Source organism: Stenotrophomonas indicatrix (assembly GCF_050573115.1).
GTDB lineage: Bacteria > Pseudomonadota > Gammaproteobacteria > Xanthomonadales > Xanthomonadaceae > Stenotrophomonas > Stenotrophomonas lactitubi_A.
In genome coordinates, this window is the sequence record NZ_JBNYZT010000004.1 from 228,699 (window position 1) to 286,369 (window position 57,671).

Here is a 57,671-nt window from a genome sequence, read left to right on the forward strand (position 1 = left end):
CGACGGGCCATAGGCTTCGTTCAAGCGCTGGACGTTGAACAGGCCGTAGGTCAGGTCGTTCTGGTCGGTCTTGTCGTAACGGTAGCCGACGTCCCAGTCGAAGTTGCGGTCGGCGAATTCGAAGAAGCCCTCGAAACCACCGTAGAAGTGCCAGTTCTTGACGTTCTGGTTGAACGAACGGCCGCCGGTTTCATTGAAGCGGCGATTCACGCCGGTCAGGTCCTCGCCGAACGGGTTGTACATGCTGCTGGCGCTCAGGCGACGGCCGGTCACCGGCATCGCCGCGAGCAGCTGCTCGGACTTGCGCTCGTTGTACATCGCCTCGGTACGGAAGGTGATGTTGTCGGTGACGTTGTAGGAACCGGTGGCGAACAGCGAGGTGCGTTCCTGCGGGGTCAGCAGGTAGTTGTCCGGCGAGGTGTTGTAACCATGCACGTCGCTGTCGAACGGGGTCTGCACGCCGTTGATGAGTACATAGCGCTCGTCATCGCGGATGTAGGAGCCCGGGATACCGGTGCTGCTCTGGCCGCCGAAGAACGGCGGGCCACCGGCTGAGATCTTGCGATCACCAGCCATCACGGTGCCTTCCTTCACGTAGGACACGCCGAGCACCAGCGACGCGCGGTCGGTGGTGGTGCCGATGGTGAAGTCGGCCGCTTCGCGCTCGCCGTCGCCCTGGCTGTACTGGCCCTTGTAGAAGTTCGCTTCGGCGCCGTCGAAGTTCTGCTTGGTGATGATGTTCACCACGCCGGCGATGGCATCCGAACCGTAGATGGTCGAAGCGCCGTCCTTCAGGACGTCGATCCGCTCGATCATCGCAACCGGGATGGTGTTGAGGTCGACGCTGCCATCCAGGCCGGTGGTCCAGCGACGGCCGTTGACCAGCACCAGGGTGCGTTCGGCACCGAGGTTGCGCAGGCTGATGCCGGACGTACCGTCGCCGCCATTGTTGAAGGTACGGTTCAGTGCGGCACCGTTGGCGGCAACGCGCTGCAGGATGTCGGCGACCGAGGTCACGCCCTGCTTCTCGATGTCGGCGCGGGTCAGGCTCAGGACCGGCTGCGAGGTTTCGATATCGGTGCTCTTGATGCGCGAACCGGTTACCGAAATGCGATCCAGGTTGGTCGCTTCCTGCGCCTGGGCTGTTACGGACGTCGCCGCACCGGCGATCAGCGCGACGACGACAGCGTCACGCAGCTTGTTGGACTGGAAATTCATTGGCTCTCTCTCTCCAAGAAATCTTGGCTGGGGTAGTGCCTGCGCGGCGGGGCCAAAAAAGAAGGCTCCAAAATCGCGAGGCTGAATCGATAGTAACGGCCCTTCGCCAAAAATTAAAGCTGTGTTAATTCACACTGTGGTTACACATGAATGCGCCTTGATTTCTTTTATTTCAACGAGTTATCGGGATGTGCGAAGAGGCGCAACCGCGCCTGCCTGCCCTTGAAGCACAAAAAAGTTTCAGTTGATGCATGTCGTGATGTATCCGTTTGTAACGGATGAGTGCTTTTCGCACTTGACAGATGCGTCCAGAAACAATTCGGGCGCCCCAGGGCGCCCGATGTTGAACACTGCTTGTTACCAGTCGATGAGCGGCTACAGATCCTGCTCGTAGCGCACGTACGGCACGGTGCCGTCATCGTTGCTTTCGTTGCGCGGGGAGAACGGGTTCTTGCCGCGGCTGATGACGTTCTCCGCGCCGACGGTGAGCTGGCCGGACCACGGGGTGCGCCAGGTCAGGCCGATGCCCAGGCCTTCCCATTTGCCGGGCTTGCCGGGAACGTCAACCACGCGACCGATGATGCTGCCACTGAAATTGCCGTAGCCGGCGCCCAGGCTCAGGCTCTTGCTGTCCCAGCGGTCGACGATGGCCGGCGAGGCGTCCGCCAGGGGTACCAGGCGTGCCTTGGCATACGTGCCGGCGATGGAGACAAAGCCTTCGCGACCGATGTTCTTCTGTGCGAACACGGTCAGGTCATTCTGTTCGGCGCGCAGCGAGGGGGTCTTGCTGGGCGTCGCCAGCCAGGCGGGCAGGGTCTCGCGACCGGTGCCGGCAGTGATTCCCAGGCGGCCGGTCCCACGGTTGAGCGCGGCGGTGCCGGTCAGGCGCCGGTTGGAGCCGATGGCGTCATCCTCGTCGCCCAGGCTGGCCAGCATGCAATGGCTCGCCAGTCCGCTGATGCTTGAACCGCTGCTGCTGTTGCACAACAGGCCCAGCGAGTCGCCCGAGGACAGGCCGAACGCTGCATCGAGCGAATTGCGGCCGAAATGCCAGCGTGCGCCGACGGCCTGTTCACCGGTCGGCTCCAGGTACAGCAGGGCCTCGACCTTGCCACTGCCCTTGTTCCAGACCGGGATCACGGTGCGGGTGTCCTTGCTCTGCGCATGCACGCCCGTGATCGCGCCAAGGGCGATCAGCAGGGCCAGCGGTAGACGCAGGAAGGTACGCATCGGACCAGTTCAGACAGTGACGGACAGTGAAAGTTCCCGCTGGGGCGGGAACTCGATCCTAGGGTGTTTATGAATTCTTAACAAGCCTTGTTCCTCCCCAGATACAAGACTCATTCGTTTTTACTGAAGACGTTCAGGTGCCGGTACAGCCCCCTTGGCACCGTGGAACAGTATGCCGAACTCCGTCAACGGAAAGTGATACTCCTGTCCGCAGAATTCGCAACGTACGTCCACCGCACCGGTGTCTTCGGCAGCGGCACGCGCCTCTTCCTCGCCCAGCGAGAACAGCATCGAGGCGACTCGTTCACGCGAGCAGGAGCAGGCGAAGGACAGGGCCTTGTCACCTACCAGCTCCGCCTTCTCCTCGTGGAACAACCGGTGCAGCAGTTCCTCGGCCGGGGTGGCCAGCAGCTCCGCCTTGCCCAGGGTGTCGAACAGCGCGCTGGCGCGGGCCCAGCCGTCGTCGTCGCCCTCGTCGCCCGGCAGCTTCTGCAGCAGCAGGCCGGCAGCGCCGTCGCGGCCGGCGGCCAGCAGCAATCGCGTCGGCAACTGCTCGGACTGGCGGAAGTAGTCCTCGAATGCTTCATCCAGTTCCGGTGCGGTCAGTGCGACCAGGCTCTGGTAACGCTGCGGTTCGCGCGGATCCAGGCCCGGATTCTCGATGGTGATGGCCAGCAGGGCGTCCTGGCCCAGGTCGGTCAGGACGCGGGGGGCGTCACCGCCTTCGGCCAGCTGGACGATGCCGCGCAGGGTGCCGGCAGCGGTGCATTCGGCGAACAGGGTGCGCAGCGCGGTATTGCTGCGCAGCTGGATCGACAGGCGGCCGTCCACCTTGGTGTGGCCGGTGAACAGTGCCGACGCCACGCAGGCCTCGCCGAGCAGTTCGGTGGCACTGTCCGGATATTCGCCGTGGGACTGGATGTCCTGCCAGGTGGCCTGCAGGCGCACGTGGACGCCACGGACACCGGCGTCGGGGAGCAGGAAACGGATAAGGGAATCGGATTGGGCGGTCATCGGCTCACATCGCGCGGAAACAGGGATGGTTGCCGGATAATGCGCCGACAACCAGGCATAAGAAGGATGCACCAGTAATGGGGGCAGGGGGAGAGCAGGACAAGGTAGTGGCCGCCGCCGACACGGCGCCACGTCGTCGCTGGCGCTGGAAGCGGCTGCTGTGGCTGCCGGTGCTGTTCGTGGCCTTCAGTTGCCTGCAGGTGCTGGTGCTGCGTTTCATCGATCCGCCGCTGTCCACGGTGATGGTCTGGCGTTTCGGCGAGGCACTGGGTGAAGGCGACTGGTCCTACCGGCTGCACTACCAGTGGCGGGATCTGGACCAGATGGCGCCGAGCCTGCCCATTTCGCTGGTGGCCGCCGAGGACCAGCGCTTCCCTGACCACAGCGGATTCGACCTGCAGGCCATTGAAAAGGCGCGCGACCACAACGCGCGGGGCGGGCGCCTGCGCGGGGCCAGCACGATCAGCCAGCAGGTGGCCAAGAACCTGTTCCTGTGGCAGGGCCGCAGCTGGATCCGCAAGGGCCTGGAGGTCTGGTACACGGTGTTGATCGAAGCCTTCTGGCCGAAGCAGCGGATCCTGGAGATGTACGCCAACATCGCCGAGTTCGGCGACGGCGTGTACGGCGCACAGGCGGCGGCGCAGACATTCTGGGGCAAGGACGCCGCGCGGTTGAGCCCTGCGGAGAGCGCGCGTCTGGCGGCAGTGCTGCCGGCGCCGCGCCGCTACAACGCGGCCAAGCCCGGCCCCTACGTGCAGCGTCGTGCGGCGTGGATCCAGCGGCAGGCACGGCAGCTGGGTGGAGCGGGGTATCTGGCCGAGGACTGAGGGACACGAGCGGTGCTGGTGGTACCTCTGATATTTGCACGGCAAGCAAGTGCCTGGAGCCGTTGACTGACGGGCTGCGCGCCCGTCAACCACGTACAATCGCGCGATGACTCGCGAACGCCTTACTTTCGTCATCGCCGCGCACAACGAGGAACTGGCGCTGCCCCAGCTGCATCCGCGGCTGTGCGCGGTACTGGATGGCCTGGTCGGAATCGATGGGCACATCCTGTACGTGGATGATGGCAGCAGTGACATGACCTGGTCGTTGATTACGTCGCTTGCCCAGACTGACCCGCGGGTATCGGCGCTGAAGCTGTCGCGCAACTTCGGCAAGGAGGCCGCGCTGACCGCCGGCCTGGACCAGGTGCTCGAAGGCGCGGCGATGATCCTCGACGCCGATGGCCAGGACCCGCCGGAACTGGTGCCGCAGTTTGTCGAGCGTTGGCGCGAGGGCTACGACAACGTCTACGGCACCCGTCTGGTGCGCGACGGTGAGAGCTGGAGCAAGCGTGCGACCGCGTCGATGTTCTACCGGGTGATAGGGCGCCTTTCGCGCACGCCCATTCCGGCCGATACCGGCGATTTCCGTTTGTTGTCGCCGCGCGCGCTGAGCGCACTGCGCGAGATGCGTGAACGCCACCGGTTCATGAAGGGGCTCTTCAGCTGGGTCGGTTTCCGCCGCATAGCGGTGCCGTATCACCGGCATGCCCGCCTGGCCGGCAGCAGCAAGTTCAGCCTGTGGCGGCTGTGGAACTTCGCGCTGGAAGGCATCACCGGTTTCTCGACGGTCCCGCTGCGGGCGGCGACCTACATGGGGCTGGCCACCGCTAGCGTGGCCTTTGTGTTTGCCATCTGGGTGATCGCCAAGGCGGCGATGTACGGCGACCGTGTGGCCGGGTGGCCGACGATGATGGCGGTGATCCTGTTCCTGGGGGGCGTGCAGTTGATCGCTCTGGGGCTGATCGGCGAATACCTGGGGCGCCTGTACGAGGAATCCAAGCAACGGCCGTTGTACCTGGTTGACGCATGGTTGGCCCCTTCCGTGGCAGACTCGGACCTGCAACCCACCCTGGGAGGGCAGGCAGATGACGTCGGTACGGCAACTGTTGGACGGCAAGTCCCCTGAAGTGCATGCGGTCGCGCCTGGCGCGGCGGTGATCGATGCAATCCGGCTGATGGCGCAGAAGGGCATCGGTGCGGTACTGGTGATGGACGGACCACGACTGGTCGGGATCCTGTCCGAGCGTGATTACGCACGCAAGATCGTGCTCCATGATCGTTCGTCGCGTGATACGGCGGTGTCGGAGATCATGACTGCGAAAGTAGTGACGGTGACCCCGGGTGAGCAGGTGGAACACTGCCTGCAGCTGGTGACCGATTACCGCATCCGCCATCTGCCGGTGGTCGAGGGCGGGCAGGTGCTGGGGGTGATTTCCATCGGTGACCTGGTGAAGTCGGTGATCGATGCGCAGCGGCGCGAGCTGGATCAGCTGCAGCAGTACATCGTGGCGGGGTAAGTTTGTCGCTGGCGGGCCTGCGGCCCGCCGGCCCGCTTTTTTAAGCAACTGCCAAATCCAAAGCCAAAGCAGCGCCTGTCTGATGGGCGATGAGGCGGAGGGCATGGCGGTGCAGGACACGCCGTAAACCCATCCATGGGGGCTCGATGGCGCCTTGCTCGTGTGCGCTGTCCTGCGCACACGGCAAGACCGGGGTTTGGCGTCCTGCCCAACCCGCCCGGCGCATGCGCCGGGTATTTGATCCAGCTTATCTGGCTTGGTAGATGCCAACCTCGGTTGGCACTGCTTTTGATTCTGCTTTTTTCTTTTGACTTTGAATTCCTGCTCCCGTTCCGCGCGCGCAGGAAACTGTCGGGAGGGGGACGGGTGGCCCAGGCAGGACCGTTGGCGCCATGGATGGCGCCATCGAGCCCCCAGGGATGGGTTCACGGCGCGTCCTGCCTGGGCCACCCGTCACCCTCAAGCCAAGATCAACAAAGGCGCCGAACGCCCGCTCTACTTCGCGTAGTGCCCACCGCAGTCGGCATCCTTGCCCGGGCCCAGTTCGATGGTGGCCAGCAGTGCCGCCGGTGGCGCGATGCTGCCCAGCGTCAACGCCACCGCACCACGGATACCCAGCGCCTTGAAGTCCGGGCGGAATGACGGGTCCTTGAAGGTTCCACCGATGCGTAGCGGCGAGCGCAGTACCAGGATGCTCCTGTCCTTCGGCCGTGGCTTCAGCAGCAGGTCCAGTGTTTCATCGCGCAGGCTCACATCGCCCTCGCCAAGGATGATCGTATCGGTGGTGTCCACTGCCATTGCACGGGTATGCATCAGGCCCTCGCGCACGCCGAAATCGGCGAAGGCGCAGCGCAGCGGAATCTGCCTGTCGCCGGTGAACAGGAATTTCAGCGATTCGGTGATGTCCAGCCCCGCAACTTCCATCAGCAGATTGCCGACATGGCCGCGGCCCATGCCCAACGCCACGTTGCCGCTGCTGCTGCCGAGCATCGCCGCGATCGAGTTGCCGGTGCCGGTCAGATCAATGTCACCGCTGATACCACCCTTGGCCTGTTCGGCCAGCTTGGCATCGGGGAACAGCTGACCCAGCTGCACACTGCGCACGCTGGCCTTGAAGGTGGTTGCGATCTGCGGGCGACGTGCGTCCATGCGGATCGTGCTGCGGATGTCGCCGCCCGCAACGCCGAAGTTCAGCGGGTCCAGCCGCAGCACACCGTCATCCAGCAGCAGGTGCGCATCCATGTCGTCCAGCGGCAGTTTCGGTGCATTGATGCGTTGAGCCTTCCAGCGCACATCGGCATCCATCGCACGCAGCTTGCCGAGGTTGTACGGCGTGGCTGGCAGCACCTTCGCGCTGGCGGCCACGCGCGCAGCCTCGGCCTTCTGCGCTGCATTGGCGGTCTCGCCACCGCCGGTCCTCGGCGGCGCGCCGACGAAGCCGGCAAGGTCATCGAAATCGAGACGACGCGATACCAGGTTCGCGGTCATCCGTGGGCGTTCCCGGGAGACGTCGAACTGCACATCGCCAGCCAGATCACTGTCGCCGACTTTGCCGGTGAAGCGCTCGTAGCGCCACACCTGGTGATCGCGCTTCAGGCGGCCATCCAGGGCATACGGCGGGGAGGGCGGAATGGCGATGCCCAGCAGTGGATACAGATCGGCCAGGTCGTTGCCGCTCAGCGCGAACTGCAGGTCGAACACCTGCAGCTGGAACGGGTTGGTCAAGGTGCCGGTGGCAACGGCATGGGTGGCGCCGGCGCGGCCATCGAGGTGGATGCGGAAGGGATGGGCGCTGTCGGTCAGCTCAAGCGGCGATTCGGTGCCGCCGCTCAGGATGAAGGGATTGCCCCGCCAGCGGCCTTTGCCGGCCACCAGCAACGGTGGTGCGGCGTCGGCCCGTTTCGGTTCGCCGCTGCGCACGTCTACCAGGATATCGGTGCGGCCGAGTGCGTCGAGGAACTGCAGGCGGCCATCGTCGATGCGCAGGCGCTTGAGCTGCGGCGTGGTGCCGCCCTTGCTGTCGCCGAGGAAATTCCAGTTGCCCGGGTCACCTTTGCGCGGCGCCGTCTCCAGCAATACGTCAGGGCGGGTCAGGCGGACTTCGGGAAGCTGCACGTTGCCGCGCAGCAGTGGCCACACGCGCACGTCGATCTCGACCCGGTCGGCGCTGGCCATGTTCGGCTGCTTCGCCCAGGGCGCATTGGCGAAGGTGAGGGTATCGGCACGCACGGTGGTGGTGCGGCCGAGGTCGACGTCCAGGTTGCCGATGTGCAGGGCGCGCCCGGTACGGGCCTGCACCGCACGTTCGACCGGACCCTTGAACCAGTTCCAGTCCCACAGGGCGATGAGGATCAGGATCGCCGCGAACAGGAACACCAGCACGGCGAGCCAGCGCTGCCCGCGTGGACCGGGGCGACGCAGGCGCCAGTGCGACGCTTTGGGATCAGCAGGAGCAGAGGCAGCATTCACGCTGCCATGGTTGCCCCGTCGGGGTGGACGGGGCGCGAAGCGATCATGTGCATGGCGTGCAGAGTGGACGCCTGCTTGCCGGGCAGGGCCCGGCGTTACCGCCTGTCTATGGTCACAGCACCTGTCGGGTCACTGCAACGAAGTGGCAGACGCTGCCGCCGATCACGAACAGATGCCAGATCGCATGCGAATAGGGGATGGATTCACGGTGGTAGAAGTAGGTGCCCAGCGTGTAGGACAGGCCGCCGCCGAACAGCCAGGCCAGGGTGCCGCCATCGATCGAGGCCCACATCGGCTTGATCGCCACCACCACCAGCCAGCCCATGGCGATGTAGATCACCGTGGACAGCAGCTTGAAGCGGCCGGTGTAGAACAGCTTGAACACCACGCCACCGAGCGCCAGCGCCCAGATCGCGGTGAACATGCCCCAGCCCCAGGGGCCGCGCAGGCCGATCAGGGTGAACGGGGTATAGGTGCCGGCGATCAGCACATAGATCGCGCAATGGTCGAACACCTTCAGGCGGCCTTTGGCCTGCGGGTGCTGGATGGCGTGGTACAGCGTGGAGGCGGTGTACAGCAGCAGCAGGGCGATGCCGAACACGATCGCGCTGGCCAGCTGCCAGCCATCGCCGTAGATCGCGGCCAGGGTGATCAGCACCGCGCTGGCGGCCAGGGCAAGCACCGCACCCAGCCCGTGGGTCAGGGCGCTGGCAATTTCTTCACGGATCGAAGCAACAGAAGTCGTGGACATGGCATGAGCATCGTCTGCAGGGAGGGGGACCCGCACCCCCCTATCATCGCCGCGATGGCGGGCGCGTGCACCCCCGCCACCGTATGGTCGCTGCAATCAGTTGCCGGTGACCGTATGCGCGGCTTCACGGGTTGCCGAGAAACGCACGTCCGGCGCACGTTCCTGCGCCAGCTGCAGGTTGACCCGGGTCGGCGCCAGGTAGACCAGGTGGCCGGCCGCGTCGAGGGCCAGGTTCAGCGCATTCTTCTCGCGGAACTCCTCCAGCTTCTTCTCGTTGCTGCAGTGGACCCAGCGCGCCGTGGTCACGCTGACCTGCTCGAAGGTGGCTTCCACGCCGTATTCGTCCTTCAGGCGGTAAGCGGCCACATCGAACTGCAGCACGCCCACCGCACCCAGGATCAGGTCATTGCTGGTCAGCGGACGGAAGAACTGGGTGGCGCCTTCCTCGGACAGCTGTGCCAGGCCCTTCTGCAGCTGCTTGAGCTTGAGCGGATCGCGCAGGCGGGCGCGACGGAACAGTTCCGGGGCGAAGTTGGGGATGCCGGTGAAGGTGATCGCTTCGCCTTCGGTGAAGGTGTCACCGATGGAAATGGTGCCGTGGTTGTGGATGCCGATGACATCGCCCGGCCACGCCTCGGCGGCGATTTCACGGTCGCTGGCCATGAAGGTCAGCGCATTCGCCAGCTTCATATCCTTGCCGGTGCGCACGTGCAGGGTCTTCATGCCGGCACTGAACCGGCCCGAGCAGACGCGCATGAAGGCCACGCGGTCACGGTGCTGCGGATCCATGTTGGCCTGGATCTTGAACACGAAGCCAGTCAGCTTCGGCTCCTGCGGGGCGACTTCGCGGCCGGTGGTGGAGCGCGCCTGCGGCGACGGCGCGTGCTCGACGAAGAAGTCCAGCAGCGGCTGTACGCCGAAGTTGTTCACGCCCGAACCGAAGAACACCGGGGTCTGCTTGCCGGCCCGATAAGCCTGCAGGTCGAACGGGTGGCTGGCACCCTGCACCAGTTCCAGTTCATCGCGCAGGTCGGCCAGCATGCGCTCGCCGATCTTCTCGGCCAACCCGGGCGAATCGATCGACGGGAAGATGGTCGAATCCTGACGGGTGAAGTTGCGGCCCTGTTCGTACAGGTGCACTTCGCCGGTGATCAGGTGGACCACGCCCTTCAGGCGCTGGCCCATGCCGATCGGCCAGGTGACCGGTGCGCACTGGATGCCGAGCACGCTTTCAACCTCATCCAGCAGGTCGATCGGCTCCTTGCCCTCGCGATCGAGCTTGTTGATGAAGGTCATGATCGGGGTGTCGCGCAGGCGGCACACTTCCATCAGCTTGATGGTGCGCTCTTCCACACCCTTGGCCACGTCGATCACCATCAGCGCCGAGTCCACCGCGGTCAGCACGCGGTAGGTGTCCTCGCCGAAGTCGGCGTGGCCGGGGGTGTCGAGCAGGTTGATGATCTTGCCTTCGTACGGGAACTGCATCACCGAGGAGGTGACGGAGATGCCGCGCTCCTTTTCCAGCGCCATCCAGTCCGAGGTGGCGTGGCGGGCAGCCTTGCGGCCCTTCACCGAGCCGGCCATCTGGATCGCGCCGCCGAACAGCAGCAGCTTTTCGGTCAGCGTGGTCTTGCCGGCGTCAGGGTGGGAAATGATGGCGAACGTGCGGCGACGCGACGCTTCGGTGGCGACTTCGGACATGGCAGTGGCGCCCGCACGGGGCGCTTTTCAAAGAGATAAGCGCCCGATTATACCGGCCTGCCGGCGTCGGCGGGTCAGCGCCCGGCGCTGGCGTCGCCGCTGCCCTCGCGGGCGAAGTGCAATTCGCCCTGCGGGGCGAGGATGCGCACCGGCACCGAACGCAGCCCCATGCCCCGGTTGAGCTGCACCACGAAGTGCAGGTGCGGGGCGGTGCTGTAGCCACTGTTGCCGGACAGGCCGATCGGCTGGCCAGCCTGCACGGCTTGGCCGGGCCGGACCCGCATGCCACGGGCCTGCAGGTGGGCGTACATCGCCATGCTGCCATCGCTGTGCAGGATGCGAACGAAGTTGGCGCGTCCGGCATCGCGTTCACGGTCCAGGCCATTGCCGCGGAAACCGTCCTGGACCTGCATCACCGTGCCTTCGCGGGCGGCCAGCACCTGCGTTGCTTCGGGCAGGGCAAAGTCGATGGCGTCGCGGTTCTCCTCGTCATCGTGGCTGAACCGGCCCTGCGGCGCCTGGTCCACACGTAGCTGAGCAGCCTCGAACGGCAGGCGATAGGCGACGTCTTCGGCGTGCGCGGCCGGATTGCCCGGCACCGACTGCAGGCGAAGGTCCAGTGCCTTGCCGCTGGAAGGGGAGGCAAGGTGGCCCACCACCAGACTTCCGGTGGCCTGCACCAGTGATTGCAGCGGCAGGCCGTCCACCTGCGTGCCGGGGGCCGCGCGCAGCTCGATCTGCACCGGGCCGGACATCGGATTGTCGATCCGTGCCTGCCACTGGTCGCCCAGCGACTGCAGGCGCAGTCCCACCTGGGGAGCGGGGGTACCGTTGCCTGCGGCGGCGTCGCTGGCCGGCTTGCGGTCTGCCAATCCCCAGCCCTGGCGCCAGTCGGCGGCATTCGCGGAGGCGCTCGCCAACAGGGGCAGCAAGAGGCAGGACAGGGGCAAGCGGCGCATCGATGGCTCCAGCGACATAGACCGCGGGGACTCTACGCAAGCTGTCGGGAAGGGGGAAGGGTAGGGGTCTCTGCACTCATTCATCTCTTTATCCGCATGAAGGGATTGACATGCCCGGAAAGGACTGGCATCGTGGCTCCACCATCGAGACCGGCAGAGGGACAGGCCCTTTGAAGCCGGGGCAGCCCGCAGACGCGAAAGCGCCTGCGTAGGTGCCAAATCCTGCGGGGACCGTGGCGTCCACCGAAAGATGGTTCGAACCTGCACACAACGTGCATTTCGAACGCGAGCCCCGCGAAGGCTCGATGGCCGATTTCCCTACCGGAACCCGCCATGAGCTTCGCCACCAGCACCGTGCTTCGCCCCGAACCCTTTGTCCCCGTCAGCGTGCCGGTCGATGACCGCGTGCACGCCGATCGCGGCGAGTTCGCCGCCGTGCTGTCGATGCGTCATGCCGGCCCTTGCCCGGTACGCCTGCGCTATGAGTGGGTCGGTCCGGTCAATGCACCGGTGGTGGTGCTGGCCGGCGGCATTTCCGCGCACCGCCATGTGGCCTCCAATGCGCAGTTCACCGAAAAGGGCTGGGCCGAAGGCCTGGTCGGCAGCGGTCGCGCACTGGACCCGCAGCAGCTGCGCGTGCTCGCGTTCGATTTCATCGGTGCCGACGGCGCGCTGGATGTGCCGATCGATACCGCTGACCAGGCCGATGCGCTGGCACTGCTGCTGGATCACCTCGGCATCCGCGCGCTGAAGGCGTTCGTCGGCTATTCGTATGGTGCGCTGGTCGGCCAGCAGTTGGCGATCCGGCACCGTGCCCGGGTACGCCAGCTGGTGCTGGTCAGCGGCGCACACCGCCCGCATCCGTATGCCGCCGCCTGGCGTGCGCTGCAGCGCCGTGCCGTGGCGCTGGGCCAGCTGCAGTGTGGCGAAGACCACGGTCTGGCACTGGCCCGTCAGTTCGCAATGCTCAGCTATCGCACGCCGGAAGAATTCGGCGAGCGCTTCGACGCAGCACCGGAAGTGGTCAATGGCCGCGTCCGAGTCGCCGCCGAAGATTACCTCGACGCCGCTGGCGCGCAGTACGTGGCGCGCACGCCGGTCAATGCCTACCTGCGCCTGTCCGAGTCGATCGACCTGCACCGCGTGGACCCGAGCGCGATCCTGCCGCCGACCGTGGTGGTTGCCGTTGAAGGCGATCGCCTGGTTCCGCTTGCCGACCTGGTCGGCCTGGTCGAGGGACTGGGCCCGCGCGGCAGCCTGCGCGTGCTGCGCTCGCCCTACGGTCACGACGCCTTCCTGAAAGAAACCGATCGCATCGACGCGATCCTCGCCACCGCCTTCCGCACTTCTGGAGAGTCCGCATGAGCCTGCACGCCGCTGAACCGTCCTGTTGTCGCACCACCGCCGCCGTCCGCGCCGGCATCGATCGGGACACCGCCCATGGCGCGGTCACGCCGCCGATCGTGCTGTCGTCGAATTTCAGCTTTGAAGGCTTCGGCAACAAGCGCCAGTACGATTACACCCGCAGTGGCAATCCCACGCGCGACCTGCTGGGCGAGGCGCTGGCCGAACTGGAAGGCGGCGCTGGCGGCGTGGTCACTGCCACCGGCATGGGCGCGATCAACCTGGTGCTGAACGCACTGCTGCAGCCCGGCGACACCCTGGTGGTGCCACATGATGCGTACGGCGGCAGCTGGCGCCTGTTCAACGCGTTGGCGAAGAAGGGCCATTTCGAACTGGTCACCGCCGACCTGACCGACCCGCGCGCGCTGGCCCAGGCGCTGGCCACGCAGCCGAAGCTGGTACTGGTCGAAACGCCGTCCAACCCGTTGCTGCGCATCACCGATCTGCGCTTCGTGATCGACGCCGCGCACAAGGCCGGTGCATTGGTGGTGGTCGACAACACGTTCCTGTCGCCGGCATTGCAGCAACCGCTGTCGTTCGGTGCGGACGTGGTGCTGCACTCCACCACCAAGTACATCAATGGCCACAGCGACGTGGTCGGCGGTGCGGTGATTGCCCGCGATCCTGCCGTGCACGAACAGCTGGTGTGGTGGGGCAACGCACTGGGTCTTACCGGTTCGCCGTTCGACGCGTTCCTGACCCTGCGCGGCCTGCGCACGCTGGATGCGCGCCTGCGCGCGCATCAGGAAAACACCGCTGCGATCGTGGCACTGCTTGATGCGCATCCGGCGGTGGCCAAGGTCTACTATCCGGGCCTGGCCGATCATCCGGGCCATGCCGTTGCCGCCCGGCAGCAGACTGGTTTCGGCGCGATGTTGTCCTTCGAACTGGCCAGCTGTGCCGGTGACGATCCGCATGCTGCTGTGCGTGCATTTGTCGATGGCCTGCGTTACTTCACGCTGGCCGAGTCGCTGGGGGGCGTTGAGAGCCTGATCGCGCACCCGGCAACCATGACCCATGCGGCGATGACGGCCGAAGCACGCACCGCTGCGGGCATCAGCGAAGGCCTGCTGCGGCTGTCGGTCGGTATCGAAGGCGAGCGCGATCTGCTGGCGGATCTGGGCGGCGCATTGGCGCGCGCCGAGGCGGTGATCGACGCGGTGGCACGCGGCAAACAGGTGGCCGACGCATGAGTGCTTTGCCTGTCGAGATTCCGCTGCTGGGCACCGGCCGCTTGGCACTGCTTGGAACCGGCACTGTCGGTTCGGCCTTCGTACAGCGCTACCAGGCGCTGCAGGCACGTGGGCTGGAGTTGCCCAGCGTGCAGTGGCTGGCCAATTCACGCACGGCGCTGGCGATCGACCGCGATCTGGCGTTGCCGCTGGAACTGGCACGCCGTGCGCCGCGCGATGGGCAGAGCTCGCCGCCCTGGGCCAGCGCCGAAGGGCTGGAGCGTGGTGACGTGGTGGTCGATGCCACCGCCAGCGAAGACGTAGCGGCGCGCCACGTGCAGTGGTTGGCGCGCGGCGTGCACGTGGTGACCGCCAACAAGCTCGGCCGTGGTGCACAGCTGTCGCGCGCGCAGGCGATCGCCGACCGTTGCGCCGACAGCGGTGCGCGCTACGGCGACAGTGCCACCGTCGGCGCGGGCCTGCCGTTGCTCAGCAGCCTGCGTGCGCTGGTTGCCGGTGGCGACCACATCCATGCCATCGAGGGCGTGCTGTCCGGCTCGCTGGCGTGGCTGTTCAATCGATATGACGGCCAGTCGCCGTTCTCGGCGGCGGTGCGTGAAGCGCTGGCGGCTGGCTACACCGAGCCGGACCCGCGACTGGATCTCTCCGGCGAGGATGTTCGCCGCAAGTTGTTGATCCTCGCCCGCAGCAGCGGCTTGGCGCTGGATGCCTCGCAGGTGCAGGTCGATTCACTGGTGCCGGATACGCTGGCGGCGTTGCCGCTGGAAGATGCAGTGAATGCGCTGGAGCAGCTGGACGCACCGCTGCAGGCGCGTTGGCAGCAGGCGCGCGCGAACGGGCGGGTGCTGCGTTTTGTCGGACGTGTGGATGGCGAGGGTGCGCAGGTGGGCCTGCGCGAGCTGGCGGCCGACCATCCGCTGGCGCAGGGCGCGGGCACCGACAACCGCGTGGCCATCCACAGCGATCGCTATCGCGTGCAGCCGCTGTTGATCCAGGGGCCGGGCGCGGGTGCGGAAGTCACCGCAGCGGCACTGCTGGATGACGTGCTGCGGATCGTGGGTTGAGCGGCTGATCGACGCACAGCAGCCAGGCATGGCCTGGCTCTACCAAGGGCGTGTGTACAGCCGAGCCCATCCTCGGCTGCAGTTCGTGACGAGCCGAAGGCTCAACGCGCTTTGAGCGCTTTCAACAACGCCGCATTGAACTGCTTCGGATCCTGCACCTGCGGCGAATGACCCAGTGCTGCGAACTCGACCAGGGTCGAGCCTGCAATCGCCGCCGCTGCCGCCTTGCCCAGCGCCGGGTAATTGCCCAGCGTGGCCTTCAGTTCGGGCGATGCCTGGTCACGACCGATCGCTGTGCGGTCCTTCTGGCCGATGAACAACGTGGTCGGTACCTGCAGATTCTTCAGTTCATGGACGACGGGTTGGTTGAACACCATGTCCGAAGTCAACGCCTGGCTCCAGGCGACCTGCTGCTTGCCCGGGCCTTCGTACATACCCGACTGCATGCGCGCCCACGGTTCGTACGCCGGCTTCCACTTGCCGTCGTAGTACACGTCCAGCTGGTAGCGGCGGATGCTGTCATAGCTGATGTTCATCTCGCCGGCATACCACGCATCCACGCTGCGCCAAGGCACGCCCAGTGCCTTCCAGTCTTCCAGCCCGATCGGATTGACCAGCGACAGACTGCGCATCTCCTGCGGATACATCAGCGCATAGCGGATGGCCAGCATGCCGCCCATCGAATGACCGACCACATGCACCGGCACGTCACCCAGCTGCAGCTGCAGCAGCAACGCATGGGTGTTGTCGGCCAACTGTCCGAAGGAATACTGGTAGCGCTCGGGCTTGCTCGATTTGCAGAACCCCACCTGGTCCGGCGCGATCACCCGGTAGCCTGCAGCCACCAGCGGCTTGATCGTCTCCTTCCAGGTCGCTGCGCAGAAGTTCTTGCCATGCAGCAGCACCACTACGCCGATCGGCTTCTTCTTCGGCGCGACATCCAGATAGGCCATTTCCAGCGGCTGGCGCTGCGATTCCAGCGCAAAGGTCTTCACCGGATAGCCGTAATCGAACCCCTCCAGACGTGGCCCGTAGGTTGGCGCAGCGAGAGCGGACAACGGAAGGCAGGCAAGCAGGGCTGCGGCGATCACGCGCATGGGACATTCCGGGGCAGGGGATGCCCGAGCCTAACCGGAATCAGGTGACGACGCCGTCCGGTGTAGAGCCGAGCCATGCTCGGCTGCACAGTAGAGCCAGGCCACGCCTGGCTGTGCCAACCATCAGCACTCGATGACGTTCACCGCCAGCCCACCGCGGCTGGTTTCCTTGTACTTGTCCTGCATGTCGCGGCCGGTATCGCGCATGGTCTTGATGACCTTGTCCAGCGACACCTTGTGCTTGCCGTCGCCGCGCATGGCCATGCGCGAGGCGTTGATTGCCTTCACTGCACCCATCGCATTGCGCTCGATGCACGGAATCTGCACCAGGCCGCCGATCGGGTCGCAGGTCAGTCCCAGGTTGTGCTCCATGCCGATTTCCGCCGCGTTCTCGATCTGGCTCGGGTTGCCGCCCAGCGCCGCGACCAGGCCACCGGCGGCCATCGAACAGGCCACGCCGACCTCGCCCTGACAGCCCACTTCGGCGCCGGAAATCGAGGCGTTTTCCTTGTACAGGATGCCGATCGCCGCCGAGGTCAGCAGGAAGTCGAACACGCGCTGTTCGTTCGCGCCGGGGCAGAAGCGATCGAAGTAGTGAAGCACCGCCGGCAGTACACCCGCCGCGCCGTTGGTGGGCGCGGTGACCACGCGGCCACCGGCGGCGTTCTCTTCATTCACGGCCAGCGCGTACAGGTTGACCCAGTCCAGCGTGGTCAGCGGATCGCGCATCGCCGCTTCCGGCTTCGATGACAGTTCGCGGTACAGCGCCGGTGCGCGGCGGCCCACTTTCAGGCCACCGGGCAGCACGCCTTCCTCACGGATGCCACGCGCCACGCAGGCCTGCATCGCGCTCCAGATCTCGCGCAGGTTGTCGCGGATCTCGTCTTCCGTGCGCCAGCACTTCTCGTTCTCGAACATCAACTGGGCGATGCTCAGGCCGCTGCGGGCGGTCTGCGCCAGCAGCTCGTCGCCGCTCTTGAACGGGTAGGGCAACGGCGTTTCGTCCGGCACGATTCGGTCATCGGCCGCGTCGTCCTGGTTGACCACGAAGCCGCCGCCCACCGAGTAGTAATCACGGGTGGCCAGCACTTCGTCATCGGCGTTGTACGCGGTGAAGCGCATGCCGTTGGTGTGGTAGGGCAGCTTCTGCCGCTTGTTCAGGCCGAGGTCGCGCTTTTCGTCGAAGGCGATCTCGTGCTGGCCCATCAGTACGATCCGCTTGCTGCTGCGGATGCGCTCCAGCGTGGCCGGAATGATGTCCGGGTCGATCAGGTTCGGGCGCTGTCCTTCCAGGCCAAGCAGGATCGCCTTGTCGGTGCCGTGACCACGACCGGTCAGCGCCAGCGAGCCGTACACGTCGGCACGGATGCGCGCGACCTCCCCAAGCTTACCCGGGTCGAGCAGCCAACGATGGATGAAGCGCTCGGCGGCCCTCATCGGCCCGACGGTGTGCGAGGAGCTCGGGCCAATGCCGATCTTGAAAACGTCGAACGTGCTGACAGCCATGGTTGCCGTACTGCGGGTACCGGGAGAGACCGCTATTCTAGCGGTTCACGCCGCACTTCCATGACTGCGGCGCAGCATTTCCGCCAAGGGAGCAAACCGCGGTGTTGACCCTGTTCCAGCGTGACGACTGCCATCTGTGTGACATGGCCCTGGCCGAACTGGCCAAGGCGCGGGCGCCCGAGTTCGAATCGGTGTTCCTCGATGACCAGCCGGCGCTGGAGGTGCGCTATGGGGCACGGGTGCCGGTGCTGCGTGACGAGGCCGCCGGCCGGGAGCTGGACTGGCCGTTCGACGCGGCTGCGGTGCAGGCCTGGTTGGCCGCTGATCGGTAGTGCCGGCCGCTGGCCGGCAGCTGCCTCGATCAGTGAGGTTGCCGGCCTGCGGCCGGCACTACCGAAGATGATGGCCGGGGCGAGGCCCCGGCCTGTCGATCATTTCGCGTCGAACTTCACGATCGTGCTGATCGCGGTTTCGTCCGGGATGGTCTTGGTATCGGCCCAGTCGCCGCCGCCGACACCGAAGTCCAGGCGCTTCACCGTGGCCCTGCCGGTCAGCACCGGCTGCGCGCCGGGCTTCCAGGTGAAGGTGAAGGTGACCGGCTTGCTCACGCCGCGCAGTTCCAGCGTGCCATCGGCAGCGAACTGGTCGTTGCCGAGCGCGCGGAAGCCCTTTGCGGTATAGCGCGCGGTAGCGAACTTGCCGACGTTGAAGAAGTCCGCCTCCTTCAGGGTGGAGTCGCGGTCGCTGTTGCCGCTCTTGGCGCCGGCCAGGGGAATCACCACGTCCAGCGAACCTGCGGACGGATTGGCCGGGTCGAAGCTGAGCTTGGTGGCAAAGCCCGGGAAGCTGCCGGTGAACACTTCACCATCGTATTTGGTGGCAAAGGCCAGGAACGAACCGGCACCGGGCGCCTGGGCGTAATCGGCGGCGAGCACCGGTGCGGTGGCCAGCATGCCGGCAAGGGCGGCAGCCACGGCGGCCGGGGTGGTCAGTTTCAGGTTCATCAGTCAGTCCTTCTGGGGAGAGGCGAGCCAGCCACGCGGCAACATCCGGGACAGGGTGGCATCGCGCTGGAACAGGTGGTGGTAGAAGGCAGCGCCGGCATGGGCCAGCACCACCGCGATCAACAGCCAGAAGCCGTACTCGTGCAGGGCATGGGAGACCGCCACGACCTGCGGGTCCGGTCCGCTCAGCTTGGGAACGTCGACCAGCCCGAACCAGCGGAACGGACGCAGGCCGCTGGCCGAGTCGTACATCCAGCCCGACAACGGGATGGCGAACATCAGCACATACAGCAGCACGTGGGTGGCGCTGGCGACGCGCTCCTGCCAGCTCGGCACGCCGGGGACGGGCTTGGGGGCACCTGCATACAGGCGCCAGCCCAGGCGCAGCACCACCAGTGCCAGCACGGTGATGCCGATCGACTTGTGCGCGGTATAGACCCAGAAATACTTGGGCGTCTTGGGCAGCTCGCCCATGGTCAGGCCGACGATGCCCAGGGTGAGGATCAGCAATGCGATCAGCCAGTGCAGGGTCTGGCTGACACTCCCCCAGGCGGCGGGGGTGTTCTTGGCGGTCATGAAGGGTCCTTGGTGGCCGTCTGGCTGTCGGAGTGGGGTTGAGGCGTGGGAGTTCCCGGAGCGTCGCTGCGGTCGAGGGTGGCTTCAGCCTCGATCCGCACCTGCACCGCATCGCCGATCACGCCAGGCCAGGCGGTGATGCCGAAGGCACGTCGGCTCAGTGTCGTCGTAGCGGAAAACCCCGCAGTACGCCGGAACGGTGGCAGCGGGTAGCGTTTGATCTGGTTCAACGTCACTTCCAGCGCGACCTCCTGGCTGACGCCGCGCAGGGTCAGGGTGCCGAGTACGCGTGCATGGCGGCCGTCGATCGGTTCGACTTGGCGGGAGACGAAGCGGGCGGTGGGGAAGCGGTCGCCATCGAGCAGGCTGCGCGCCAGCGTGGCCTGGTTCCACTTGGCATCGCCAAGGTCCAGTCGTGCTACCGGAATCTCGACGTCCAGCGTCGCATCGCGCCAGTTGTCGCTATCGAAGTGCAGTTGGCCCTGGGTTCCGGAGATCGTACCCAGCGCCTGCGAGTAGCCAGCATGGTCGATCGCGAACAGCACCCGGGTGTGCACCGGATCGATGCGGTAGGCATCGTTGCCTGCCCAGGCGGGGGCGATGGCAAGCAGCATCGGCAGCAGGGCCAGGCAATGGCGCATCGGCGGAGGACTCGGGAAAAAAGACTCTTCGATCATACCCATAGCCCTGGCGCAACGCTGTGTGCACGGCTGCAACAGTTCGTGGTGCCGATGTGGCCGGAAACAGGCTGTTGCAGCGATGGCTGCAGCCCTGTGTGACAATCGGCACAGGACAGGGGGTTCAGGATGACGAGCGGCTGGCGCCGGTGGTGCCAAGGCATTGCAGGAGCAGGTCTGGTGCTGTTGGCGCTTTCCGCTGCAGCCGCGACCTTGGACATGGCGGGTGAAACACCGCGCCTGCGCCGTTTCGGCGCGGCCGAGGGGTTGCCCTCGCGCATGGTGGTCGCGCTGGCCGAAGACCGTCAGGGCCGTGTGTGGGCGGCCACCGACGGCGGCCTGGCCCGCTATGACGGTGGGGAGCTGCGGGTCTGGCAGCACGACCCGGCCCAACCGGATTCACTGCCCGGCAACGAGATCGAAACCCTGCTGGTCGACCCGCTCGATCGGGTGTGGGTTGGCATCAACGGCAAGGGACTGGCCCGCCTGGATGCCGACCGCGAGCGCTTCAAGACCTTCGAGTCCGTCACCGAAGGCTGCCAGGGGCAGTTCTGGACCTTGGCCTATGCCGAGGACGCGCTGTGGATCGGCAGCAGCAGCCATGGGGTCTGCCGCTTCGGCGAAGACGGCTCGTTGCGCCATTTCCAGCATGATCCGGCACAGCCCGGCGGACTGCCGAGCAACACGATCTTCAGCAGCCTGGTCGACGCGCAGGGACGGTTGTGGGTGGGAACCGAAGCCGGCGTGGCGCGCTGGAACGGCCACGTCTTCGAGGCCGTGGCACCGCGCGAACTGAAAGCGGTCAGCGTGCTGCGGCTGAGCCGTGATGCCGATGGCGCAATCTGGATCGGCACACAGAACGACGGCCTGTACCGCATCGATGCGCAGGATCGGGTAACGCGACCGGCCTGGGCCGACAGTGCCGGCCTGCGTTCGGCACTGGTGCTGCCCGACAGCCGTGGAGGCTACTGGGCGGGAACCTCCGATGGACTGCTGCGCGGTGATGGCCAGGTGTTGCGCAAACTGGAAGGCGACCGTGGCAGCGGCTTCCTGACCGGTCATAGCGGCGTGCTAGACCTGCTGCAGGACCATGAGGGCGGGCTGTGGGTCGCGCTGTTGACCCAGGGCCTTGCCTACCTTCCGCCAGACTGGCGGCGCTTTTCGACGTGGTACCAGCTTGATGGCAAGCCGCTGGACAGCCAGTACCTGCTCAGTGCCGCCAGCGATGGCGGCAGCTACTACGTCGGTTCTGCGCACGGTGTTTACCAGATCGATGCACAGGGGACGTTGAGCCTGCTGGCCAGCGACCGCGAGCTGGGCAGCGGTGCGGTGTGGTCGGTGCTGCCACGTCCCGACGGACGACTGTGGCTGGGCCGCGCCGGGCGCATCAGCGTTTATGACCCCGCTACGCGCGCGCTGCGCGATTGGCGCATCGGCGGCGGCTCCGACCTGCGACAGCGGATCGATCTGATGCGGCAGGCGCCTGATGGCACGGTCTGGGTGTCGGTGATGAATCTGGGCCTGCAGCAGCGCAGTGCCGACGGCCGCCTGCTGCGCAGTTTCGATGGCGCCATGCTGCGTGGTGATACCGATGCACCGGTCGAACAGATCCGCTTCGATGCCACGGGGCGGGCCTGGGTGATGGGTGAAACGGGGATCCTGCGCGAGCAGGGGGACCGCTTCGAAGCGGTGCCGGGCGTTTCCCGGGGCCCGATCTACGATCTGGTATGGATCGATCCCCGGCAGATGTGGATCGCGCGCCAAGGGGCGTTCGAACGCTACCAGTGGGATGGCCTCAGCCTGCGCCTGATCCAGCGCGTCGATGCCGGCGCCGGCGTGCCGCCGGTCAGCATGGGAGGGCTGGCCCTGGCCGCGAACGGACAGCTGTGGGCGACGACACCGCGTGGCCTGCTGCGCTGGGATCCGAAACAGCGTCGCCTGCAGATCTTCAATGAGCGCGACGGCCTGCTTGATGCTGAGTTCACCGGACGCCCGCCGGCGATCGATGCCGATGGCCGCGTGTTGGCCGTTACCCAGACCGGCATGGTGGGCTTCGATCCGAATGCCGCCGACGTCGAATTGCCGCCGTCGCAGCTGGTGATCGCGCAGGTGCGCGTCCGTCGCGACGATGCGCGCGGCTGGCAGCCCCTGCCGACCTCCGGCCTGCTGTTGCTGGGGCCCGATGACCGTGACCTGCAGATCGATGCGCGGCTGCTGTCCTACGCCAACCCGCAAGGCAACCGCTATCGGTTCCGTGTGGAGGGATACGACCAGAACTGGGTGGAGCAGGGCGGGGATGGCCAACGTACGTTGTCGCGGCTGCCACCCGGGGCCTATTCGATCGAGGTGCAGGCCGCATCGGCCAGTGGCACGTGGACGCCCTCGCAGCAGCTGCACATCAAGGTATTGCCACCCTGGTGGCGCAGCAGCATGGCGATCTTCGGCTATGTGATGCTGGGCTCGCTGTTGCTGTTGGCACTGCTGTGGTTGATCCGCAGACGGCTGCGGCGGCGCCAGCAGTGGCAGTTGACGGTGCACAAGCAGCAGATCGCCGAGCAGGCATCGCAGGCCAAGAGCCGCTTCCTGGCGACCCTGGGCCACGAGGTGCGCACGCCGATGACCGGCGTACTGGGCATGAGCGAACTGCTGCTGGCCACCGAACTGGACCCGGTGCAGCGCAGCTATGCCGGCTCGATCCAGCAGGCCGGCAGCCATCTGCTGCGCCTGGTCAACGACGCGTTGGACCTGGCACGGATCGAGGCCGGCCGACTGGAACTGGACATCCGGCCGTTCGACCTGGGCGGACTGCTGGACCAGGTGCAGGCGCTGATGCAGCCGATGGCGCAGCAGCGCAGGCTGGCCTTCCAGCGTGAGGGGGACCTGCCTGGCCCGATCTGCATCAGTGGCGATGAGATGCGCGTCCGCCAGATCCTGCTGAACCTGCTGGGCAATGCGATCAAGTTCACCGAGCGCGGCCATGTCGGTCTGGCGGCGCGCCTGGACGAGAACGGCGGGGTGGTGACCTTCGAGGTCAGCGACAGCGGGCCGGGCATCAATGCCGAGCAGCAGCAGCGCCTGTTCCACCGCTTCGAACAGGCTGATGGCCCGCGTACCGCCTCGCGCTATGGCGGCAGTGGGCTGGGCCTGGCGATCTGCCAGGAGCTGGCGGTGGCGATGGGCGGCCGCATCGATGTGGACAGCCAGCCGGGGCGTGGCGCACGTTTCGCCGTGCGGCTGCCGCTGCCATGGAGCCGGCAGCAGGCCTCCAGCGATGGCGAGGTAGCGTTGCCGACGCTGCCCGCACTGCGCATCCTGCTGGTCGAGGATGATGCAACCGTTGCCGAGGTCATTGCCGGCCTGCTGCGCAGCCAGGGCCATGAGGTGGTGCACGTGCTGCATGGCTTGGGCGCGCTGTCGGAGATTTCCACCGAGGGCTTCGATGTCGGCCTGCTCGACCTCGACCTGCCTGCGCTCGACGGCACCGCCATCGCCCGCCAGCTGCGCGCGCTGGGCTACGAGTTGCCGTTGGTGGCCGTTACCGCGCGCTCGGATACCTATGCCGAGACGCAGGTGCTTGCGGCCGGATTCGATGGTTTCCTGCGCAAGCCGGTGACCGGCGATCTGCTGGTTGCGGCGATTGCCCAGGCGCGCAGTAAACGCCAGATCATCAGCTGAGTACGGCATCCTGCGGCGTGAATCCCGCAACTTTCGGTTTACCATGCCGACGCCCACGGCGTGGGCATCATCAACAGCAGCGTGAGGAGGCCATCGGTGGTGTATCTGCGGGCAGTGACGCTGCTGATGCTGCTGCTGTGCTGCCTGGCGCCCGCTGCCGCGCAGCCGGTGCCACCTTCGCCGCGGCAGGTCACCGTGTTCGATGGGTTGCCATCCAACACCGTCAACCGCATGGCCGAAGACCGCTACGGCTACCTGTGGATTGCCACCAACGATGGCCTGGCCCGCTACGACGGGCGCAACTACCGCATCTGGCGTTCCGAGGACGGCCTGCGCGACAACCGCATCTGGAGCGTGCTGGTCGATGCCCGCAACGAGCTGTGGATCGGCACTGAAAATGCCGGCCTGGTGCGGATGTCGGCCGACCGCCGACAGCTGCGCTTCTATGACCGCAGCAGCCAGCCGCTGATGGGCAGCAACACGGTCTGGAGCCTGGCCGCGACGCCGGATGGCGCGATCTGGTTCGGCACCCACGAGGGCGGCCTGTACCGGCTGGACAACAATGATCGTCTGCAGCGGTTCCTGCCCGAAGCGAACAACCCGCGCAGCGTACCGGCCGCGTCGGTGCCCTACCTGGCCACGCTTGCCGACGGCAGCCTGTGGGTCGGCACCAAGCATGGCGTGGCGCGCTGGACCGGCACCGATTTCGAACGCATCGGCGGCGACCTGGTGCCCAGCCTGCTGATCAATGGGCTGACCGCCGAACCCGACGGCAGCCTCTGGATCAGCACGCTGGCCGGGGCCACCGTGCGGCGCCCGGATGGCCGTTTCGAATCCGTGCCCTGGACATTGCCAGCCGGCGACCAGGTACTGGGCATGATGCTGCGCGACGAGCAGGGCGGGCACTGGCTGGACACCCGCAGTGGCCTGGGCCGGGGCATCGATGGCCGGTACCAGACAGTCCCGCTGTACAGTGCCATCGCCCGCGGCCTGGTGCGGCCGAACTGGACCGGCGCCTATGAGGACCGCGAAGGCGGCATCTGGCTGGCCAGCACCAATGCAGGCCTGTGGCATCTGCTTCCGCGCTGGTGGCAGTTCTCGGTGTTCTCGCGGCTGGAGGATGATCCGTCCTCGCTGCGCAATTCCTATGTGCTGGGTACCAGCCCTTCCAGCAATGGTGGCGTGTGGACTGTCGGCAGCCATGGCGCGCTGGATCGCTTCAATCCACGCACGGGCGTGATCGAACAGCACCGCACCTTCGTCAACGGCATGCACTGGCTAACGTCGGTGCGCGAAGACCGGCAGGGACAGGTGTGGGTGGGTTCGACCGACGCCTTGATGCGCTACGACCCGCGTCGGGGCGAGCTGCGGCGCTGGGGGCGGGATTCCGGCGCGGATGCGACCATGGAAGGCAACATCGAGGCGATGATGACCTGCGATGGCGACAGCCTGTGGTTGATGCTGGCAGCTGGCCTGCAGCAGCGTGACCTGGACGGGCATGTGCGCCGGCAGCTGGACAACGGCCAGGATGGTCTGCAGGCCGGTCAGCTCAATCTGGACGTGGAATGTGGCCCGCAGGACCGGATATGGCTGGCCAGCAGCCGCGGCCTGCTGCAATGGCAACCGGATGCGCAGCGCTTCCAGCCGGTGCCCGGTGCGCCGGCCACGGCGGTGTATGCCCTGCACGTCGGCAAGGACGGGCAGGTCTGGTTGTCCGAGGATGGCCGCCTGTCGCGGTATCTCTGGAGCCAGGGCAGATTGGAACGGCAGGCGGTGGTGGGCACGGAGCAGGGCTATCCGGCGATTTCCGCCACCGGTCTGGTGGTCGACGCACAGGGCGTGGCGTGGGCCACCAGTGCGCGCGGCCTGGTGCGGGTCAGTGCCGATGGCGAGAGCGTGCGCCTGTATGGGGTGCACGATGGGCTGCCCAGCCAGGAGTTCCGCGAGCACACCCTGATTGCTTCCGCCGCCGGGCGCATGGTGGCGGGTACGCCCGCCGGTGTGGTGGTGTTCGATCCCGAGCAGGTTCGACCGTCCACCCGGCGTGCGCCGCTGGTGATCGAGCGGGTGGAGGTGCGCCGCAACGAACAGTTGCTGGACCTGACCCATGACACACCGCTGCAGATCGCCGATGGCGACCGCGACCTGCGTATCGTCGCGCGCCTGTTGTCCTTCGCCGATTCGGCCTCCAACACCTACCGCTACCGGTTGGCCGGCTACGACCCGGATTGGGTCGAGGTGGGCCCGGCAGGCGAGCGTCTGTTCTCACGCTTGCCCCCTGGTGCCTACCGGCTGGAAGTGCAGGCGCGCTCGGCCGACCACGTATGGTCCCGGGTGCAGACCCTGGAATTCCACGTGCAGCCGCCATGGTGGCGCAGCTTGTCCGGGCTGCTGGTGCTGGCCTCGATCGCATTGCTGCTGACCAGCTGGTTCGCCTGGTTGTACCGGCGCCGCCTGCAGCGCCAGCACGCTTACCAGCTGGCCCTGCACAAGCAGGATCTGGCCGAACACGCGTCGGCGGCGAAGACACGCTTCCTCGCCAATCTCGGCCATGAGATCCGCACGCCGATGACCGGCGTGCTGGGTATGAGTGAACTGTTGCTGGCCTCGCCGCTGGATCCGCAGCAGCGTGGCTACACCCAGTCGATCCGGCATGCAGGTGAGCACCTGCTGCATCTGGTCAACGATGCGCTTGACCTGGCGCGGATCGAATCCGGGCGCCTGGAGCTGCAGTCCAATGCGTTCGCGCTCAATCGCCTGCTGCAGGATCTGGCCGCGCTGATGGGGCCGCTGGCTGCACAGAAGGGCCTGCGGTTCATCCTCGACAACCAGTTGCCCGCTGGCTTGCAGGCGACCGGCGATGCGATGCGCGTGCGCCAGATCCTGCTCAACCTGCTGTCCAATGCGGTCAAGTTCACCAGCCGTGGCAGCATCACGCTGCACGCGCGTTGCGAGGAAGGGCCGCGTGGACTGCATTTCGAGGTGCGCGACACCGGTCCGGGCATCAGCCAGGAGCAGCAGCAACGGTTGTTCCGGCGCTTCGAGCAGGCTGACGGCGCGCGCACTGCTGCGCAGTACGGCGGCAGCGGTCTGGGTCTGGCGATCTGCCGCGAGCTGGCACTGGCCATGCAGGGGCGGATCCGCGTGGAAAGCCAACTGGGCAGTGGCACCTGCTTCGGCGTCAGTCTGCCGTTGCCGCTGCAGCAGATTGCAGCCGGCGAGGGCGGGGCCGACAGCGACGCCGCTGCCGTGATCAACATGCCGCCGTTGCGGGTGTTGCTGGTGGAGGACGATGCGACCGTGGCCGATGTGATCTGCGGCCTGCTCACCACCCGCGGGCATGAGGTCGTCCACGCCGCCCACGCGCTGGCGGCGCTGCGTGAAATCAGCGCGGATGATTTCGATGTCGGCCTGCTCGATCTGGATCTGCCGGGCCTGAGCGGTTTCGAACTGGCCCAGCATCTGCGCAACCAGGGCTACACGCTGCCGCTGCTGGCGGTGACGGCACGCACCGACCCGGATCTGCAGCAGCAGGTGGAAGCGGCGGGCATCGGTGGTTTCCTGCGCAAGCCGGTGACCGGTGAGCTGCTGGTGGAAGCGATCGCCCGCGTGCTGGGGCGGTAGGGGTTCGGCAGGGCTGCGCCCTGCACCTGCCGAATCAACATCAACATCAACGTCAACGTCAACGTCAACGTCAACGTCAAAAGCGGGCTATCCGTGGGATGGCGGGGTGGGTCCGGTTGCGGGGGACGCCGTAAACCCATCCCTGGGGGCTTGGCCGCGGCATCCATGCCGCGGACACCCCCGCAACCGGACCCACCCCGCCTTCGACAGACTTCCGCGATCTGTCGGAACGGCGTTCTATGTTGCTGTTGGTGGGTGTCGACCTTGGTCGACACCGGAATGGCATGGGATCTGACCCCAGAATTATTTCGATATCTAACAGAGATTCATCCACGCATGGCGTAAATCCATCAGCCACCGGAAATCTGTCGAAGGTGGGGCGGTGTCGGATTGCGGGGTGTCAGCCGCATGGATGCGGCTGCCAAGCCTACAGGGACGTACTTGCGGCGTCCCCGCAATCCGACACCGCCCCGCCCTCCCACGGAATGCACGCTGTTGCTGTTGCTGTTGCTTGCGCAGTGGCCTCTGCAGGTGCAGGGCGCAGCCCTGCCGAACCCACTACTCCGCTACGTGCTCGACCTCGCGCGGTTCCGGCTTGGTGTCGGGCAGCTGCCAGAAGATCAGCGTCGAGGTCAGGGTGATCGCGCCCACGCACAGGAAGGTAGCGTGCAGCGCAGCCGTCGCGCCGTGGCCTTCCAGCTGCGTGCCGAACGCGGCCAGCAGGCTGCCTGCAGCCGCCGCACCGAAGCCGGCGGCGAGCATCATCACCATCGACAGCAGGCTGTTGCCGGAACTGGCGAACTCGCGATCCAGGTCGCGTAGGGTGACGGTGTTCATCACGGTGAACTGCAGCGAATTGACCGCACCGAAGAACGCCAGCTGCAGCAGGCGCACGCTCAGGTGCTGGCCCGGTGTCATCAGGATGAAGCTGGCCATTGCCAGGCCGACCAGCACGGTGTTGGTCATCAGTACGCGGCGATAGCCGTAGCGTTCAACCAGCTTCACCGCCAGCTTCTTCGACACCATGCCCGCGGCCGCCACCGGCACCATCATCAGTCCGGCATTCATCGGCCCCAGGCCAAGACCGACCTGCAGCAGCAGCGGAATCAACATCGGCATGGCACTGCTGCCGATGCGCGAGAACAGGTTGCCGAGAATGCCGATGCGATAGCTGGGCACGCGGAACAGCGCCAGCGAAAACAGCGGTGCCGTTGAATTTGCCGCGTGCAGCCAGTAGCCGACCAGTGCAGCCAGGCCGGCTACGGTCATCAGCATCACCAGCGCGTGTGGCGTGCCGAGCCCGGAAATGCCATCCAGCGCCAGCGACAGCACCACCATCGCAAACGCCAGCATCGCGTAGCCGCGCAGGTCGAAACGGGTGCGGTGGCTGGCGTAGTGGTCGGGCATGATCTTCATCGCCGCGATGAAGCCGATGACACCGATCGGCAGGTTGATCAGGAACACCCAGTGCCACGATGCGATCTCGACCAGCCAGCCGCCCAAGGTCGGGCCGATCAGGGGGCCGACCAGTGCGGGGATGGCGATGAAGCTCATTGCACGCAGGAAGTCCTCGCGTGGCACCGAGCGCATCACCGCCAGGCGTCCCACCGGCAGCAGCATCGCGCCACCGATGCCCTGCAGTACGCGTGCGCCCACCAGCTGGTGCAGCTGCTGCGCCATCGCGCAGGCCAGCGAGCCGAGGGTGAACAGGATGATCGCCACCAGGAAGGTGCGACGGGTGCCGTAGCGGTCGGCGATCCAGCCGGAGGCAGGAATGAAGGTGGCTACAGCCAGCGCGTAGCTGAACACCACCGACTGCATCTGCAGGGGGCTTTCGCCGAGGCTGGCCGCCATTGCCGGCAGTGCCGTGTTGACGATGGTCGAGTCCAGCATCTGCATGAAGATCGCCAGCGAGACCAGCCACAGCAGGGGACGCTGGCGGGTGTAGGTCGATGGCGCTGTGGACATGGGGTGGGGCCGGTGCAACGTGGGGGCGCCATGATCGCGCACTGCGGGTCACGGCGCGATCAACATCGCGCCGCGACCGCATGCGGGATGCTCAGCGTTGGCTGTGCGCGTGCACCGCGTCGACCAGCACCTGTACATGGGCCGGGTCCATGTCCGGCGACATGCCGTGGCCGAGGTTGAATACATGGCCCTCGCGCGAACCACCATTGCCGGCGGCATAGGTGTCGAGCACACGTGCGGCCGCTGCGGCGATCGCGTCGGGCGAGGCATACAGCGTGGTCGGGTCCAGGTTGCCCTGCAGGGCTACGCGGCCACCGGTGCGGCGCAGTGCTTCATCCAGGTCCAGCGTCCAGTCCAGGCCGAGCGCATCGGCGCCGGTCTGCGACAGCGCTTCCAGGTGCAGGCCGGTGCCCTTGCCGAACAGGATCAGCGGCGTGCGCTCGCTGCCTTCGCCGCGCTCCAGGCCTTCGGCGATGCGCTGCAGGTAGCGCAGCGAGAACTCGCGGTACATCGCCGGCGACAGCACGCCGCCCCAGGTGTCGAACACCTGCAGGGCCTGCGCGCCGGCCGCGCGCTGCGCGCCGAGGTAGGCAATCACCGCGTCGGTGGTCACTTCCAGCAGACGGTGCAGGGCCTGCGGATGATTCAGCGCCATCGCCTTGATACGCGCGAAATCCTTGCTGCCGCCGCCTTCGACCATGTAGCAGGCCAGTGTCCACGGGCTGCCGGAAAAACCGATCAGCGGCACCTGGCCGTCCAGCTCGCGGCGGATCAGGCGCACCGCGTCCATGACGTAGCCCAGGTCCTGTTCCATGTCCGGCACCGCCAGCTTGGCGATGGCCGCTTCATCGCGCACCGGGTGACGGAACTTCGGGCCTTCGCCTTCGACGAAGTAGAGCTCCAGGCCCATTGCATCGGGAATGGTGAGGATGTCCGAGAACAGTATGGCCGCGTCCAGCGGGAAGCGGCGCAGCGGCTGCAGGGTGACTTCGCAGGCGATCTCCGGGTTCTTGGCCATGGCCAGGAAGCTGCCGGCTTTGGCCCGGGTGGCGCGATATTCCGGCAGGTAGCGGCCGGCCTGGCGCATCAGCCAGACGGGGGTGCAGTCCACCGGTTCGCGGCGCAGGGCGCGCAGCAGGCGATCGTTGCGGAGAGGGCTGGTCACAGTGGGCATTCCTTGGGCGAAAAGGGCAGCGGCGCAGTCAGTCGCCGTGCGAAAGAATCTGGAAGCCCCGATGCAGTTCGGCATCGCGGGCCTTCTCGTAGGCGTGGCGGGCTTCGTCGGCCTTGAGGTACAGCTCGCGCCGCAGCTGCGAGCGGGCGCCGACGCGGCCGGATTCGCGCAGCAGCTCCCAGCTACCGAACAGGTCCGGGACCAGGGTCAGGCGCAGGAAGCGCGGTGCCTGGGCACCGTCGGCGGGTTGTTGCAGGTGGACGTGCATGGCGTCGATTGTAGCGGGGGTGGTGTGACCCCTGCCGCAACGCTGATCCGGTAGTGCCGGCCACTGGCCGGCAACCGCATGAAACCTCCCCGGTAGCGCCGGGCCATGCCCGGCGAACGCGGAAGCGGTCAGCCTGCGCCCAGTACCTTCAGCACCGCCGCTTCATCCACATCCGGCACCACTTCGGCACGGCCCATGCCGCGCCACAGCACCAACCGCAGGCGGCCGGCCACGTTCTTCTTGTCCAAGCGCATGCGGCCGAGCAGGGCCTGCGGGTCCAGTCCGACGGGGATTGCCACCGGCAGGCCCAACTGCTCCAACAGGGCCTGCAGGCGCACACGGTCGGCGTCGTCGGCCAGGCCCAGCTGAGTTGAGAGGCGGGCCGCCAGCACCATGCCCACCGCCACGGCTTCACCGTGGTTCAGCGCATTGCGCCCCGGTGCGGAGTAGCCCTGTTCGGTTTCGATGGCGTGGCCGAAGGTGTGGCCGAGGTTGAGCAGGGCGCGTTCACCCTTCTCGAACGGATCGCGCTCGACAATCGCCGCCTTGTGCCGGCAGCTGCGGGCGATGGCCTCGGCGATCACGGCATCTTCGCCGGCCGCCAGTGCGTCGGCATGCTGCTGCAGCCATTCGAAGAACACGGCATCACCCAGCGCACCGTACTTCACCACTTCAGCCAGGCCGGCGTGCAGTTCACGCGGCGGCAGGGTGGCCAGCACGCGGGTATCGGCGATCACCGCACGCGGCGGATGAAACGCGCCGACCAGATTCTTGCCGGCCGGGATATCGACGGCGGTCTTGCCGCCCACCGAGGAGTCGACCATCGCCAGCAGCGTGGTCGGCAGCTGCACGCAGTCGACGCCGCGCATCCAGCAGGCCGCGGCAAAGCCGGCAAGGTCGCCGACCACACCGCCGCCGAGGGCGAACAGGCAGGCATCGCGGGTTGCGCCGAGCGCAGCCAGCGCCTCGATGACCGAGCCGAACTCGGCCAGAGTCTTGGAGGCTTCGCCGGCAGCGAGCACATGCTCACCCACAATCAGGTCCGGGCGTGCGGCCAGCAGGGTCTGCCTGACGCCATCCAGATAGCGCGGCGCAACCTCGCTGTCGCTGACCAGCAGCACATGGCGGCCACGTACATGGCTGGCCAGTGCGGCACCGTCGGCCTGGGCGCCGGCGCCGATGGTGATGGAATAGGGGCGGTCGCCGCCAACGGCGACCTGCAGCAGGGCAGGGGAAGTCATGCAGTGGGGTCCTGTCGCTGCCAGTGCGTGGCCAGCTTGAGCACAAGCTGGGCAGTCGCATCGGCAGCGGTAAACGGGTCGGTATCAAGGGTGACATCGGCCAGCTCGCGATACAGCGGGTCGCGATGCGCGGCCAGATCATGCAGCACCTGTTCGCGGTCCGGTCGCTGCAGCAGCGGTCGGGCCTTGTCGCGTGACAGGCGCTCCAGCTGGGCCGCGACGCTGACCCGCAGGTAGACGACAAAGCCACGCCGGGCGATCAGGGCGCGATTGTCCGGATCGAGCACGGCACCACCGCCGGTGGACACCAGCTGGCCACGGCCGGCCAGCACCTGTGCCAGTGCCTGGCGCTCATGGGCGCGGAAGCCGGCTTCGCCGGAATGTTCAAAGATCGTGGGGATGCTGGCCCCGGTCGCATCGACGATGGCCTGGTCGACGTCGACGAAGTCCAGCGTGAAGCGCTCGGCGAGGCGGCGGCCGATGCAGGTTTTACCGGCGCCCATCGGGCCGATCAGGATCAGGTTCGGAGCGGGATTCATGCCCTCTGATGCTAACACCTCCGTGCCTTGGCCTTTACGTTCTTCACGTCAGGGTGGAGGTTCCTGCGGGGTTTCCCGCGCCTGACGGAGTACCTGCCATGTCGGTTGCCAAGGTCATCGAAATCAATGCGTCCTCGCCCAAGAGCGTGGAGGACGCGGTGCGCAGCGGATTGAAGAAGGTGTCCGGGACGGTCAAGGGCATCCAGGGCGCCTGGATCAACGAGACCAAGGTGGTCACCGACGGCAACGGTGAGATCACCGAATGGCGGGTGAACCTGCGGATCACCTTCCTGGTCGAGTGAGCCTGCTCAGCGCAGCGCCTGCACCTGGCGCTGCGCATCCAGCACCACCATCCGGTCGGCAATGGCCGGCAGCGCACGCAATGCCTGCCGGCTGACCCGCTCGTAGTACTGCACGAAGCGCTCCAGCTGCGGCCGGCTCATGCCATGCCGGCCCGGCTGGGCCGCCTGCAGGTTCTGCTCCTGCTGCCAGCGCCAACGCGGCACCACCGAGAAATCCGGGGGTTGCAGGAACCACAGGCGATCGCAGCGCTGCCACAGCGCCGGGTAGTCGCGGGCCAGCGCCTGGTTGCACCAGCGCCGCCAGCGACCATCGGCATCGGCCTCGCGCTCCAAGGCGTTCAGAGGAGTATCCAGTTCGGACGCGTCCTGCGCCGGAGTGCCGAGGAACCAGCCCTCGAACACCAGCAGGTCCAGCGGTTTTTCGAGTTGCGGCCACTGCGCTTCGGGCAGGCGCTCGTCGGCCAGTTTGTCGAAGCGGGGCAGGGCCAGCGGCTGTCGTGCGGCCACTGCATCCAGCACCGCATGCGCCAGCGGCAGGTCGTGGGTGCCCGGCGGGCCACGGGTGATCAACAAGGGATGCACCTGACGTGCCAGGCGCTGGCGCTGCGCGCGGGTCAGGTAGACATCGTCGATGGAGAGCGTTGCGGCGTTCAGGCCACGGGCCTGGGCACGGGCGACCACCTGCGCGGCCAGCGTCGATTTGCCGCTCCCCTGCAGGCCGCTGATCGCCAATACTGGAACGGCTGTACTGCTGCCCAGCGCGTCATCCAGCGCCTGCTCGACCACTGTTTCGGGGAATCCTTTCACCTGGGGCATGTACGCAGCAGCGACCATGCCGCCACAATAGCCCAAACCGTGTGAGAAGAATGCTGTCATGAGCGACCTGTACGCCGAAGCCCTGTCGACCTTTGCCGCCCTGTTCGAAGAAGCGAAACAGAGCCGTGAGGTGGAGCCCAATGCGATGACCGTCGCCACTGCCGATACGCAGGGCCGGCCGTCGGCGCGCACCGTGCTGTTGAAGGCGTTCGATGAGCGCGGCTTCGTGTTCTACACCCACCTGGACAGCCACAAGGGCACCGAACTGCAGGCCAATCCGCAGGCAGCGCTGCTGTTCCTCTGGCGCAGCCTGCGCGAGGCCGGCATCCAGGTGCGAATCGAGGGGCGCGTGGAGCAGGTGGCCGATGCCGAGGCAGATGCCTATTTCGCCAGCCGTCCGCGCATGAGCCAGATCGGCGCATGGGCCTCGCTGCAGTCGAAGACGTTGAACACCCGCGAGGAGTTTGACGCGCGCGTGGCCGAGGTCGAGGCACGTTTCGACGGCAAGGACGTGCCACGTCCGGACGGCTGGAGTGGTCTGCGGGTAGTGCCTGACCGTATCGAGTTCTGGTACGGCGCGCAGTTCCGCCTGCACGAGCGCTGGTGCTATGAAGCGGGTGCGGAAGGGCGGTGGAGCAAGCGTCTGCTGTACCCGTAAGGTGCAGTGATGAGGCGGGTGGCGCTGTATCGCGTGGTGGTATGCGTGCCGTCGCCCGCGCTGGATCATCTGTGTCAGGTGCCGATGGGCGCAGTAGATCCACGCCATGCGTGGATGGAGGCGCCAACACACCGGCTACGGGACCGAATTGTCGCGAACGGACAAGTCAGCTTCATGTGCGAGCAGGCAGGCACAGGGCACACTCCGGCGAATGCCCTCGACTCGCGGAGTTCCCATGCCCTCCTGGCGTTGCCTGTTTGCCGTGCCTTCGCCGCGCCGCGGCATGGAAGCGTTCCTGTTGCTGCTGGCCCGCATCGTGGCCGGCGTGATGTTCTGCGTGTCCGGCTGGAACAAGGTGTTCACCGACGCCGGGCGCGAGCGCATGGTGCATACGCTGGTCGATGCGGGGATCCCGTTTCCGGTGTTCAGTGCGCCGGTGCTCGGCGGCATTGAATGGATCGCAGGTGGACTGCTTGTACTGGGCCTGCTCAGCCGCCCATCGGCGCTGCTGTTGGCGGCGATCTGCGCGGTGGCGGCGTTGACCGACGGTATCGCGCGCATTCCTGCGGGGCTGAGTGTGCCGGATTGGCTGAGCTGGTTCTTCTACCTGAGCGAAGTGCCGCTGGGCGTGCTGCTGCTATGGATTGCCGCAGTGGGCAGTGGCCGGTTTGCCATCGAAGCGCGCTGGAGGCGATGAAAATTGAGAGATACGAAGGCAATTGGAATGGGGATGGATGATGTGATCCAGCGCGTGAATCGCGCATGCCCGGATCGCCAGAATCTTGATTGCGCTTCGACGGCCGAGGCCATGCATCGATTGGGCGTTGGACCTCGCTGCAATATGTGGATGTTCTACATGGCGATCAACGGCGCGCTGCCTCCCATGCACGGGAAGCTTGAGTTGTTGCGCATTGTTGGACCGGGAATTCCGAAGATTCCAGACCAGGTCGAGTACGTTCGGGATCGGTACGAGCTCCCAGCGGATTTTCTTCCGTTGTCATCTGACGAAGGTGAGGGGATGTATTTGTACGATGTGCGAACGGAAGAGGTGCATGACTATTACCTGGCTCGGCATGATCAGTTTCTTTCAGGTGAAGCCCCGGCCCGTTGGAAGAACTTCGTAGATTTCATCGTTTGGTACATCAACGATGATGATCGGGCGGCTTAGATGAAGCAGTCGGGCAAGCTCGACTTCTACAACCCTTCCGCACGCAGCCACCGCCACAGCGTGGTGCGTGAGACGCCCAGCGCCTGCGCCATGCCCTCACGATCATTGCGGTGTTCCTGCAGCAGTGCTTCCAGCTGCGCACGCGGCGGTCGCTTGCCGTTGCTTTCCACCGGTAGCGCCGTGACGCCTTCGTTCACCAGTTCCGGCGCCAGCTGCAGCAGTCGCGCGGCATCGATCAGCCCTTCACCCGGCTGCCAGTGGATGCGCAGCCTATCCACCAGGTTGCGCAGTTCACGCACATTACCCGGCCATTGCGCGGCGCAGAGCAGGGCCAGCGCATCTGCATCCAGCGGTGCATCGATGCCGCGCAGCTCGCGGAAGAAGTGCGTGGTCAGCAGCGGGATATCGCCGCGACGCGCACGCAGCGTGGGCAGCGCGATGCGCAACGCGGCCAGCCGGTAATACAGGTCGCGGCGGAAGCTGCCAGCCGCCGCGCGCTGCTCCAGTGATTGCAGGGTTGCAGCCACCACGCGCAGGTCCACCGGCGTGGGCTCGGTCGCTCCCACGCGCAGCACTTCGCGTTCTTCCAGCACGCGCAGCAGGCGGGTCTGCAACGGCAGCGGCAGTTCGCCGATCTCATCCAGGAACAAGGTGCCGCCATCGGCGGCCTCGACCAGGCCGACGCGGCCACCGCGCCGTGCCCCAGTGAAAGCGCCATCGCTGTAGCCGAACAGCTCGGCCTCCAGCAGCGATTCGCTGATCGCGCCGCAGTTCAGTGCGACGAAGCGACCCCGCCGGCCGCTGGCCGCATGCAGCTGCCGAGCCACCAGTTCCTTGCCGGTGCCGGTCTCGCCCGTGACCAGTACAGTGCTATCGTAGGGCGCGTACAGCGCGATCTGCGCGCGCACGTCGGCCATCGCGTTGCTGTCGCCGAGCAGGGCATGCGCATCGGCGCGCGGTGCGGCCCGTCGGCGTGCGGCCGGGCGCGCGTCCGCAGAGCGTGCCAGGGTCTGGGTCAGTTCCAGCGCGTGCTCGAAGGCCTGCCGCACCGAATCGGCCGAGTACAGCAGCACGCCCGGCAGGCCGGCCTGTTCGGCGTGGTCGATGGCCATGCCGGTGCCGACGATCACCTCGATGCCGTTGGCGCGCAGGTCGGCGATGCAGTCGCGAGCGTCTTCGCGGGTGACGAAACGGCGATGCTCGATGTCCAGGCCGAAGCTCTGCTGGAAACTGCTGAACACCGGCACATCGCTGGCGTGGGTGACCAACCCGATGCGTGGAGCGATGCGGCGCGCGCGCGCCAGCGCTTCCATCAGATCGAAACCGTTAGCTTGGATCGGCACCAGCGGCAGGTCCAGGCGCCCGCGCAGCCAGGCCGCGTTGGAGCCGCCGGCGATCACCACGTCGCAGTGCTCGCGGCGCAGGCGCTGGCCGATCACCGCCACTGCTTCCTCGAAGCCGAGGTTGATCTGCTCGATGCGTGCGCGGCGGTCGAATTCGGGAATGACATCGCCCAGCAGGCCGGTCAAGCGCGAGACGCTGACGGTCCAGATGACCGGGCGGCCGGGGTCGGCATCGGCGTGGCGCAGGGGCGAGCGGGGCAGGTACATGGTGCGGGGATCGGGAGGGGCGATGTTTCATGATACATCTGTTTCAATGTTTCATTTGTTTCACTTCTGTTGGCCGGTCATCCCCGTGAAATCAATCGCTTGCAGGTTGGCATGGTGCTTGCGCTTACCTCCCTGTCCTTCAACCTGGATCGCCGCATGACCGCTTCCACCCCCTTCTCCGCCGGTGCCCGCTTCCGCGAGGCGCTGGCTGCCGAATCGCCGCTGCAGGTGATCGGTGCGATCAACGCCAACCATGCGCTGCTGGCCAAGCGCGCGGGTTTCCGCGCCATCTACCTGTCAGGCGGCGGCGTCGCTGCCGGTTCGCTGGGCCTGCCGGACCTGGGCATCAACACCCTGGAAGACGTGCTGGTGGACGTGCGCCGCATCACCGACGTCTGCGACCTGCCGCTGATGGTCGACATCGATACCGGCTTCGGCCCGAGTGCGTTCAACATCGCCCGTACCGTGAAGTCACTGATCAAGGCCGGCGCGGCCGCCTGCCATATTGAAGACCAGGTCGGCGCCAAGCGCTGCGGTCATCGCCCGGGCAAGGAGATCGTCTCGCAGGGCGAAATGGTCGACCGCGTGAAGGCGGCTGCCGATGCCAAGACCGATCCGGACTTCTTCCTGATCGCACGCACCGACGCTATCCAGGTGGACGGCGTGGACAAGGCCATCGAGCGCGGCATCGCCTGCGTCGAAGCCGGTGCCGACGGCATCTTCGCCGAGGCTGCCTACGACCTGGAAACCTACCGCCGCTTCGTTGATGCGGTGAAGGTGCCGGTGCTGGCCAACATCACTGAATTCGGCGCGACCCCGCTGTTCAGCCGCGATGAGCTGGCCTCGGCCGGTGTGGCCATTCAGCTGTTCCCGCTGTCGGCGTTCCGCGCCGCCAACAAGGCGGCCGAGAACGTCTACCAGACGGTCCGCCGCGAAGGCCACCAGCGCAACCTGATCGACAGCATGCAGACCCGCGAGGAGCTGTATGACCGCATCGGCTACCACGCCTTCGAGCAGCAGCTCGATGCGTTGTTCGCCGCCAAGAAATAAGCAGTACCCTGCACCATCAAGTTTCGGAGGGAAACATGAACGATACGACCGCAACCCCGACCTTCAAGCCGAAGAAGTCCGTCGCCCTGTCCGGCACCGCTGCCGGCAACACCGCGCTGTGCAGCGTCGGCCGCAGTGGCAACGACCTGCATTACCGCGGCTACGACATCCTGGACCTGGCCAACACCAGCGAGTTCGAGGAAATCGCCTACCTGCTGGTGCACGGCAAGCTGCCGACCCGCGCCGAGCTGGTTTCGTACAAGGCCAAGCTGAAGTCGCTGCGTGGCATTCCGGCTGCGGTGAAGGCTGCGCTGGAAGAACTGCCGCCGTCGGCGCACCCGATGGACGTGATGCGCACCGGCGTGTCCGTACTCGGCTGCGTGTCGCCGGAGAAGGACGACCACAACCATCCGGGCGCGCGCGACATCGCCGACAAGCTGATGGCCTGCCTGGGCTCGATGCTGCTGTACTGGTACCACTGGAGCCACAACGGTCGCGCGATCGACGTGGAAACCGACGATGACTCCATCGGCGGCCACTTCCTGCACCTGCTGCACGGCGAGAAGCCGCAGGATTCGTGGGTGAAGGCGATGCACACCTCGCTGATCCTGTACGCCGAGCACGAGTTCAACGCTTCGACGTTCGCCTGCCGTGTCATCGCCGGCACCGGCAGCGACATGTACAGCGCGATCTGCGGTGGCATCGGCGCACTGCGCGGTCCCAAGCACGGCGGCGCCAATGAAGTGGCCTTCGAAGTGCAGAAGCGCTATGACAATCCGGACGAAGCCGAGGAAGACATCAAGGCCCGCGTCGAGCGCAAGGAAGTGGTGATCGGTTTCGGCCACCCGGTCTACACCGTATCCGATCCGCGCAACAAGGTGATCAAGGATGTCGCCCGCGAACTGTCCGAAGAACAGTCGAGCCTGAAGATGTACGACATCGCCGAGCGCCTGGAAACGGTGATGTGGGACATCAAGAAGATGTTCCCGAACCTGGACTGGTTCAGCGCCGTCAGCTACCACATGATGGGCGTGCCGACCGCGATGTTCACCCCGTTGTTCGTGATCGCCCGCACCGCCGGCTGGAGCGCGCACATCGTCGAGCAGCGCATCGACGGCAAGATCATCCGCCCGAGCGCCAACTACATCGGCCCGGAAGATCGCGACTTCGTGGCCATCGACAAGCGTTCCTGATCATCGCCACTGTTTCATTGCTGCATGCATCCGGCTGGCCCCGTGCCGGCCGGATGTTTTCGCCGCCGCATCGCCGGCACCCGGCCCGCCTCAAGTATTCCGCCAGCCCATGAATATCGACTATCGCAAGAACCTCCCCGGCGCCTCGCTGGACTACTTCGACGCGCGCGCCGCGGTCGATGCCATCCAGCCCGGTGCCTATGCCACGCTGCCGTACACCTCGCGCGTGCTGGCCGAAAACCTGGTGCGCCGCTGCGACCCGGCCACGCTGACCGACTCGCTGAAGCAGTTGATCGAGCGCCGTCGCGACCTGGACTTCCCCTGGTTCCCGGCGCGCGTGGTGTGCCATGACATCCTCGGCCAGACCGCGCTGGTCGATCTCGCTGGCCTGCGTGATGCGATTGCGGACAAGGGCGGCGACCCGGCCAAGGTCAATCCGGTGGTGCCGGTGCAGCTGATCGTCGATCACTCGCTGGCAGTGGAGTGCGGTGGTTTCGATCCGCAGGCGTTCGAGAAGAACCGTGCCATCGAGGATCGACGCAATGAAGACCGCTTCCACTTCATCGACTGGACCAAGCTGGCCTTCGAAAACGTGGACGTGATTCCGCCGGGCAACGGCATCATGCATCAGATCAACCTGGAGAAGATGTCGCCGGTGATCTATGTGCAGGATGGTGTGGCCTTCCCCGATACCTGCGTGGGCACCGACAGCCACACCCCGCACGTGGACGCGCTGGGCGTGATCGCCATCGGCGTGGGCGGCCTGGAAGCGGAGAATGTGATGCTGGGCCGCGCGTCGTGGATGCGCCTGCCGGACATCATCGGCGTTGAGCTGACCGGCAAGCCGCAGCCGGACATCACCGCCACCGACGTAGTGCTGGCCCTGACCGAGTTCCTGCGCAAGGAACGCGTGGTCGGCGCCTGGCTCGAATTCTTCGGTGAGGGTGCCGCCGCACTGACCATCGGTGACCGCGCCACCATCTCCAACATGTGCCCCGAATACGGCGCCACCGCGGCGATGTTCTACATCGACGGGCAGACGCTTGATTACCTGCGCCTGACCGGCCGCGAGGAAACGCAGGTCGCACTGGTCGAAAACTACGCGCGCAGCACCGGCCTGTGGGCCGATGACCTGGCCACCGCGAAGTACGAGCGCGTGCTGCGCTTCGATCTGTCGACGGTGGTGCGCAACATGGCTGGCCCGAGCAATCCGCATCGCCGCCTGCCGGTATCGGAACTGGTCGAGCGTGGCATCGCCGATGCCGCCAAGCTTGAGGCCGGCAAGGCCGAACAGGCACAGGGCCTGATGCCCGACGGTGCGGTGATCATCGCCGCCATCACCAGCTGCACCAACACCTCCAACCCGCGCAACGTGATCGCTGCGGCGCTGCTGGCACGCAAGGCCAACGAGCGTGGCCTGCTGCGCAAGCCGTGGGTGAAGTCGTCGCTGGCGCCGGGTTCGAAGGCGGTGCAGCTGTACCTGGAAGAAGCCGGCCTGCTGCCGGACCTGGAGAAGCTGGGCTTCGGCATCGTCGCCTTCGCCTGCACCACCTGCAATGGCATGAGCGGCGCGCTGGATCCGAAGATCCAGCAGGAAATCATTGATCGCGACCTGTACGCCACCGCGGTGCTGTCGGGCAACCGCAACTTTGATGGCCGCATCCATCCGTACGCGAAGCAGGCCTTCCTCGCCTCGCCGCCGCTGGTGATCGCCTACGCCATCGCCGGCACCATCCGTTTCGATATCGAAAAGGATGTGCTGGGCGTGGACACAGACGGCAACGAGGTGCGCCTGAAGGACATCTGGCCGAGCGACGCCGAAATCGACGCGGTGGTGAAGGCTGCGGTGAAGCCGGAGCAGTTCCGCAGCGTCTACAACCCGATGTTCAATGTGCGCGTGGAGCACGCTGCAAAGGTCAGCCCGCTGTATGACTGGCGCGCGCAGAGTACCTACATCCGCCGTCCGCCCTACTGGGAGGGGGCACTGGCCGGTGAGCGCACGCTGGCGGGCATGCGTGCGCTGGCGGTGCTGCCGGACAACATCACCACCGACCACCTGTCGCCGTCCAACGCGATCCTGGCCTCGAGTGCTGCCGGTGAGTACCTGGCGAAGATGGGCCTGCCGGAAGAGGACTTCAATTCCTACGCCACCCACCGCGGCGACCACCTGACCGCGCAGCGTGCCACCTTCGCCAACCCAAAGCTGTTCAACGAAATGGTGCGCAACGAAGACGGCAGCGTGAAGCAGGGCTCGCTGGCGCGCGTGGAACCGGAAGGCAAGGTCATGCGCATGTGGGAAGCGATCGAGACCTACATGGAGCGCAAGCAGCCGCTGATCATCATCGCCGGTGCCGACTACGGACAGGGCAGTTCGCGTGACTGGGCCGCCAAGGGCGTGCGCCTGGCGGGTGTGGAGGCCATCGTTGCCGAAGGCTTCGAGCGTATCCATCGCACCAACCTGATCGGCATGGGCGTGCTGCCACTGGAGTTCAAGCCGGGTACCACCCGCCTGACCCTGGGCATCGATGGCACCGAGACCTTCGACGTGATTGGTGAGCGGACGCCGCGCGCCGAGTTGCGCGTGGTGATCCACCGCCGCGACGGCCAGGACGTGATCGTGCCGGTCACCTGCCGCCTGGACAGCGACGAGGAAGTGGCGATCTACGAGGCAGGTGGTGTGCTGCAGCGCTTCGCCCAGGACTTCCTGGAAGGCGCCAAGGTGGCGTGACACATCCGACGGCCCGGTAACGGGCCGTCTTTCATTGTAAGGAACCGATCCATGGCATTTCTCCCGCAACTCCGCATTCCCGCCACCTACATGCGCGGCGGCACCAGCAAGGGCGTGTTCTTCCGCCTGCAGGACCTGCCCGAAGCCGCACAGGTGCCGGGCGCCGCGCGCGATGCCCTGCTGATGCGCGTGATCGGGTCGCCCGACCCGTATGGCAAGCAGACCGACGGCATGGGCGGCGCCACTTCGAGCACCAGCAAGTGCGTGATCATCTCCACGGCTTCGGTGCCGGATCACGACGTCGACTATCTGTACGGTCAGGTCTCGATCGACACGGCGTTCGTCGATTGGAGCGGCAACTGCGGCAATCTCAGCACTGCCGTCGGCCCGTTCGCCATCGCCAATGGACTAATCGATCCGGCCCGGGTGCCGCGCGATGGCCTGTGCACCGTGCGCATCTGGCAGGCCAACATCGGCAGGACCATCGTCGCCCACGTGCCGATGCGCGATGGGAAAGTGCAGGAGATCGGCGATTTCGAACTGGATGGCGTGACCTTCCCAGCGGCCGAGATCCAGCTGGAGTTCATCGATCCGTCCGATGATGGCGATGCGGGCGCGATGTTCCCGACCGGCAACCTGGTCGATACGCTGGACGTGCCGGGCGTGGGCAGTTTCGAGGTAACGATGATCACCGCCGGCATCCCGACCATCTTCCTCAACGCTGCTGACCTCGGTTACACCGGCACCGAACTGCAGCCGGCGATCAATGAAGACAAGGCGGCGCTGGAGCGCTTCGAGAAGATCCGAGCCTATGGTGCACTTCGCATGGGCCTGATCCAGACGCTGCAAGATGCGGCGACCCGCCAACATACGCCGAAGGTGGCTTTCGTTGCCCCCGCGCAGAGCTACGTGTCGTCCAGCGGCAAGGCGATCCCTGCTGCGGACATCGATCTGCATGCACGCGCGCTGTCGATGGGCAAGCTGCATCACGCGATGATGGGCACCGCTGCGGTGGCGATCGGTACCGCAGCGGCAATCCCCGGCACGCTGGTCAATCGTGCGGCCGGTGGCGGCGAGCGTGAGTCCGTGAATTTCGGGCATCCCTCAGGCACGCTGCGCGTCGGTGCGCAGGCGGCGCTCGTTGACGGTCAGTGGACAGTGTCCAAGGCCATCATGAGCCGCAGCGCCCGCGTGCTGATGGAAGGCAAGGTCCGGGTCCCCGCCGAGTGATGGGCTGGTCGGTGGTGGCATCACATGCTTCGGTAGATGCCAATCTTGGTTGGCATGGAGAAGGCAGCGCCGGGTAAACGTCCGCGCCAACCAAGGTTGGCGACTACCGGGTCTGGCGTGGCCTGGCAAACCTACGAGGAGATCGACGATGTCCGAGAATCAGACCCCATCCAACGCGCGTGCAGCCTGGGATGCGCTGCTGGTGGACGTCGTCGACTACGTGCGGGACACCCGCATCGATTCACCGCTGGCGTTCCAGACCGCGCATCACTGCCTGCTCGACACGCTTGGCTGCGGGCTGGAGGCGCTGTCCTTCCCCGCCTGCAGCAAGCTGCTGGGGCCGCTGGTGCCGGGCATCAGCGTGGCCAATGGCGCGCGTGTCCCCGGCACCAACTTCGTACTCGATCCGGTGCAGGCGGCCTTCAACATCGGCGCGATGGTGCGCTGGCTGGATTTCAACGACACCTGGCTGGCCGCCGAATGGGGCCACCCCTCGGACAACCTGGGTGGCATCCTTGCCGTGGCCGACTGGCTTGGCCGCAATGCGGTCGCGTTGCGACGCCCGCCACCGACCGTGCACGACGTGCTGCTGGCGATGATCAAGGCGCACGAGATCCAGGGCGTGCTGGCGCTGGAGAACTCCTTCAATCGCGTTGGCCTGGACCACGTGCTGCTGGTCAAGGTGGCCACCACCGCCGTCGTCGCGCAGATGCTCGGGTTGGACCGCGAGCGCATGCTCAATGCGGTGTCGCTGGCCTGGGTGGATGGGCAGGCGCTGCGCACCTATCGACATGCGCCCAACACCGGCTCGCGCAAGAGCTGGGCAGCCGGTGATGCGACCAGCCGTGGCGTGCGTCTGGCGCTGATGGCTGCGACTGGCGAGATGGGCTACCCCAGCGTGCTCAGTGCACCGACGTGGGGCTTCGAGGCGGTATCGATGCATGGCCAGGCGCTCACCCTCGGCCGCCCCTTCGGCAGCTACGTGATGGAGAACGTATTGTTCAAGATCAGTTTCCCGGCTGAGTTCCACGGCCAGACTGCGGTGGAGGCAGCGGTCCTGCTGCACCACCAGCTGCGCGCGTTGGGGCGGAAGGTCGAGGACATCGAGCACATCGCGATCCGTACCCAGGAAGCCTGCATCCGCATCATCGACAAGCAGGGGCCGCTGTACAACCCGGCAGACCGCGACCACTGCGTGCAGTACATGGTTGCCATCGCGCTGCTGCATGGGCGGCTGGTAGCCGAGGACTACGAGGACGACATGGCGGCCGATCCGCGGATCGACACGCTGCGCGCGAAGATGGCCTGCGATGAAGACCCGCAGCTGAGTGCCGACTACCTGGACCCGGACAAGCGCAGCATCGCCAACGGCCTGAGCGTGCGCTTCAACGATGGCAGCGCGCTGCCGGAGGTGCTGGTGGAGTATCCGCTGGGCCACGCGCGCCGGCGCGAGGAGGGCATCCCGCTGCTGATGGACAAGTTCCGCCGGCATCTGGCGCACCGCTTCCCCACCGCCCAGCAGCAGCGCATCCTGGCCGCCTCGCTGGACCCGGTGGCCTTGGCGGCGATGCCGGTGACCGACTACGTGGACCTGTACCTGCCGGGGTAGGGCGGGGCCCGTTCCGATGCTCCACCGGGCACCCGCGCTGGACCTGCTCTGGTAGATGCCAACCTTGGTTGGCACAAGGCGGGCAGCGGGCGCGTGACGGACAGCGCCAACCAAGGTTGGCGTCTACCGGGTTTCCGTTGCCGGGTGCCGGCGTCAACGCCTTGACGCGACGCGCCTATAATGGCCACCTCGATCAAGGAGTGACGACATGAGCGGTCCGGCACGGCGGATGCGGTGGGGATGGACGGCAGCATTGCTGGCAGGAGGCCTGTTGCTGGGCCTGGCCGGTTGCCGCAACGACAGCGGGCAGCTGCCCAAGGCCAGCGGCGAGGCCATCGCCACCAAGGCCGAGCAGGTGAAGGAGTTCACCCTGCTGCGTGCCTACCCGGACCAGAAGAGTGAAGGCCTGTCGCTGGCGCTGGAGTTCTCGCGCCCGCTGGTCGGCACCCAGGACTTCGACAAGCTGGTGCGCTTTGAAGAGAAGGTCGGCAACGATGACAGCAGCTGGACCCTGTCTGATGACGGCCTGACCCTGCGCTACCCCTTCGTCGAAGCCGGCAAGGAATTCAGCTTGGTGGTCTCGCCGGACCTGCTGGCCGCCGATGGCAGCCGCCTGGGCAAGGAACTGAAGCAGAAGGTGTTCAGCGGCGAGCTGAAGCCGGTGGCCGGTTTCGCCTCGCAGGGCAGCGTGCTGCCGGCCAAGGACAGCCGTGGCTTGCCGGTGGTGTCGGTGAACGTGCCGGAAGTCGATGTCGAATTCCTGCGCGTGCGCGAGAAGGACCTGCCGACCTTCTTCAGCCAGTACCAGCGCGGCGGTCGCCGTGGCAGCTGGGAACTGAGCAGCGACTACGAGCGCAGCCCGATCAACAAGCTGGCCGAGCCGGTCTACGTCAACCGTTTCATTCTGGGTGGCAAGCAGAACGAGCGGGTGCTGACTTACCTGCCAACCCAGGACATCAAGGAACTGCAGGAGCCGGGGCTGTATTTCGCCCTGCTCAAGCGCACCGGTGACTACGAGGGCGAGTTCGATACCGCCTTCTTCTCGGTCAGCGACATCGGTCTGCACACCCGTGCCTACAAGGACAAGCTGTTCGTACACACCGCCGCGCTGAAGGACGGTGCATCGCTGAAGGGCATCGACCTGCGCGTGCTCGATGCCAAGGGCGAGGTAGTGCTGAAGGGCAGCACCGACAGCAACGGCAATGCGCTGCTGAACTACACCCTGGATGCTACCCACGTGCTGGTCGCCAGCAGCGGCAAGGACACCAGCTTCCTGCCCTTCAACCAGCCCGCGCTGGACCTGAGCGAGTTCGCCGTGGCGGGGCGTGACAACGCCTGGTTCGACGTCTACGCCTGGTCGGGTCGCGACCTGTACCGCCCGGGTGAGACGGTGCGCCTGTCCGCGCTGCTGCGCGACAACGATGGCAAGCCGGTGAAGAGCCAGCCGGTGTTCCTGCGCCTGAAGCAGCCCGACGGCAAGACCTTCCGCGAAACCCGCGTGCAACCGGGCGACCAGGGCTACATCAACTTCGAACAGACCATTCCCGCCGAGGCGCCGACCGGGCGCTGGCAGGTCGAGTTCCGCACCGACCCGGCCAGCAAGGAAGCGATCCAGGGCATGACCCTGCGCATCGAGGAGTTCCTGCCCGAGCGCATGAAGCTGGACCTGGACAGCACGCAGAAGACGCTGAAGCCGGGTGAGGACCTGCGCCTGCAGGCCAATGGTGCGTACCTGTATGGTGCGCCGGCCGATGGCAACCGCTTCACCGCGCGCATGGCGGTGGCTGCCGAACAGAAGCCGGTGGAGGGCTTGCCGGGTTACTTCTTCGGCGACCCGACCCTGCAGCTGCCGCGCGAAGCCAAGGATGTGATCGACACCACGCTGCCGGCCAATGGCCAGTTGCGCGAAGACGTGGCGCTGCCGGAAGAAGCGACCAAGGCGAAGGCGCCGATCGCGGTGGTGCTGTCCGGCAGCCTGTATGAAACCGGTGGCCGCACGGTCACCCGCACCCTGAAGCGGGTGGTGTGGCCGGCTGCCGCGCTGGTCGGTGTGCGCCCGCTGTTCAATCCGGACGATGGCGCTGATTCCAACGGCAACGCGCGGTTTGAACTGATGCGCGTGGATGCGGACGGCAAGCCGCAGCCGGCCAAGGGCTTGAAGATCACCCTGGTGCGCGAGCTGCGCGACTACCACTGGACCTTCAACGACAACCGCTGGGACTACGATTTCACCCGCCGTTTCGAAAACAAGGAAACCCGTACCGTCGATGCGGGCGGCAGCGCGGTAGCCTTCGACTTCCCGGTGGAGTGGGGCGAGTACCGGGTGGACGTGTTCGATCCGTCCACCGGCCTGACCAGCCGCTATCCGTTCCGCGCCGGCTGGAGCTGGGGCGATGACAACCGTGGCCTCGATGCCCGCCCGGACAAGGTCAAGCTGGGCCTGGACAAGACCGGCTACAAGGCCGGCGATACCCTGGAAGTGACGGTGACCCCGCCGCATGCCGGCAAGGGCGTGCTGATGGTCGAGACCGACCGCATGCTGTACGTGCAGGACATCGACGCCAAGCCCGGTGCCACCTACAAGATCCCGGTCACCGCCGATTGGGAGCGCCACGACGTATACATCACTGCGCTGGTGTTCCGCGGTGGCAGTGCGCCGAGCAAGATCACTCCTGCCCGTGCCGTAGGCGTGGTGCATGTGCCGATGGACCGCAAGGGCCGCACGGTGGCCGTCGGCCTGGCCGCACCCAAGCAGATGCGACCGGAGCAGGACCTGCCGGTGACGGTCAGTGCACCGCAGCTGGCCGGCAAGACCGCGCACGTCACTGTTTCGGCAGTGGACGTGGGCATTCTCAACATCACCCGTTTCCCGGTGCCGGATGCCGGCGCGCACTTCTTCGCCCAGCGTCGCCTTGGCATCGATGCCTATGACATCTACAGCCGGGTGATCGAGAGCTTCGACGGCAGCAGTGGCAAGCTGAAGTTCGGTGGTGACATGGCGCTGCAGGCGTTGCCGCAGGCCAAGCGACCGACCGCACGGGTGCAGACCGTGGACCTGTTCTCCGGCCCGGTGCAGCTCGATGCCAAGGGCATTGCCCGCATCCGCCTTAAGGTGCCGGATTTCAATGGCACCCTGCGCGTGTCGGCGCTGGTCTACAGCGATGACCAGTACGGCAAGCGGGATGTGGAAACCGTGGTGCGCGCGCCGATCCTGGCCGAGGCCAGCATGCCGCGCGTGCTCGCCCCGGGCGACCGCAGCACCGTCACCCTGGACGTGCAGAACTTCACCGGCAAGCCCGGTCAGTTCAACGTGCGCGTGGACAGCGAAGGCCCGCTGAGCCTGAGCGAGGGCACGCGCAGCGTGCAGCTCAATGCCGATGCCAAGACCACGTTGAGCTTCCCGTTGTCGGCGCGCGAGGGCCACAGCGTGGCCAAGGTGCGCGTGCGTGTGGATGGCAACGGCTTCAAGGCTGATCGCCGCTACGATCTGCCGGTACGCGCGGCGTGGCCGCAGGTGCTGCGCTCGCAGGTGCGCACGCTCGATCCGCTGGCTGCGGTGAGCCTGGATGGCAGTTTGATGGATGGGCTGATGTCCGAATCGGTCAATGCCCGCCTGCTGGTCAGCCCGCTGCCGCCGATCCCGTTTGCCAGCGCGCTGCAGGGCGCGCTGAACTACCCGTACGGCTGCGCCGAACAGACCACCAGCAAGGGCTACGCCGCGCTGATCCTGGATCAGGCCACGTCGTCCATGTTGGGCGCCGATGGCCTGGATGCGAAGACCCGTCGCGAGCGCATGGAAGGGGCGTTCGGTCGCCTGGCGTCGATGCAGGTGGCCAACGGCAACTTCTCGATGTGGGGCGACGACGGCTACGTGAACCCGTGGTTGACGCCGTACATCGCCGAGTTCCTGCTCGATGCCAAGGACGGTGGTTTCGCGGTGCCGGACAACGTGCTGCAGAAGGCGCTGAACCGTCTGAGCGAAGACCTGCTGTCCGGTGGCAACCAGTTCTACGGCCAGGAAAAACGCGAAAGCCTGAAGTTCGCCAACCAGGCGTACTCGGGTTACGTGCTGGCCCGCGTCAACCGCGCGCCGCTGGGTACCCTGCGCACGCTGTACGACAACGAACGCAGCAAGGCCGTGGGTGGCCTGTCGCTGGTGCACCTGGGCGTGGCGCTGTCGCTGCAGGGCGATGCCAAGCGTGGCCAGGCAGCCCTTGCGGCCGGCTTCGCCAAGTCCAGCAGCGAACGCCCGTCGTACTTCGGTGACTACGGCAGTGCCGTACGTGACGACGCATTGATGATCGCGCTGACCCACGAAAACAAGTTGGCCAAGCCGGCATGGGATGCACGTGCGGTCGATCTTGGCCGCGGCCTGGATGCGCGCCGCAACAGTGGCTGGATGTGGCTGAGCACGCAGGAACAGGTGGCCATCGCCCGCCTCGGCAAGGCGTTGGCTGCCAACCAGAAGGCACTGGTGGCCGGTGAGCTGGTGATCGGTGGCAGCACCGAGGCCATCGGCGAGCGCAAGCTGTTTGGCCGCAACTTCGATGCAGGGCAGCTGGCCGCGGGCGTGCGCTTCACGCCGCAGGGGCAGCCGCCGATGTTCGCCAGCATCGACGTGGCGGGCATCCCGCGCAGCGCACCGGCGCCGGACAACAGCGTGATCGGCGTGGAGCGCAGTTACTTCGGTACCGACGGCAAGCCGTGGTCGCCGCGTCCGTTGAAGGAGGGCGAAGCACTGATCGTGCGCGTCACCGTCACCGCCGACAGCGAGATGCCCGATGCGTTGCTGACCGACCTGCTGCCGGCGGGCCTGGAGATCGAGAACCTCAACCTGGGTGATGCCAAGCAGTGGGCCGATGTGGTGGTGGATGGCATCACCATCAGCGACCGCAGCGAAGCGGCCGATACCAAGCACGAGGAGTTCCGCGACGACCGCTACGTGGCGGCGCTCAAGCTCTCGCGTGGCAGCAAGGCCAATGTGTTCTATCTGGTGCGTGCGGTCACCCCGGGTACCTACACGGTGCCGCCGCCGCTGGTGGAGGACATGTACCGGCCGCAGCTGCGTGGCGTCGGTCGCAGCAACCCGACCACGTTGACGGTGGTACAGCCGTGATCGTGCGGACGGGCCGCGACGGTGCGGCCCGTCCCACAGGATGCCGTGGATGAAGGTGGAATCTCTGAAGACGCGGCTGCCGCGCCTGCGGCAGCGGCTGCAACCGCTGTGGCCGTGGCTGCGCTGGGGCACGGCTGCATTGCTGGCGCTGTTGCTGGTGCTGGATTTCGCCTTCCCGCCACCATTGCCGAAGCAGCGCGACACCAGCACGCTGGTGGTTGCCGCTGATGGCAGTCCGTTGCGTGCGTTCGCCGACGCCGAGGGCGTGTGGCGCTATCCGGCGTCGGTCGACAGCGTTTCGCCGCTGTACCTGCAGGCGCTGCTGACCTACGAGGATCGCTGGTTCTGGCAGCACCCGGGCATCAATCCGCTGGCGATCCTGCGTGCTGGTGGCCAGTTGCTGCGGGGTGGCCGCATCGTCTCCGGTGGCTCGACCCTGACCATGCAGGTGGCGCGCATTCTGGATCCGCATACGCGCACGCCCTGGGGCAAGCTGAAGCAGATGCTGCGTGCGGTGCAGCTGGAAGTGCACCTGTCCAAGCGCGAGATCCTCGCGCTGTACCTGGAGCGCGCGCCCTACGGTGGCACCATCGAGGGCGTGGAAGCGGCCAGCTGGGCCTATCTGGGCAAACCGGCCGCGCAGCTGTCGCATGCCGAAGCCGCACTGCTGGCGGTGCTGCCACAGGCCCCCAGCCGACTGCGCCCGGACCGCCATCCCGAAGCCGCACAGAAGGCACGCGACAAGGTGCTGGCGCGCATGGCCGAGCTTGGCACGTGGACGCCGGACGAAGTGGAAGATGCGCGCATCGAGAACGTGGTTGCACGCTCACTGCGTCCGCCGCTGCATGCCGCACTGCTGGCCCAGCGCCTGCATTCGGCGCAGCCCGGCAAGGCGCGCATCCAGAGCAGCATCGACATCGGCCTGCAACGCACCCTTGAAGAGCGTGTGGCCAGCTATTTCTCCACGTTGCCCGAGCGCACCTCGGCGGCGCTGCTGGTGGTCGACAACCAGACCCTGCAGGCGCGTGCCTACGTCGGCACATTGTCTTTCGGTGATCGGCAACGGCTGGGTCACGTGGATATGGTGCAGGCCTGGCGCTCTCCGGGCTCCACGCTGAAGCCGTTCCTGTACGCGATGGCACTCGATGATGGCCTGATCCATTCCGAGAGCCTGCTGGTGGATGCACCGCAGAGTTTCGGCAATTACCGACCAGGCAACTTCGACATGGCCTTCAACGGACCGATCAGCGCCGCCAGTGCCTTGCGTCTGTCGCTGAACGTGCCGTCGGTGGACCTGCTGCAGCGCGTGGGCGCTGCACGCTTTGCCGCGCGCCTGTCGCACGCTGGTATCCAGCTGCGTTTCCCACCGGGCAGCTCGCCGAATCTGTCGCTGATTCTTGGCGGCACCGGCGCGCGCTTGGAAGACCTGGTCGGTGCGTTTGCCGCACTCAATCGCAACGGCATTGCCGGCCGCGTGCGCTACACCGATGACGAACCGATGATCGAGCGCCGGCTGGCGTCGCCCGGTGCCAGCTGGATCGTGCGCGAGATGCTGGAATCGAACCCGCGCCCGGGCTATGGCGTTGGTACGTTCGATGTTGGCGGGCGGCCGCGCGTGGCCTGGAAGACCGGCACCAGCTACGGCTACCGCGATGCATGGGCGATCGGCAGTACCCGCCATTACACCGTGGGCGTGTGGGTGGGGCGACCCGATGGCACGCCGCTGCCCGGCCAGTACGGCGCAGTCACCGCGTTGCCGCTGATGTTCGAGGTGGTGGACAGCCTGCCGCGCCAGCGCGGCGATGCGGCGGCCGCGCCGATGCCGGCCAGCGTGACCGAGGCGGACATCTGCTGGCCGACCGGTGAACTGGCCGAAGCGTTGCCCACCGAGCTCTGTCAGCGACGCCTGTCGGCTTACCTGCTGGACGGTGCGGCGCCGCCCACGTTCCCGGAGCGCGATGCGCGGCGTTGGCAGCCGGGTCGTCAACGTTATCTGGCCGACGCGCGCACCGGCCTGCGGGTATCGGCCGACTGCAGCGCACCGCATGAAGAAGTCGCGCGTGAGATCGCGCGATGGCCGGCGCTGCTGTCACCCTGGCTGCCCAAGGCTACGCGCGATGCCTCACAGCTTCCCGCGTTGTCGCCAGACTGCCGCGACGATGGGCGCGAGGCCAGCGTGGCCCTGCATATCGATGGCCTCAACGAGGGCGCGACGCTGGCGCGTGCGCCGAACGCCGAACACGGTGTACGCCTGCAGCTGCGTGCATTGGGCAGCGAGCAGGCGGTGGATTGGCTGCTGGATGGCCGTTGGATCGCGCAGACGCGTGGTGCGCAGCTGATGCAGCGCGAGTTCGCCGATCCGGGTGCGCATACGTTGACCGCGCTGGCCGCAGACGGCGCTTGGACGCAGGTACGGTTCAACGTCCTGCGGTAGCTGCCGACCTTGGTCGGCAAGCGCAGAGGCTGCCCACCAAGGTGGGCAACTACCAGGGCATTGGTCTGGCGCTATTCCCCGATCCAGCCGTCCAGCAGATCCGCGAACTCATCAGCGTGCTCCTCCTCCTGCGCCAGGATCTCCTCCAGGATGCGCTTGGTGGTGGTGTCACTGTCGCCAATGAAGTTGATCATCTCGCGGTAGCTGTCGATGGCGATGCGCTCGGCCACCAGATTCTCGCGGACCATGTCGCGCAGGTCGCTGCCTTCCTTGTATTCGGCGTGCGAGCGCGCGGTCAGCGTGTCCGGATTGAGGTCCGGTTCGCCGCCGAGCTGGACGATGCGCTCAGCCAGCTTGCCGGCATGTGCCTGCTCCTGCTGCGCGTGTTCCAGGAACTCGGCCTTCACCGCATCGGCCAGCATGCCCTTGGCCATGAAATAGTGCCGGTAGTAGCGCAGCACGCACACATATTCGGTTGCCAGCGCGTCGTTCAGCAGCTTGATCACCACCTTGCGGTCGGCGCTGTAGCTGTCGGTGATCGCACCATCCTTGATGTTCTTCCGGGCCCGCTCGCGCAGGGTCTGGCGGTCACTGATGCCGGCGATCGAGGTGGAACGAGAGGTGTTGCTGGCTTTGGCTGGCTTGTTGGACATGGCTCGCCGTTTTCCTTTGCAGTCAGGGTTTCAGGTTGGAAGGTGCTCCAGCACATACTCGGCCGAAGACACCTCGAACTGTCCGGGTTCCTCGATCCAGGCTGCGCGTACCGTGCCGTCCACAACGTACAGGGCAAAGCGGCGCGAACGGATGCCCATGCCCGAGGCACTGGCATCGAGCTCCAGGCCCAGTGCGCGGGTCAGTTCGGCGTTGCCGTCGGACAACATCAACAGACCATCGGGCACGTGCTGGTCGGTGGCCCAGGCCTTCATCACGAACGGATCGTTGACCGCCATGCAGTACACGTCGATGCCGCGCTTGCGGAAGGCATCGAATGATTCCACGTAGCCAGGCAGGTGGCGCGCCGAGCAGGTGGGGGTGAAGGCACCGGGCACGGCGAACAGCACCACCTTGCGCCCGTCGAACAGGGCGTGGGTATCGAGGGTCTCGATGCCTTCGCGGATGCGCTTGAGGGTGACTTCCGGAATGCGGTCGCCGACATGGATGGTCATGGGAACTCCTTGCTGGATGAGGGTAGGGGCCAGGAGGGGACGGACGCGTCAAGACATTGGAAAACCCATGTATACACCCCATCGCCGTCGTCCGCGGCGGGCTGTCAGCCACAGCATGGGGCAGGGCGATGGCAGGCGCATTGCGCTGGATCAGTCGGCCTCACCATTGCCGCACGACCGGCGGCGTAGCATCGCCGGCGCGTAGAATGAACCCGGGGCGGCGCCACCGGCGCCGCCGAAGCGAATCGAGGTAGCTGGATGGAATTCAAGGATTATTACGCCACCCTGGGGGTGGAACCGAGCGCGGGCGAAGCGGAAATCAAGACCGCCTATCGCCGGCTGGCACGCAAGTACCACCCGGACGTCAGCAAGGAGGCCGGGGCCGAAGACAAGTTCAAGGCCATCAACGAGGCTTATGAGGCGCTGCGCGATCCTGAAAAGCGCGCGGCCTATGACCAGCTGCGTGCGCAGGGCTATCGCCCCGGCGAGGAATTCAATGTGCCGCCGAACTACGGCGGTGGCGGTTTCAATTTCGAGGAGGTGTTCGGTGGTGGCGGCGGTGGCCCCAACGGTGGCTTCAGCGACTTCTTCGAGAGCCTGTTCGCGCGCCAGCGCGGCGGCCAGGGCGCGGGCCCCGGTCCGGGCTTCAGCAGCCACGGGCACGCGCCCAATCGCGACACCCGGGCCAAGCTGTCGGTACCGCTGGAGGCGGCCTACAACGGCGACAGCCTGCGCATCACCGTCAATGGCAAGCAGCTGGACGTGCGCGTGCCGAAGGGCATCCGTCCCGGGCAGGTGATCCGCTTGGCCGGGCAGGGCAACCACGGCGGCAATCTGCTGCTGGAAGTGGAGTACGCCGCGCATCCGCAGTTCGAGGTCGACGGCCGCAACATCCTGTACACGCTGCCGGTCACCCCGTGGCAGGCGGCGTTGGGCACCAGCATCAGCGTGCCGACCCTGGGCGGAGCGGTGGAACTGAAGATCCCGGCGGACTCCGATGCCGGCCGCAAGCTGCGCCTGCGTGGACGTGGCCTGCCGGGCAGCCCTGACGGCGATCAGATCGTCGAGCTGGAGATTGTCGCCCCGGCGGCGACGGACGAGGCGCAGAAGAAGGCCTATCGGAATCTGGCCAAGGCGTTTGGCGAAACGATCTGAGACCTGCTTCGGCGGGTGCGGACCCTGGTCCGCACGCCCTGCGGTAGTGCCGGCCGCTGGCCGGCAACGTCATTGATCGGGACGGTGATGCGTGGTTGCCGGCCAGCGGCCGGCACTACCCGGGCGGGGTCAGCCCTGTCCGGCGAACACCCGCTCCAGCACCTCGGACAGTTCGTCTTCCGAGAACGGCTTGGTGATATAGGCCTTGGCGCCCTGGCGCATGCCCCACATGCGGTCGGTGTCCTGGTCCTTGGTGGTCACCAGGATCACCGGAATGTGCCGGGTTGCTTCATCGCGGGCGAGGGTGCGGGTGGCCTGGAAGCCATTGAGGTTGGGCATCACCACGTCCATCAACACCAGGTCGGGCAGCTCGGCCTTGGCGGTCTCCACCCCGGCCGCACCATCGGTGGCGGTCAGGATCTGGTGCCCGAGCTTCTCGACGATGCGCTGTATCCCCAACAGCTGCGACGGTGAGTCGTCGACGATCAGAATGCGTGCCATGTTGTTCCCCATGTGATGCCGGAAGTGTAGTGCCGGCATCCTGTTGGCGGGAGGGCGACGGCTGCCGTCTGTCGCCTGCCTGCGACGTTCAGTCGATCCGCACCACCGTGCGGCCAAGCGAGCCGCCCGCCAGCATGCGATCAAACACCGCAGGCAGCCCGTCCAGGCCGACTTCGGCGGTGCAGATGCGGTCCAGGTGCTGCGGTTTCCACGCGTCGCCCAAGCGTGCCCACACCTCTTCGCGCAGCGCGCGCGGGGCATTGGCCGACGATACGCCGAGCAGCGAGACACCGCGCAGGATGAAGGGCATTACCGTCATGTCCAGCGTCGGGCTGGCGGCCAGGCCTGCACTGACCACGCTGCCATAGGGCACGGTCTGTGCCAGCAGACTGGCCAGCATCGGCCCGCCGGCGTTGTCCAGGCCACCGCCGAAGCGTGCCGACTGCAGCGGCCCGGTGTCGGCAAGGGCATCACGCGGCAACACTTCGGCGGCACCGATGCCGTGCAGGAAGTCGATCTGCTCCGGTTTGCCGCTGATCGCGTGCACGGCATAGCCGGCGCGGCTGAAGATGTCCACGGCCAGGGCCCCGACGCCACCGCTGGCACCGGTGACCGCCAGTGGCCCCAACTCGGGCGTCTGCCGGTTGTCCTGCAGGCGCAGCAGGGCCAGCGCGGCGGTGAAGCCGGCGGTGCCCAGCACCATTGCCTCGCGTGGGCTCAGGCCTGCCGGTTGGGCGATGACCGCGCTCGATTCCAGTCGCACGTACTGGCTGTAGCCGCCATCGCGGGTTTCGCTGAGGCCGCAGCCGGTGGCCAGTACCGCATCGCCCTCGCGCCAGGCCGGATCGGTGGAGGCGACCACCGTGCCAGCCACGTCGATACCGCCCACCAGCGGGAAGCGGCGCAGGATCCGGCCCTTGCCGGTACCGGCCAGGGCATCCTTGTAGTTGACCGAGGACCAGTGGGCACGGATCAGCACCTGGCCGGGATTGAGGTCGTCCAGACTCAGCGGGACCAGGCCGCTACGGTAGCCGGCGTCGTCTTTTTCGATGCGGAAGGCGGTGAACGGGGCGGTGGGGGCCATCGGCGTTGCCTGACTTCGAGGAAAACGCCACCTTACCCGTTCGGGGGCCTTTCAATCCTGCCGGCCAGCCCCATCTTGTATGATCGGTAGTGGTTCATGGCTGGCGTTGCGGGAAGGGCCCGCGTCGCAGCCCACATCTTGATGGAGCGTGCATGGCCTGGAATACACCCGGCGGCAACAAGGGCGGACAAGGCCCCGAGGACAAGCGACGCGGGCCGTTCGGGTCGCGCGGCGGTGGCAATGGTGGCGGCTGGGGCGGATTGCCCGGACCGCTGAAGGATCTGTTCGACGGCGGCATCCTGCGTTGGGTGGCGGCAGCAGTGGTACTGCTGGTGCTGTTCTCCAGCTTCCAGCTGATCGGCGAACAGCAGCGTGGCGTGGTGCTGCGCTTCGGCCAGTTCTCGCGCATCCTGACCCCAGGCCCGAACTTCAAGTTGCCGTGGCCGATCGAATCGGTCACCAAGGTCAACGCCACCGAGATCAAGACCTTCTCGATCCAGGTGCCGGTACTGACCCGCGACGAGAACATCGTCAACGTCTCGTTGAACGTCCAGTACCGCATCGATGACCCGCAGCAGTATCTGTTCGGCACCGTCGATGCCAACCAGGTGCTGGAACAGTCGGCGCAGAGCGCGGTGCGCGAGGAAGTCGGCCGTGCCGACCTCAACGCGGTGCTGAACAACCGTGGCCCGCTGGCCGTGGCTGCCGAAGAGCGACTGCAGACATTGCTGACGGCCTTCAAGACCGGTCTGACCGTGACCGGCCTGACCCTGCAGGACGCCCGTCCGCCGGAGGAGGTCAAGCCGGCCTTCGACGAGGTCAACGGTGCCCAGCAGGTCAAGGAGCGCCTGATCAACGAAGCCCAGGCCTATGCGGCCAAGGTCGTGCCTGAAGCGCGTGGCCAGTCCTCGCGTGCCCGTACCACCGCCGAAGGCTACAAGCAGGCCGTGGTGTCCAAGGCCGAGGGTGATGGCCAGCGCTTCAGCCTGCTGCAGGCCCAGTACAAGGATGCACCGGAAGTCACCCGCAAGCGCCTGTGGCTGGAAACGGTGCAGCAGGTGTTGAGCGAGAACCGCAAGGTCATTGGCGGCGATGGCCGTCAGCTGATCTACGTGCCGATGACCGGTGATACCCGTTCCAGCACCTCGGCACCGG

45 protein-coding genes and 1 riboswitch (2 of these 46 cut by a window edge) are annotated in these 57,671 nt (G+C 66.4%); of the genes, 22 read left to right on the forward strand and 23 right to left on the reverse strand.

Going from position 1 to position 57,671, the window contains the following annotated elements; translation table 11 throughout:
* The 3 genes from ACQ5SA_RS11950 to hslO all read right to left on the reverse strand — a co-directional run.
* A protein-coding gene (locus ACQ5SA_RS11950; RefSeq protein ID WP_363732100.1) for a TonB-dependent receptor plug domain-containing protein crosses the window boundary here: on the reverse strand, positions 1-1,218 show its beginning. It extends 1,539 nt beyond the left edge of the window; the window shows 1,218 of its 2,757 coding nt (coding positions 1-1,218); the start codon lies at positions 1,216-1,218; its stop codon lies off the left edge, out of view.
* A gap of 375 nt (positions 1,219-1,593) precedes the next feature.
* The gene (locus ACQ5SA_RS11955; protein ID WP_230113202.1) at positions 1,594-2,448 is read right to left on the reverse strand and encodes an XOO1806 family protein; all 855 of its coding nucleotides are present in this window, start codon (positions 2,446-2,448) and stop codon (positions 1,594-1,596) included.
* A 120-nt stretch (positions 2,449-2,568) separates the two neighbouring features.
* Positions 2,569-3,462: an Hsp33 family molecular chaperone HslO gene (gene hslO / locus ACQ5SA_RS11960; protein ID WP_499314346.1), complete on the reverse strand. Its 894-nt coding sequence runs from the start codon at positions 3,460-3,462 to the stop codon at positions 2,569-2,571.
* A 77-nt stretch (positions 3,463-3,539) separates the two neighbouring features.
* Here hslO and mtgA point away from each other — a divergent pair, with 77 nt between their 5' ends.
* The 3 genes from mtgA (at position 3,540) to ACQ5SA_RS11975 (ending at position 5,806) form a co-directional block, all read left to right on the forward strand.
* Positions 3,540-4,289: a monofunctional biosynthetic peptidoglycan transglycosylase gene (mtgA, locus tag ACQ5SA_RS11965; protein WP_176019899.1), complete on the forward strand. Its 750-nt coding sequence runs from the start codon at positions 3,540-3,542 to the stop codon at positions 4,287-4,289.
* Positions 4,290-4,395: 106 nt separating this feature from the next.
* The gene (locus ACQ5SA_RS11970; protein WP_353098592.1) at positions 4,396-5,415 is read left to right on the forward strand and encodes a glycosyltransferase family 2 protein; all 1,020 of its coding nucleotides are present in this window, start codon (positions 4,396-4,398) and stop codon (positions 5,413-5,415) included.
* A complete protein-coding gene (locus tag ACQ5SA_RS11975; RefSeq protein WP_089236496.1) occupies positions 5,375-5,806 on the forward strand; it encodes a CBS domain-containing protein in 432 nt (143 codons plus the stop codon). The genes ACQ5SA_RS11970 and ACQ5SA_RS11975 overlap by 41 nt, the downstream gene beginning before the upstream one ends.
* A 495-nt stretch (positions 5,807-6,301) precedes the next feature.
* Here ACQ5SA_RS11975 and ACQ5SA_RS11980 read toward each other — a convergent pair whose 3' ends face one another.
* The 4 genes from ACQ5SA_RS11980 to ACQ5SA_RS11995 form a co-directional block, all read right to left on the reverse strand.
* A complete protein-coding gene (locus ACQ5SA_RS11980) occupies positions 6,302-8,275 on the reverse strand; it encodes an AsmA family protein (protein WP_499314347.1) in 1,974 nt (657 codons plus the stop codon).
* Positions 8,276-8,387: 112 nt separating this feature from the next.
* Entirely contained in the window at positions 8,388-9,026 is a 639-nt protein-coding gene (gene trhA, locus ACQ5SA_RS11985) for a PAQR family membrane homeostasis protein TrhA (RefSeq protein ID WP_099818873.1), read from the reverse strand.
* A 96-nt stretch (positions 9,027-9,122) separates the two neighbouring features.
* On the reverse strand, positions 9,123-10,727 hold the full coding sequence (locus ACQ5SA_RS11990) for a peptide chain release factor 3 (protein WP_108268412.1): 1,605 nt from the start codon (positions 10,725-10,727) through the stop codon (positions 9,123-9,125).
* A gap of 74 nt (positions 10,728-10,801) precedes the next feature.
* Entirely contained in the window at positions 10,802-11,686 is an 885-nt protein-coding gene (locus tag ACQ5SA_RS11995) for a M23 family metallopeptidase (RefSeq protein ID WP_499314348.1), read from the reverse strand.
* Between the two features lie 138 nt (positions 11,687-11,824).
* Positions 11,825-11,943: riboswitch (SAM riboswitch) on the forward strand.
* A gap of 76 nt (positions 11,944-12,019) precedes the next feature.
* On the opposite strand from ACQ5SA_RS11995, the gene metX reads away from it, so the two are divergent.
* The 3 genes from metX to ACQ5SA_RS12010 are packed head-to-tail and all read left to right on the forward strand — an operon-like array spanning position 12,020 to position 15,347.
* Positions 12,020-13,051, forward strand: a complete 1,032-nt coding sequence (gene metX / locus ACQ5SA_RS12000; protein ID WP_499314349.1) for a homoserine O-succinyltransferase MetX — start codon at positions 12,020-12,022, stop codon at positions 13,049-13,051.
* Positions 13,048-14,283: an O-succinylhomoserine (thiol)-lyase gene (locus ACQ5SA_RS12005; RefSeq protein ID WP_499314350.1), complete on the forward strand. Its 1,236-nt coding sequence runs from the start codon at positions 13,048-13,050 to the stop codon at positions 14,281-14,283. The genes metX and ACQ5SA_RS12005 overlap by 4 nt, the downstream gene beginning before the upstream one ends.
* Positions 14,280-15,347 carry a homoserine dehydrogenase family protein gene (locus ACQ5SA_RS12010; protein ID WP_499314351.1) on the forward strand — a complete coding sequence of 356 codons (1,068 nt, stop codon included), beginning with the start codon at positions 14,280-14,282 and terminating at the stop codon, positions 15,345-15,347. Before ACQ5SA_RS12005 ends, ACQ5SA_RS12010 begins: the two co-directional genes overlap by 4 nt.
* Before the next feature lie 101 nt (positions 15,348-15,448).
* On the opposite strand, the gene ACQ5SA_RS12015 is transcribed toward ACQ5SA_RS12010, so the two are convergent.
* On the reverse strand, positions 15,449-16,444 hold the full coding sequence (locus ACQ5SA_RS12015) for an alpha/beta fold hydrolase (RefSeq protein WP_230113123.1): 996 nt from the start codon (positions 16,442-16,444) through the stop codon (positions 15,449-15,451).
* Between the two features lie 123 nt (positions 16,445-16,567).
* Complete coding sequence (locus ACQ5SA_RS12020) at positions 16,568-17,950, reverse strand: L-serine ammonia-lyase (RefSeq protein WP_230113122.1); 1,383 nt, start codon at positions 17,948-17,950, stop codon at positions 16,568-16,570.
* A gap of 101 nt (positions 17,951-18,051) precedes the next feature.
* Here ACQ5SA_RS12020 and ACQ5SA_RS12025 point away from each other — a divergent pair, with 101 nt between their 5' ends.
* Positions 18,052-18,282 (forward strand): glutaredoxin family protein, encoded by a 231-nt coding sequence (locus ACQ5SA_RS12025; RefSeq protein WP_353101255.1) that lies wholly within the window; start codon positions 18,052-18,054, stop codon positions 18,280-18,282.
* A 99-nt stretch (positions 18,283-18,381) separates the two neighbouring features.
* On the opposite strand, the gene ACQ5SA_RS12030 is transcribed toward ACQ5SA_RS12025, so the two are convergent.
* From ACQ5SA_RS12030 to ACQ5SA_RS12040, 3 genes are read right to left on the reverse strand one after another with little or no spacing between them, the layout of a single operon-like run.
* Positions 18,382-18,954, reverse strand: coding sequence for a YceI family protein (locus tag ACQ5SA_RS12030; RefSeq protein WP_353101257.1), 573 nt, complete (start codon positions 18,952-18,954; stop codon positions 18,382-18,384).
* A 3-nt stretch (positions 18,955-18,957) separates the two neighbouring features.
* The gene (locus ACQ5SA_RS12035) at positions 18,958-19,530 is read right to left on the reverse strand and encodes a cytochrome b (protein ID WP_230113120.1); all 573 of its coding nucleotides are present in this window, start codon (positions 19,528-19,530) and stop codon (positions 18,958-18,960) included.
* The gene (locus ACQ5SA_RS12040; RefSeq protein ID WP_353101261.1) at positions 19,527-20,171 is read right to left on the reverse strand and encodes a YceI family protein; all 645 of its coding nucleotides are present in this window, start codon (positions 20,169-20,171) and stop codon (positions 19,527-19,529) included. Before ACQ5SA_RS12040 ends, ACQ5SA_RS12035 begins: the two co-directional genes overlap by 4 nt.
* A 165-nt stretch (positions 20,172-20,336) precedes the next feature.
* On the opposite strand from ACQ5SA_RS12040, the gene ACQ5SA_RS12045 reads away from it, so the two are divergent.
* Positions 20,337-23,882 carry a sensor histidine kinase gene (locus ACQ5SA_RS12045; RefSeq protein ID WP_499314352.1) on the forward strand — a complete coding sequence of 1,182 codons (3,546 nt, stop codon included), beginning with the start codon at positions 20,337-20,339 and terminating at the stop codon, positions 23,880-23,882.
* Positions 23,883-23,978: 96 nt separating this feature from the next.
* Entirely contained in the window at positions 23,979-27,506 is a 3,528-nt protein-coding gene (locus tag ACQ5SA_RS12050) for a hybrid sensor histidine kinase/response regulator (protein ID WP_230113117.1), read from the forward strand.
* Positions 27,507-28,064: 558 nt separating this feature from the next.
* On the opposite strand, the gene mdtD is transcribed toward ACQ5SA_RS12050, so the two are convergent.
* From mdtD to ACQ5SA_RS12075, 5 genes are all read right to left on the reverse strand, one after another.
* Positions 28,065-29,474 (reverse strand): multidrug transporter subunit MdtD, encoded by a 1,410-nt coding sequence (gene mdtD / locus ACQ5SA_RS12055; RefSeq protein WP_230112269.1) that lies wholly within the window; start codon positions 29,472-29,474, stop codon positions 28,065-28,067.
* A gap of 91 nt (positions 29,475-29,565) precedes the next feature.
* Positions 29,566-30,648, reverse strand: coding sequence for a uroporphyrinogen decarboxylase (hemE, locus tag ACQ5SA_RS12060; RefSeq protein WP_049465455.1), 1,083 nt, complete (start codon positions 30,646-30,648; stop codon positions 29,566-29,568).
* Positions 30,649-30,676: 28 nt separating this feature from the next.
* A complete protein-coding gene (locus tag ACQ5SA_RS12065; RefSeq protein WP_353100187.1) occupies positions 30,677-30,916 on the reverse strand; it encodes a WGR domain-containing protein in 240 nt (79 codons plus the stop codon).
* A 128-nt stretch (positions 30,917-31,044) separates the two neighbouring features.
* Positions 31,045-32,157 carry a 3-dehydroquinate synthase gene (gene aroB / locus ACQ5SA_RS12070; RefSeq protein ID WP_499314353.1) on the reverse strand — a complete coding sequence of 371 codons (1,113 nt, stop codon included), beginning with the start codon at positions 32,155-32,157 and terminating at the stop codon, positions 31,045-31,047.
* Positions 32,154-32,696 carry a shikimate kinase gene (locus ACQ5SA_RS12075; protein WP_346559766.1) on the reverse strand — a complete coding sequence of 181 codons (543 nt, stop codon included), beginning with the start codon at positions 32,694-32,696 and terminating at the stop codon, positions 32,154-32,156. Before ACQ5SA_RS12075 ends, aroB begins: the two co-directional genes overlap by 4 nt.
* 98 nt (positions 32,697-32,794) lie before the next feature.
* Here ACQ5SA_RS12075 and ACQ5SA_RS12080 point away from each other — a divergent pair, with 98 nt between their 5' ends.
* A complete protein-coding gene (locus ACQ5SA_RS12080; protein ID WP_049465447.1) occupies positions 32,795-32,998 on the forward strand; it encodes a dodecin family protein in 204 nt (67 codons plus the stop codon).
* A 6-nt stretch (positions 32,999-33,004) separates the two neighbouring features.
* Here ACQ5SA_RS12080 and ACQ5SA_RS12085 read toward each other — a convergent pair whose 3' ends face one another.
* On the reverse strand, positions 33,005-33,832 hold the full coding sequence (locus ACQ5SA_RS12085) for a kinase (protein WP_499314354.1): 828 nt from the start codon (positions 33,830-33,832) through the stop codon (positions 33,005-33,007).
* Positions 33,833-33,872: 40 nt separating this feature from the next.
* On the opposite strand from ACQ5SA_RS12085, the gene pdxH reads away from it, so the two are divergent.
* The 3 genes from pdxH (at position 33,873) to ACQ5SA_RS12100 (ending at position 35,640) form a co-directional block, all read left to right on the forward strand.
* Positions 33,873-34,472 carry a pyridoxamine 5'-phosphate oxidase gene (gene pdxH / locus ACQ5SA_RS12090; protein ID WP_100460050.1) on the forward strand — a complete coding sequence of 200 codons (600 nt, stop codon included), beginning with the start codon at positions 33,873-33,875 and terminating at the stop codon, positions 34,470-34,472.
* A 235-nt stretch (positions 34,473-34,707) separates the two neighbouring features.
* On the forward strand, positions 34,708-35,169 hold the full coding sequence (locus ACQ5SA_RS12095; protein ID WP_499314355.1) for a DoxX family protein: 462 nt from the start codon (positions 34,708-34,710) through the stop codon (positions 35,167-35,169).
* A 33-nt stretch (positions 35,170-35,202) separates the two neighbouring features.
* A complete protein-coding gene (locus ACQ5SA_RS12100) occupies positions 35,203-35,640 on the forward strand; it encodes an SMI1/KNR4 family protein (RefSeq protein ID WP_499314356.1) in 438 nt (145 codons plus the stop codon).
* A gap of 26 nt (positions 35,641-35,666) precedes the next feature.
* Here ACQ5SA_RS12100 and prpR read toward each other — a convergent pair whose 3' ends face one another.
* Positions 35,667-37,250 carry a propionate catabolism operon regulatory protein PrpR gene (prpR, locus tag ACQ5SA_RS12105; RefSeq protein WP_499314357.1) on the reverse strand — a complete coding sequence of 528 codons (1,584 nt, stop codon included), beginning with the start codon at positions 37,248-37,250 and terminating at the stop codon, positions 35,667-35,669.
* A gap of 156 nt (positions 37,251-37,406) precedes the next feature.
* Between prpR and prpB the strand changes: the two genes are divergently transcribed.
* The 7 genes from prpB (at position 37,407) to pbpC (ending at position 52,610) form a co-directional block, all read left to right on the forward strand.
* Positions 37,407-38,300, forward strand: a complete 894-nt coding sequence (gene prpB / locus ACQ5SA_RS12110) for a methylisocitrate lyase (protein ID WP_499314358.1) — start codon at positions 37,407-37,409, stop codon at positions 38,298-38,300.
* A 35-nt stretch (positions 38,301-38,335) separates the two neighbouring features.
* A complete protein-coding gene (prpC, locus tag ACQ5SA_RS12115) occupies positions 38,336-39,493 on the forward strand; it encodes a bifunctional 2-methylcitrate synthase/citrate synthase (protein ID WP_100553238.1) in 1,158 nt (385 codons plus the stop codon).
* A 109-nt stretch (positions 39,494-39,602) separates the two neighbouring features.
* On the forward strand, positions 39,603-42,221 hold the full coding sequence (gene acnD / locus ACQ5SA_RS12120) for a Fe/S-dependent 2-methylisocitrate dehydratase AcnD (RefSeq protein ID WP_499314359.1): 2,619 nt from the start codon (positions 39,603-39,605) through the stop codon (positions 42,219-42,221).
* Positions 42,222-42,272: 51 nt separating this feature from the next.
* Complete coding sequence (gene prpF, locus ACQ5SA_RS12125) at positions 42,273-43,451, forward strand: 2-methylaconitate cis-trans isomerase PrpF (RefSeq protein ID WP_499314360.1); 1,179 nt, start codon at positions 42,273-42,275, stop codon at positions 43,449-43,451.
* 148 nt (positions 43,452-43,599) lie between these two features.
* On the forward strand, positions 43,600-45,060 hold the full coding sequence (locus ACQ5SA_RS12130) for a bifunctional 2-methylcitrate dehydratase/aconitate hydratase (protein ID WP_499314361.1): 1,461 nt from the start codon (positions 43,600-43,602) through the stop codon (positions 45,058-45,060).
* Positions 45,061-45,268: 208 nt separating this feature from the next.
* Positions 45,269-50,176: an alpha-2-macroglobulin family protein gene (locus ACQ5SA_RS12135; protein ID WP_499314362.1), complete on the forward strand. Its 4,908-nt coding sequence runs from the start codon at positions 45,269-45,271 to the stop codon at positions 50,174-50,176.
* 49 nt (positions 50,177-50,225) lie between these two features.
* Entirely contained in the window at positions 50,226-52,610 is a 2,385-nt protein-coding gene (gene pbpC, locus ACQ5SA_RS12140; protein WP_499314363.1) for a penicillin-binding protein 1C, read from the forward strand.
* 71 nt (positions 52,611-52,681) lie between these two features.
* Here the strand turns inward: pbpC and ACQ5SA_RS12145 are convergent, their stop codons facing one another.
* Together ACQ5SA_RS12145 and ACQ5SA_RS12150 are read right to left on the reverse strand one after the other, a co-directional pair.
* Positions 52,682-53,263: a ferritin-like domain-containing protein gene (locus ACQ5SA_RS12145; RefSeq protein ID WP_499314364.1), complete on the reverse strand. Its 582-nt coding sequence runs from the start codon at positions 53,261-53,263 to the stop codon at positions 52,682-52,684.
* Between the two features lie 30 nt (positions 53,264-53,293).
* Positions 53,294-53,776: a peroxiredoxin gene (locus tag ACQ5SA_RS12150; protein ID WP_499314365.1), complete on the reverse strand. Its 483-nt coding sequence runs from the start codon at positions 53,774-53,776 to the stop codon at positions 53,294-53,296.
* Between the two features lie 258 nt (positions 53,777-54,034).
* On the opposite strand from ACQ5SA_RS12150, the gene ACQ5SA_RS12155 reads away from it, so the two are divergent.
* On the forward strand, positions 54,035-54,931 hold the full coding sequence (locus ACQ5SA_RS12155; protein ID WP_108266796.1) for a DnaJ C-terminal domain-containing protein: 897 nt from the start codon (positions 54,035-54,037) through the stop codon (positions 54,929-54,931).
* Between the two features lie 129 nt (positions 54,932-55,060).
* On the opposite strand, the gene pilH is transcribed toward ACQ5SA_RS12155, so the two are convergent.
* A complete protein-coding gene (gene pilH / locus ACQ5SA_RS12160) occupies positions 55,061-55,432 on the reverse strand; it encodes a twitching motility response regulator PilH (RefSeq protein WP_005410644.1) in 372 nt (123 codons plus the stop codon).
* An 88-nt stretch (positions 55,433-55,520) separates the two neighbouring features.
* Positions 55,521-56,516 carry a YhdH/YhfP family quinone oxidoreductase gene (locus ACQ5SA_RS12165; RefSeq protein ID WP_499314366.1) on the reverse strand — a complete coding sequence of 332 codons (996 nt, stop codon included), beginning with the start codon at positions 56,514-56,516 and terminating at the stop codon, positions 55,521-55,523.
* Between the two features lie 152 nt (positions 56,517-56,668).
* Here ACQ5SA_RS12165 and hflK point away from each other — a divergent pair, with 152 nt between their 5' ends.
* Positions 56,669-57,671 carry the 5' portion of an FtsH protease activity modulator HflK gene (gene hflK, locus ACQ5SA_RS12170; protein ID WP_230112285.1) on the forward strand. The gene runs 134 nt beyond the window's last position, so only the first 1,003 of its 1,137 coding nucleotides appear in the window; it begins with the start codon at positions 56,669-56,671; the stop codon falls past the right edge of the window.

Coding starts and splice junctions, on each gene's coding strand:
- prpR (WP_499314357.1), bottom strand. CDS start 37,250: ATGTACCTGCCCCGCTCGCCCCTGCGCCACGCCGATGCCGACCCCGGC.
- ACQ5SA_RS11955 (WP_230113202.1), bottom strand. CDS start 2,448: ATGCGTACCTTCCTGCGTCTACCGCTGGCCCTGCTGATCGCCCTTGGC.
- ACQ5SA_RS12080 (WP_049465447.1), top strand. CDS start 32,795: ATGTCGGTTGCCAAGGTCATCGAAATCAATGCGTCCTCGCCCAAGAGC.
- trhA (WP_099818873.1), bottom strand. CDS start 9,026: ATGTCCACGACTTCTGTTGCTTCGATCCGTGAAGAAATTGCCAGCGCC.
- mdtD (WP_230112269.1), bottom strand. CDS start 29,474: ATGTCCACAGCGCCATCGACCTACACCCGCCAGCGTCCCCTGCTGTGG.
- ACQ5SA_RS12010 (WP_499314351.1), top strand. CDS start 14,280: ATGAGTGCTTTGCCTGTCGAGATTCCGCTGCTGGGCACCGGCCGCTTG.
- ACQ5SA_RS11970 (WP_353098592.1), top strand. CDS start 4,396: ATGACTCGCGAACGCCTTACTTTCGTCATCGCCGCGCACAACGAGGAA.
- pilH (WP_005410644.1), bottom strand. CDS start 55,432: ATGGCACGCATTCTGATCGTCGACGACTCACCGTCGCAGCTGTTGGGG.
- ACQ5SA_RS12085 (WP_499314354.1), bottom strand. CDS start 33,832: ATGGTCGCTGCTGCGTACATGCCCCAGGTGAAAGGATTCCCCGAAACA.
- ACQ5SA_RS12135 (WP_499314362.1), top strand. CDS start 45,269: ATGAGCGGTCCGGCACGGCGGATGCGGTGGGGATGGACGGCAGCATTG.
- acnD (WP_499314359.1), top strand. CDS start 39,603: ATGAATATCGACTATCGCAAGAACCTCCCCGGCGCCTCGCTGGACTAC.
- ACQ5SA_RS12065 (WP_353100187.1), bottom strand. CDS start 30,916: ATGCACGTCCACCTGCAACAACCCGCCGACGGTGCCCAGGCACCGCGC.
- ACQ5SA_RS12045 (WP_499314352.1), top strand. CDS start 20,337: ATGACGAGCGGCTGGCGCCGGTGGTGCCAAGGCATTGCAGGAGCAGGT.
- prpB (WP_499314358.1), top strand. CDS start 37,407: ATGACCGCTTCCACCCCCTTCTCCGCCGGTGCCCGCTTCCGCGAGGCG.
- ACQ5SA_RS12040 (WP_353101261.1), bottom strand. CDS start 20,171: ATGCGCCATTGCCTGGCCCTGCTGCCGATGCTGCTTGCCATCGCCCCC.
- ACQ5SA_RS11990 (WP_108268412.1), bottom strand. CDS start 10,727: ATGTCCGAAGTCGCCACCGAAGCGTCGCGTCGCCGCACGTTCGCCATC.
- ACQ5SA_RS12145 (WP_499314364.1), bottom strand. CDS start 53,263: ATGTCCAACAAGCCAGCCAAAGCCAGCAACACCTCTCGTTCCACCTCG.
- ACQ5SA_RS12035 (WP_230113120.1), bottom strand. CDS start 19,530: ATGACCGCCAAGAACACCCCCGCCGCCTGGGGGAGTGTCAGCCAGACC.
- ACQ5SA_RS12020 (WP_230113122.1), bottom strand. CDS start 17,950: ATGGCTGTCAGCACGTTCGACGTTTTCAAGATCGGCATTGGCCCGAGC.
- ACQ5SA_RS12150 (WP_499314365.1), bottom strand. CDS start 53,776: ATGACCATCCATGTCGGCGACCGCATTCCGGAAGTCACCCTCAAGCGC.
- pbpC (WP_499314363.1), top strand. CDS start 50,226: ATGAAGGTGGAATCTCTGAAGACGCGGCTGCCGCGCCTGCGGCAGCGG.
- ACQ5SA_RS12030 (WP_353101257.1), bottom strand. CDS start 18,954: ATGAACCTGAAACTGACCACCCCGGCCGCCGTGGCTGCCGCCCTTGCC.
- ACQ5SA_RS12100 (WP_499314356.1), top strand. CDS start 35,203: ATGGATGATGTGATCCAGCGCGTGAATCGCGCATGCCCGGATCGCCAG.
- prpF (WP_499314360.1), top strand. CDS start 42,273: ATGGCATTTCTCCCGCAACTCCGCATTCCCGCCACCTACATGCGCGGC.
- ACQ5SA_RS12130 (WP_499314361.1), top strand. CDS start 43,600: ATGTCCGAGAATCAGACCCCATCCAACGCGCGTGCAGCCTGGGATGCG.
- ACQ5SA_RS11975 (WP_089236496.1), top strand. CDS start 5,375: ATGACGTCGGTACGGCAACTGTTGGACGGCAAGTCCCCTGAAGTGCAT.
- hslO (WP_499314346.1), bottom strand. CDS start 3,462: ATGACCGCCCAATCCGATTCCCTTATCCGTTTCCTGCTCCCCGACGCC.
- ACQ5SA_RS12005 (WP_499314350.1), top strand. CDS start 13,048: ATGAGCCTGCACGCCGCTGAACCGTCCTGTTGTCGCACCACCGCCGCC.
- hemE (WP_049465455.1), bottom strand. CDS start 30,648: ATGCCCACTGTGACCAGCCCTCTCCGCAACGATCGCCTGCTGCGCGCC.
- ACQ5SA_RS11995 (WP_499314348.1), bottom strand. CDS start 11,686: ATGCGCCGCTTGCCCCTGTCCTGCCTCTTGCTGCCCCTGTTGGCGAGC.
- pdxH (WP_100460050.1), top strand. CDS start 33,873: ATGAGCGACCTGTACGCCGAAGCCCTGTCGACCTTTGCCGCCCTGTTC.
- metX (WP_499314349.1), top strand. CDS start 12,020: ATGAGCTTCGCCACCAGCACCGTGCTTCGCCCCGAACCCTTTGTCCCC.
- ACQ5SA_RS12155 (WP_108266796.1), top strand. CDS start 54,035: ATGGAATTCAAGGATTATTACGCCACCCTGGGGGTGGAACCGAGCGCG.
- ACQ5SA_RS12015 (WP_230113123.1), bottom strand. CDS start 16,444: ATGCGCGTGATCGCCGCAGCCCTGCTTGCCTGCCTTCCGTTGTCCGCT.
- aroB (WP_499314353.1), bottom strand. CDS start 32,157: ATGACTTCCCCTGCCCTGCTGCAGGTCGCCGTTGGCGGCGACCGCCCC.
- prpC (WP_100553238.1), top strand. CDS start 38,336: ATGAACGATACGACCGCAACCCCGACCTTCAAGCCGAAGAAGTCCGTC.
- ACQ5SA_RS12165 (WP_499314366.1), bottom strand. CDS start 56,516: ATGGCCCCCACCGCCCCGTTCACCGCCTTCCGCATCGAAAAAGACGAC.
- ACQ5SA_RS12095 (WP_499314355.1), top strand. CDS start 34,708: ATGCCCTCCTGGCGTTGCCTGTTTGCCGTGCCTTCGCCGCGCCGCGGC.
- mtgA (WP_176019899.1), top strand. CDS start 3,540: ATGGGGGCAGGGGGAGAGCAGGACAAGGTAGTGGCCGCCGCCGACACG.
- ACQ5SA_RS12075 (WP_346559766.1), bottom strand. CDS start 32,696: ATGAATCCCGCTCCGAACCTGATCCTGATCGGCCCGATGGGCGCCGGT.